This window comes from Stenotrophomonas sp. 115C5, assembly GCF_056861055.1.
In genome coordinates this window covers 55,683-101,854 of sequence record NZ_JBSPUQ010000003.1, presented here as the reverse complement: position 1 = coordinate 101,854, position 46,172 = coordinate 55,683, and the positions used below count along the sequence as shown (strand labels likewise).

Here is a 46,172-nt window from a genome sequence, read left to right as displayed (position 1 = left end):
TGGGTCCGGTTGCAGGGGTGTCCGCGGCATGGATGCCGCGGCCAAGCCCCCAGGGATGGGTTTACGGCGTCCCCTGCAACCGGACCCACCCCGCCAACCCACGGATAGCCCGCTTCTGCTGTTGACGTTGCCTCTGCAGGTGCAGGGCTGCAAGCCCTGCAAACCCACCCTCCCTCAGTGAGCAGCAGGCCGAGACGGCGGCAGCCATGCCGCCACGATGCCCAGCAGCGGCAGGAACGCGGTCAGCTGGTAGACGTACTCAATGCTGGTCTTGTCCGCCAGTAGGCCCAGCACGGCAGCACCCAGTCCACCCATGCCGAAGGCGAAGCCGAAGAACAGGCCGGACACCATGCCGATGCGGTGCGGCATCATCTCCTGCGCATACACCACGATCGCCGAGAACGCTGACGACAACACGAAACCGATCAGCACGGCCAGTACCGTGGTCCAGAACAGATCCGCATGCGGCAACATCAGGGCAAACGGGGCCACGCCGAGGATCGAGGTCCAGATGATCGGCTTGCGGCCGATGCGGTCACCCAGCGGGCCGCCGAGGAAGCCGCCGGCGGCGGACGCCACCAGGAACGCGAACAGGTGCAGCTGCGCCTGTGCCACCGGAATGCCGAAGTGGTGGATCAGGTAGAAGGTGAAGTAGCTGCCGATGCTGGCCATGTAGAAGTATTTGCTGAAGATCAGCACCAGCAGGATCGCCAGCACCTTGGCCACGGTGCGCGACGGATGCCGCGGGGCCATCGACGCGGTGCTGGCCGGACGCGGGGTGCCCAGATGCAGCGCATACCAGCGGCCGACATAGGTCAGCAACGCGATGCCGATCAGGGCGGCGCCGGCAAACCATGATGCGGCATGCTGGCCATACGGCACGATCACCGCCGCGGCAATCAGCGGGCCCAGCGCGGTACCGAAGTTGCCGCCGACCTGGAACACCGACTGTGCAAAACCATGTCGACCGCCCGAGGCCAGCCGCGCGATGCGCGAGGCTTCCGGATGGAAGATGGCCGAACCAATGCCGACCATCGCCGCCGCCATCAGCACCACCGCGTAGTTCGGTGCGAAGCCCAGCAGCAGCATGCCGCACAGGGTCGAGGCCATGCCGATCGGCAGCGAGTACGGCGCCGGGCGGCGGTCGGTGGCCATGCCGATCAAGGGCTGGAAGATCGAGGCGGTGAGCTGGTAGGTCAGCGTGATCAGGCCGATCTGGGTGAAGCTCAGGTTGAAGCCGCCCTTGATCACCGGATAGATGGCCAGGATCAGCGACTGCATCATGTCGTTGACGACATGCGAGGTGGAAATGGCGGCCAGCACGCCGGGGGCCACCGGGCGTGAGGTCGTTGCAGGAGAAGCCAGGGTTGACATGGACACAGTCAGGTTGGGGGCGAGCCACGCATGCTACGGTGACCTCCCCCTCCCTTCTGCCGCGTTCGGGTCATGGCATATCGCAAAAAGGACACCCCCTGCCCGGTCCGCGAGACTGCGCCGTGGAACGAGGTTCCGGTGCACCGCCCAGTGACCTGCCGCGCCCGCCACTACAAGCCCGGCACCCACATCGCGCCCCACCGGCACCGCCGTCACCAGCTGGTGTTCGCCATGTCCGGACTGATGGTGGTGCGTGCGGACGGCGGCCGCTGGGTGGTGCCTTCGACCCGCGCGATCTGGGTGCCGGCCGGCATGGCGCACGCGGTGGACTGCATCGCCGAGGTACACATGCGCAGCCTGTACGTGGAGCCGGACTTCGCGCCGCAGCTGCCGGACGAGGCATTTGCGGTACAGGTAGCGCCGCTGCTGCGCGAGCTGCTGCTGGCCGCCAGCCTGATCGAGACCGCGCATGTGGACGACAGCCGCGACGGCCGCCTGGTGCGCCTGCTGCTGGACGAGCTGCACCGCATGGACGTGCTGCCGCTGCACCTGCCCTCCCCCACCGACCCGCGCCTGCAGCGGATCTGCCAGCACATCCTGAAGCATCCCGGCGACGACGCCACGCTGCAGGATTGGGCGCAGGCGCTGCAGGTGGACGTGAAAACCATCCAGCGCCATTTCGCCAGCGAACTGGGCATGACGTTCGGCCAGTGGCGACAACAGGCGCGGCTGCTGGCCGCGATGGAACGGCTGGCGGTCGGCGACAAGGTCATCGATGTCGCGCTGGCGATGGGTTACGACAGCCCAAGCGCGTTCACCAGCATGTTCAAGCGGCAGCTGGGGCAGACACCGGCGGCGTTTTTTCGTTGATGCTAACGATCCGCGGGCACATGTGGATCGCGCATCAGACGAAATTCCCATGTATCACTGTCCACCAGCGGATAGTGCAACGGGAAAACCTGTCCTGCCACGCGTGCCTGCACCGGCACACCCTCGATCCGGCAACCTCCGGGCTGGTGGAATCCGACCAGCTCGGTAATGCTCAGATTGTCGGTGTCGTCCTCTGCAGAGAAGTACGCGGCAAACGCCGGATTGCCGCTGACACGACGCCGCAGTACGACCCGCCCAACGTCGGGTGCGTACCAGCTGATGCTTCGCTCCAGGCCCTCGACCACGCCATCACCTGCATTGGGCCTGTCCGCTCCGGCAACTGCGCGCGCATTGGACTTCCGCCAGCGCGCTTCACGCTCGATGCGATAGGCGCTGATATCTCCCAGTGCAGTGCGCACGGTTTCGATGGCCGTTACCCGGCTCTGGCCCTGTTCTTCGTAGTCGTAACGATAACGGCCGGAACGCGCGTTGAACTCTCCGGGCTCCTCGAACCTGTCCTGCCACTGGTCACCCACCTTGAGCGGGAAGCGCAGCAGCACTTTGTCGCCCTTGCGCAGCGGATTGACGTCGGCGTACGTATCGATCCATTCACGCCGTAGAGTTCCCTCCGCGATCTCCAGTTCACGCTGACCGTTCTGGGCTACCTTCAGCAGCATTGGCGTCGCCGGGAAACCCGCTCCGCCGGAGTAGGTCCATTGCGTGCCCGGAGCTGATGTCGGCGCTGCCTGCGGGCCGGACAAGGGCGCGTCCAGGCGGCACTCTTCGGCCGATACCGTGCCGATGAAGGACAAGGCTGCAGTCAACGCCCCGCACAGAATGGCGCGAGGTGCCATGCGCGGTTCGAAATGCAGGTGCAGGATCATGTCGCGCATTGTAAGACCCTCGGACACGAAAACGCCGGGCATGACCCGGCGCTACCGTTCAACGCTTGGGTTGAAAACTCAGGACGTCATCCGGTCCCAGAAGCCCTTCACGCCATCCATGAAGGTGGCCGACTTCGGCGAATGCTTGCGCGCTTCCTCGCCGACGAAGGTGGCTTCGAACTGCTCCAGCAGCTTGCGCTGCTCGTTGGTGAGGTTGACTGGGGTCTCCACCACCACACGGCAGTACAGGTCGCCCTCGCTGCGGCTGCGCACCGAACGCACGCCCTTGCCACGCAGGCGGAACAGCTTGCCGGTCTGGGTCTCGGCCGGGATGCGGATCTCCGCCTCGCCGCCCAGCGTGGCCACGCGCACGGTGTCGCCCAGTGCGGCCTGCGAGATGCGGATCGGCACTTCGCAGTGCAGGTCGTCGCCATCGCGCTGGAAGATCGCATGCTCACGCACGCGCACTTCCACGTACAGGTCACCCGGCGGCGTACCGGCCGGGCCGGCTTCGCCCTCGCCCTGCAGGCGGATGCGATCACCGGTATCGACGCCGGCCGGCACCTTCACCGACAGCACCTTGTCTTCCTCGACACGGCCATTGCCGTGGCAGGTCTTGCAGGGCTTGGCGATGATCTGGCCACGGCCGCCGCAGTTGTGGCAGGCCTGCTGCATGGCGAAGATGCCGCGCTGGATGCGCACCTGGCCACGGCCATGGCAGACGTTGCAGGTCTCGACCTTGCCGTCTTCCGAGCCACTGCCATCGCAGTCGCCACACTCGGCCAGGGTCGGGATCTCGATCCGGCGCTCGACGCCGCGCACGGCTTCTTCCAGGTCCAGCTCCATCACGTAGCCGATGTCGGCACCGCGACGGGCCTGGCGCGGACCACCGCCGCCGCCACCAAAGATGTTGCCGAAGATATCGCCGAAGATATCGTTCATGTCCGGGCCGCCCGGACCGCCGCCGCCACCCATGCCGTGCTCGAACGCGGCATGGCCGTGGCTGTCGTACATGCGGCGCTTGTTGCCGTCGGACAGCACTTCGTAGGCTTCCTTGCACTCCTTGAAGGAGGCTTCGGCCGCCGCATCACCCGGGTTGCGGTCCGGGTGGAACTTCATCGCGCAGCGACGGTAGGCCTTCTTCAGCTCGTCGTCGGTGGCGGTGCGGGCAACGCCCAGCACTTCGTAGTAATCGCGCTTGCTCATATCGTGAATCGGGTTCCGGAAAGTCGGGATTCGTCAAAGCGGAAGAGCGGAACCAGGTCCGCTCTTGCGTCGGGCGCCCCGACACGCCGGTGGGCGGTCAGGACCCTGATGCGACAACGGGACGCTGGTGGCCAGCGTCCCGTGTCGGTCCGGATCAGGACTTCTTGTCGTCCTTGACTTCGGTGAACTCGGCGTCGACCACGTCATCCTGCGCCTTGCCTGCATTGCCGGCGTCGGCACCCGGGGCAGCACCGCCCTGGTCGGCCGAAGCGGCAGCAAACAGCGACTGACCGGCTTCTTCCAGCACCTTCGACTTGGCTTCGATCTGTGCCTTGTCGTCACCCTTCATCGCGGTTTCCAGGTCGGCCAGTGCCGCCTCGACCTTGCCGATCACTTCGCCGCCGACCTTGCTGCCGTGCTCGGTGATGGCGCTGCGGGTGCCGTGGATCAGGGCGTCGGCCTGGTTGCGGGCCTGCACCAGTTCCTGGAACTTCTTGTCTTCTTCGCGGTTGGCTTCCGCGTCGGCGACCATGCGCGCGATCTCTTCCTCGGACAGGCCCGAACCGGCCTTGATCTCGACCTTCTGTTCCTTGTTGGTCTTCTTGTCCTTGGCCGACACGTGCAGGATGCCGTTGGCGTCGATGTCGAAGGACACTTCCACCTGCGGCAGGCCGCGCGGGGCCGGCTCGATGCCGGACAGGTCGAACTTGGCCAGCGACTTGTTGAAGCGGGCCTGTTCGCGCTCACCCTGCAGCACGTGCACGGTCACGGCCGACTGGTTGTCCTCGGCGGTGGAGAACACCTGCGAGGCCTTGGTCGGGATGGTGGTGTTCTTCTCGATGATCTTGGTGAACACGCCGCCCATGGTCTCGATGCCCAGCGACAGCGGGGTCACGTCCAGCAGCAGCACGTCCTTGACGTCGCCACCCAGCACGCCGCCCTGGATCGCCGCACCCAGTGCCACGGCTTCGTCCGGGTTGACGTCCTTGCGCGGTTCCTTGCCGAAGAACTCGGTCACCGCCTGCTGCACCTTCGGCATGCGGGTCTGGCCACCGACCAGGATCACTTCGCTGATGTCGCTCGAACGCAGGCCGGCATCATTCAGGGCGACGCGGCACGGCTCGATCGACTTCTTGATCAGGTCTTCCACCAGCGCTTCCAGCTTGGCGCGGGTCAGCTTGATGTTCAGGTGCTTCGGACCCGACGCGTCAGCGGTGACGTACGGCAGGTTCACTTCGGTCTGCTGGGCGCTGGACAGCTCGATCTTGGCGCGCTCGGCAGCGTCCTTCAGGCGCTGCAGGGCCAGCGGATCCTTGCGCAGGTCGATGCCCTGGTCCTTGTTGAACTCTTCAACCAGGTACTCGATGACGCGGTTGTCGAAGTCTTCGCCGCCCAGGAAGGTGTCGCCGTTGGTGGCCAGCACTTCGAACTGCTTTTCGCCGTCGACGTTGGCGATCTCGATCACCGAGACGTCGAAGGTGCCGCCGCCCAGGTCGTACACCACGATCTTGCGATCCTTGTTGTCGCCCTTGTCCAGGCCATAGGCCAGCGCGGCCGCGGTCGGCTCGTTGATGATGCGCTTGACGTCCAGGCCGGCAATGCGGCCGGCGTCCTTGGTCGCCTGGCGCTGGCTGTCGTTGAAGTAGGCCGGCACGGTGATGACCGCTTCGGTGACCTTCTCACCGAGGAAGTCCTCGGCGGTCTTCTTCATCTTTTCCAGCACCTTGGCCGAGATTTCCTGCGGGGCCATCTTCTTGCCGTCGCTGGTCGACACCCAGGCATCGCCATTGTCATGGGCGAGGATGCCGTACGGGACGTGGGCGATGTCCTTCTGCACTTCGGCGTCGGTGAACTTGCGGCCGATCAGGCGCTTCACCGCGTAGAAGGTGTTCTTCGGGTTGGTCACGGCCTGGCGCTTGGCCGAGGCGCCGACCAGGACTTCGCCGTCCTTGGTGTAGGCGACGATCGACGGGGTGGTGCGATCGCCTTCCGAATTCTCGATGACGCGGGCCTTGCCGCCGTCCATGATCGCCACGCACGAGTTGGTGGTGCCGAGGTCGATACCAATGATCTTGCCCATGGGGGAGACTCCTGAGGATGCTTGTTGGGGTCAGTCCGGCCGCTCGGCCGGTGGATGAATACGATGTGGGGGAGGCTCGTGGAACATTCAAGCCATCTCCCGAACGCTGTGTTCAGCGCCTGGAAAACCTTGCCAGGCATGGCCTGGCACGACCGGGGCCGGGCATCACCCGGCCCGGTCAATCAATCGGCGGCCACCACCACCAGCGCCGGCCGCAGCAGGCGCTCGTTGAGCAGGTAGCCCTTCTGGAACACGGTCACCACGCTGCCCGGGGCGGCGCCCGGGGCCGGCACCTGGCTGATGGCCTGGTGGTGTTCCGGGTTGAACGGCTGGCCGGTCGGGTCCAGCAGGACCAGACCGTTGTCGGCGGCCACCTTCAGCAGCTGCTTGTAGGTCAGCTCCAGGCCCTCGCGCAGCGGGTGCGGGTCGCCGCCGGCGGCCTTCAGGCCGGCATCCAGGCTGTCGAACACCGGCAGCAGCTCGCCCAGCAGCTTCTCGTTGGCGAACTTGCGGGCCTGCTCGATGTCACGGGCCACGCGCTTGCGCTGGTTCTCCAGGTCGGCGCGCTCACGCAGCGCATCGGCCTTGATCTGCTCGACTTCGGCGCGCAGGCGCTCCACTTCGTCGTTGACGCCGGCGGCGGCAGCCGCATCAGCGGCACTCTGCTGGGATTCGATATCTGGCTGTTCGTGGTTCATGTCTGGGTCCCTGGCGGTCACTCTCCGCCTCCACCCACCCTAGTGTGGGCGGGATGCTGCGTTTCAAGCGTCGGATGTTCCGGGAGTGCGCCCGGCGGGTGAAAAGGCCGCGCCGAGCACATCGGCGGTGGCCTGCACCAGCGGGATCATGCGGTCGTAGGCCATCCGCTTGGGGCCGATCACGCCCAGCACGCCCAGCACCTGGCCGTTGGCGGTGTACGGGGCGGTGACCAGCGAGACGCCCTGCAGCGGCATCATCCCGGTCTCCTCGCCGATGAAGATGCGCACGCCCGGCGCCTGGATGGTCCGCTCCAGCAGCTGCAGGATCTCGCGCTTGCTGGAGAACAGCTCGAACAGTTCACGCAGGCGCTCCAGGTCGGACAGGTCCTGCACCCCCATCAGGCGGGTCTGGCCAGCCACCAGCATGTCGTCGGCCGCCGGCTGCAGGGCCTGCTCGGCCAGCTCGATGCTGTGCGCCAGCAGCTGCTCCAGCTCGGACCGGGCGTCGCGCAGTTCCAGCAGCAGGCGGGTGCGGATCTCGGCCATCGGCAGGCCGGCGAAATGCGCATTGAGGTAGTTGGCCACCTGCTCCAGCTGGCCCGGCGCAAACTCCTGGCGGGTCTCGATGACCCGGTTCTGCACCTCGTTGTCGGCAAACACCAGGATCGCCAGCACCCGGCGCCCGTCCAGCGCCACGAAATCGATCTGGCGGAAGGCGAACTGCTCGCGCCGCGGCGCGCTGACCACGCCGACGAAGTGGCTCATCGCCGACAGCAGCTCCGAGGCGCTGCCGAGCAGGGCCTGGGTGCTGCCACCGCCGGCCAGTTCCTGGCGCAACCGGGCCAGCTCACCCTCACCCGGCGGCTGCATCTGCAGCAGGCTGTCGACGAACACCCGGTAGCCGTGTGCGGTCGGGACGCGCCCGGCCGAGGTGTGCGGCGAGGCCAGCAGCCCCAGGTCCTCCAGGTCGCCGAGGATGTTGCGGATGGTGGCCGGGCTGACCTCAAGGCCGGCCACGCGCGCCAGCGTCTGCGAGCCGACCGGCTCACCGTCCTGGATGTAACGCGCGATCAGCGTGCGCAGCAGATGGCGCGCACGCGGGGCAAGCTGGTCGGGAGAACCGTGCATGGAATCAACCTGTGAGACACGGACACTAGATAATGGCGGCGCATCACCTTGGCAAGTCATTGGACCTCCCTCGCCCACGTGCTAGCGTTGCGCGGCTGCTGATACCCCCTTACCCATGCTCAGACATCTTTCGATCAAGGATTTTGCCGTCGTCCGCGCCACCGAACTGGAGTTCGGGCCAGGCATGACCGTGGTTTCAGGCGAGACCGGCGCCGGCAAGTCGCTGATGGTCGACGCGCTGGGCTTCCTGTCCGGCCTGCGCGCCGACAGCGGCGTGGTCCGCCACGGCGCCGCGCGCGCCGAGCTTTCGGCCGAGTTCGCGCTGGACCAGCTGCAGGCCGCGCGCCAGTGGCTGGCCGACAACGAGCTGGACGACGAAGAACAATGCCAGCTGCGCCGCGTGATCCGTGCCGACGGCGGTTCGCGGGCGTGGATCAATGGCCGCCCGGTGACCCTGGCCCAGCTGGGCGACCTGGCCTCGTTGCTGGTGGAGATCCACGGCCAGCACGAACAGCAGGCCCTGCTGACGCGCCCGTCACAGCTGGCCCTGCTGGATGCCTATGCCGGCAACGAGAACGAGCGCCGCCAGGTGCGCCGCGCCGCGGCCGCATGGCAGGCACTGGTCGATGAATCGCTGGCGCTGTCGCAACAGGGCGACGTGAGTGACCGGATCGGCTTCCTGGAGCACCAGCTGCACGAACTGGACCGCGAAGACCTGGAGCCGGAGTCGATCGTGGCGCTCGGTGCCAGCCATCGCCGCCAGGCCCACGCCAGCGCCCTGCTGAGCGCCTGCCAGGCCGCCAGCAACCAGCTCAACGGCGATGACGGGAGCTCCGCGCTGGACCTGCTGCAGCAGGTGCGCCACGAGCTGTCGCGCCTGATCGAACACGACCCGCGCCTGGGCGAGGTGGACGGCCTGATCGAGAACGCCTCGATCCAGCTGCATGAAGCCCTGTCGCTGCTGGACCGGGTGCACGACGACCTCGATGCCGACCCGGAGCAGTTCGAAGAGAACGAGCGCCGTCTCGGCCGCCTGCACGACCTGGCCCGCAAGCACCGCGTGCCAATGGACGAGCTGGGCGCGCAGCGCGAGCGCATGCACGCCGAAGTGGAGCAGCTGCGCGGCGCCGACGAACGCCTGCAGCGCCTGGCCGGCGAGATCGACAAGGCCGCCGCCGCCTGGCGTGTGCAGGCCGAGGCGCTGACCGTCAGCCGCCGCAATGCCGCCGCCGAGCTGTCGGCTACCACCACCGGCATCATCGCCGAGCTGGGCATGGGCGGCGGCCAGTTCCTGATCGAGCTGGAACCGCAGGACGCCGGCAAGCCGGACCCGCAGGGCGCCGAACGCGTGGAGTTCCTGGTCGCCGCCAACGCCGGCCAACCGCCGCGCGCCTTGCGCAAGGTCGCCTCGGGCGGTGAACTGTCGCGTATCTCGCTCGCTATCGAAGTGGCCGCGCTGGACCTAGATGCGGTGCCGACCATGGTGTTCGACGAGGTCGACTCCGGCATCGGTGGCGCCGTGGCCGACATTGTCGGCCAGAAGCTGCGCGCCCTCGGCGAGAAGCGCCAGGTGCTGTGCGTGACCCACCTGCCGCAGGTCGCTTCCAAGGGCCATGCCCATTACCGGGTCAGCAAGGCGCCGGTGGAAGGCATGACCCAGAGCGCAGTGGAAAAGCTGGACAGCAAGGCGCGCGAGGAAGAGCTGGCACGCATGCTCGGCGGCGTGGAAGTGAGCAAGGAAGCGCGCGCCGCTGCGCGCAAGCTGCTGGCACATTGAGCCGAGCATAGGCTCGGCTCTACAGCCGCCCCCCCCAAAAAAAACGGAACCGACATGTAGAGCCGAGCCCACGCTCGGCTACGCGCACCGGCGCGGCGCATATCACCCCAACGGCCGCTCCAGATCCACGTTCTCCACCAGGTAATCCAGGAACGCGCGCACCCGCAGCGGCAGGTAGCCGCCCTGCCCCAGGAACACCGCGTGCACCTCTTCCAGGTCACCGGGATTGGCTTCCTCCAGCACCGGCAGCAGGCGTCCGGCAGCGATGTCGGCCTGCACCTGGAACGCTGCCAGCCGTGCCATGCCCAGACCACCCAGCACCAGCTGCCGCAGTGCATCACCGTTGCTGGCGCGGGCATTGCCACTGGGCAGCACCATCCGCTCGCGTCCGTCCTGCAGCAATGGCCAGCCCTGCATCGCCCGGGCATGGCCGATGTCCAGCCGATTGTGCGACTGCAGCTCCTCAGCGTCGCGCGGCAGCCCATGCCGCTGCGCGTAGGCCGGCGCGGCCACGATCATCATCCGCGTCGCGCCCAGCCGCCGCGCCACCAGGCTGGAGCTCTTCAGCGGCCCGGCCCGCACCGCCACATCGGTGCGCTGCTCCAGCAGGTCGATCACCTCGTCGTTGAGGGTCAGGTCCACGCCCACCTGCGGGTTGCGCTCCAGGAACGCCGGCAGCAGCGGCAACAGGAAGTGCTGGCCAAACGGCACGTTGGAATTGACCCGCAGCCGTCCGCGCGGCTCGGCATGTGCGCTGGCGCAGCGTTCGGCCTCCTCCAGGTCGGCCAGCACGCGCAGGCCACGTTCATAGAACGCGCAGCCTTCCGGGGTCAGCTGTAGCTGGCGGGTGGAGCGTTGCAGCAGGCGCGTGCCCAGCCGCTGTTCCAGCCGGGCCACCAGCTTGCTCACCGCCGAGGGCGTCATGTCCAGGGTGCGGGCGGCGGCGGAGAAGCCACCGGTCTCGATCACCCGCACGAACACTTCCAGCTCGCCGGATCGGTTGATGTCTGGTCGCGCCATGGCAATGAATCCAGTTCACAGATGATTATCCATGCGCAGTCTAGTTCACAGATAACCACGGAATCACCATGGTGGTCCCTCCACCCGGGACCGCCCGATGAACCGCTTGAGCCACCTCACCGCCACCGCCCTGCTCGCCCTGTCCGGTGTCGCCAGTGCCGCATCCGCCCCGCACTGGGTTGCCAGCTGGCAGGCCAGCCCGCAACCGGTCTGGGGCGCGGATTTTCTGTTCCCGACCCTGGTCCCGGCCACGTTGCATGACCAGACCTTCCGCCAGACCGCGCGCATCAGCCTGGGCGGGCCCCGGCTGCGGGTGCGGCTGAGCAATGCCTACGGCACCCAGCCGCTGCGGATCGGGGCGGCCAGCGTGGCCGCACGTGCGGGAGCCACCCCGCAGCCGCTCAGTTTCGACGGCCAGCCCGGGGTGCTGATCGGCCCCGGGCAGGAACGGCTGAGCGACCCGCTGCCACTGGTCACGGATGACCGGCAGGCACTGCAGGTCAGTGTCTTCGTGCCGGGGCCGACGCCGGTGCAGACGTTCCATTGGGAAGGCCGCCAGACCAGTTGGACTGCGCCCGGCGACCAGAGCAGGGCCCAGGCTCTGAGCGCGGCCAGCAGCACCACTGCCCGCCTGTTCCTGGCCGGCATCGAGGTCGAGGCCGCCGCCAGCGCACGTAGCGTGGTGGTGATCGGCGACTCGATCACCGACGGCGCCACCGCCAGCCTCGACCAGGACCAGCGCTGGACCGACCACCTGGCCGCGCGTCTGGCGCCACGGGGCATCGCCGTGGTCAACGCCGGTATATCCGGGGGGCGGCTGCTGCGCGACGGCATGGGTGAGTCGGTTCTGGCCCGCTTGCAGCGCGATGCACTGGATCAGCCCGGCGTGGCCAGTGTGATCGTGCTGATCGGCATCAACGACATCAGCTGGCCTGGCACCGCGTTCGCCCGCAACCAGGCCCGGCCCACGCTGGCCGAACTGCAGGCGGGGTATCGCGCCCTGGCCGAACAGGCCCGCCGCCAAGGCGTTCGGATCGTGGGCGTCACGCTGGCACCGTTCGCCGGCGCCCTGCCCGGCACTCCGCTGGATGACTACTTCCACCCGGACAAGGATGTCCTGCGCCGGCAGCTCAATGCGTGGCTGCGCACGGACAGCCCTTTTGACGCGGTGATCGACCTGGACGCCGCGCTGCGGGACCCAGCCGATCCGTCACAGATGGCGGCCGCCTACGACTCCGGCGATCACCTGCACCCAGGCGATGCGGGCAACCGGGCCATGGCCGAGGCGGTCGATCTTGAGGTGCTCATGGGGCCATCCACGCATGGCGTGGATCTACCGTAAGCAACGAAAAACCCCGGGCAAGCCCGGGGTTTCGTCGCACTACGGCTGGCCGGAACGGCTTACTTGCGCTTTTTGCGCACGTACAGCACCAGCGAGTGCTCTTCCAGCTCGTAGCCGTGATCTGCCGCGATCTTGCGCTGCAGCTCCTCGATCTCGTGGCTCTCGAACTCGATGATCTTGCCGCTGTCCACGTCGACCATGTGGTCATGGTGGCCGCCACGGTCCAGCTCGTAGACGGCCTGGCCGCCTTCGAAATTGTGCTTGAGCACGAGGCCGGCGGCCTCGAACTGGGTCAACACCCGGTAGACCGTCGCCAGGCCGATCTCGTCGCCATGCTCGAGCAGCTGGCGGTAGATATCTTCGGCGGTCATGTGGTGCTGGGCATTGCGCTGTTCAAGCAGCGCCAGGATCCGCATCCGTGGATGGGTCACCTTCAGGCCGACTTTTCGCAGGTCGTGGGTTTCCATAGGTCTCCGTTCATTGGCGATTTAGCGCCAGCTGCCTCGGATTGGGTCGCGGTGGCACGCCGGGAGTGTATCATCGGTTTGATTTCCCCAACCGCCAGTCCCGATGCGCAATCTCCTGTTGGTCGCCGCCGTCGCCCTGTCCACCACCGGGTGCGGCATCATCTACAAGCAACCCATCTATCAGGGCAACCTGATCCGGGAAGATGCCGTGGCCAAGCTGCAGGTCGGGCAGAGCAAGCAGCAGGTCACTGCGCTGCTGGGCACCCCGTCCATTCCGGACCCGTTCCACGCCCAGCGCTGGGACTACACCTCCAGCCAGCGCGTGAACCGCCTGGGCCGTACCGAGGTGAAGAACTTCACCGTGTTCTTCGACAATGACAACGTGACCCGCTGGGAAGGCGATTACTTCCCGGGTAACGACAAGGCCCTGGCCCAGCAGACCGTGCGCCAGTTCGGCCGCAATCTGCCGAAGGACAAGAAGAAGAAGGGTCGCTGACGCCCCCTGCCCGTCCGCACGGACGGGCGGCAGGAATCAACCGCCGAGCGCGCGACGTCGGCGGTTGTCCTTGGGGTCGGCCTGCAACGGGCGTAGCAGCTCGATGCGGTCGCCATCCAGCAGTACCTGCTGCGGGCGAGCCAGTACCCCATGCACGGCCGCCGCCGGGCAGCCGGCACTGCCTTCCAGCGCAGCAGCGGCAATGGCCTCGGCCACGGTCGCGCCCTCGTCCAGCTGCAACCGGCGCGAGAGCACCCGCTGCGGCCAGGCCAGCACCACCTCGACCTCGATCATTGCTCAGGCCTCGTCGGCAACGCGGATGAAGTCGTTGACCATGCGGTCGGCCAGGCTCTGGAAGCCCAACGCCAGCGCCGGCCCCAGCAGGCGCGAACTGGGCTCGAAGTCCAGGGTCAGGGTGACTTTGCAGGCATCTTCGGCCAGCGCATGGAACTCCCAGCGGCCATGCAGCTGCTTGAACGGGCCATCGCGCAGCTGCATGTCGATGCTGTGCGGGCGCTGCAGGGTGTTTTCAGTCTGGAACCAGGTGCTGAACGAGCCCAGGCCCAGATCCAGGCGCGCTACCAGTCGGTCCTCGCCCTGCTCCAGGATCTGGGCAGCCGAACACCAGCGGAAACGGCGCGGATAGGCCTGGACATCATTGACCAGGTCGAACATGCGCGCGGCCGAATGTTCGACCAGGGCGCTGCGGCGGATAGTAGGCATGAATACAGGACGTTTCGGCAATCGACCGGGCGGGCCCGAATCGGAGACAATACGGAAATGAGCAAGAACAGCGGCAAGGATAAAGCAAAGAGCGCGACGGCCAACAAAACCATCGCGTTGAACAAGCGTGCCCGCCACGAGTACCACATCGAAGACCGCTTCGAAGCCGGCCTGGCCCTGCAGGGCTGGGAGGTGAAGTCGATCCGTGCTGGCCGCGGCAACATCGTCGACGCCTACGCCTACGTGAAGGATGGTGAGATCTTCCTGATCGGCGCGCAGATCACGCCGTTGATCCAGGCCTCGACCCATGTCGTGGCCAACGACCGGCGCGATCGCAAGCTGCTGCTGCACCGGAGCGAGATCGACAAGCTGGTTGGCAAGGTCGAGCGCGATGGCTACACGATCGTGCCCACCGCGATGTACTGGAGCAAGAACAAGATCAAGCTCGAAGTCGCGCTGGCCAAGGGCAAGCAGACCCACGACAAGCGCGATGCCGCCAAGGACCGCGACTGGGCGATCGAGAAGCAGCGTGTCATGCGTCGCGGCAACCGCGACGCGTAAGGCGGTTGCGCATCACCCTGTAGGGTTGAGCCATGCTCGACTGCTTTGGCTTTCTGTAAAGCCGAGCCACGCTCGGCTTCGGAAAGAAGAGCAGCCGAGCGCAGGCTCGGCTCTACAAGACGCTGGTCACCCCGCCAGCATGCCCTGCCTGCGCACCCGCGGCGCCAGTGCCGCGTGCATCACCGCCAGGTGCATCACCACTGCCAGCTCCGGCGCGTAACGATCATCGCCCGAGCGCCACTGCTGGGCCAGCTGTGCGGCATCAGCCGGCAGCAACGCCAGCAGCTGGGCATCGTCCAGCGCGTCGGCCGCGCCCTGCAGCTGGCGGGCCATCTGTCGCGACTGCCACACGTGCACACCAATGCTCAGGCTGGCCAGCGACATCAGCACCACGGCCAGCCCGTGCTCGAACCACTGCGACAGCACTTCCGGCCCCCACAACAGGGCCGCCAGCACCGCCAGGCCCGGCAGGCGCCACCCCAGCCAATGGATGCGACCACGCTGCGACCAGTGCACCACCACCGCGCTGGCGACCAGTGCCGCAGCGGCCGTGGCCGGCAACTCGGTCACCCAGGTGGCCGCCAGCAGCACCGCCAGCACCGCCCATACCCAGCCCGGCGGCAACGCGCGTCGCTGGTAATCGGCACCGACCGGTCCGATCAGCTGCCGCAGGCTGCGTTGTTGGCTTGCATCGGTCACCCACCGTCTCCGTGTCTGTCCTGGCCTGGATGGTCGTCGCCAGTGTGTCGCAAATTCGTGCCCACGAAGTTAGCAATCCGCTATGACAGACGCTCTACAACAAGTTGCGGATTGACAGGACGCGCGACTCGCCCGCAGCACTCACCCGCCGACAGATCCTTGCTGAGGAACACCCTGCATGTGCCGACCGGATCGCATGGCACCCGGCCGAACACGACCCATCCATGCTTCACATAGAAGTCGGGCGCCTGGAAGCTGAGGGTGTACAGCACGCCGGAACGGCAACCACGACGCCGTGCTTCATCCTCTGCAGCCTTCAGCACGCGCGATCCCAGCCCGTTGCCGCGATAGGCCGCTGGCAGATGGAACAGATCCACGAACCACAGGCCCAGTGAAGTTCGCCCGGTAAGCCCCCCCACCACCTCGCCACTGGCCGGATCGGTGACCAGCACCGCGAGTGTGCGCCGATCGGCGTAACCGGCAGCGTCAAGATTGAACTGATCCAAGCCAGTGCCAATCACCTCCAGCGCTTCGTCGCTGGGTGCATCCGTTACTGCAACGTCAAGCGCCATGGCGTCCTTCCAACGGTTCCACCTCAGGATTCTGGATGCTATCAAGCCTGCCCGCCCCTACGCCGGCCCGCTTCAACCTTCGGCGCTATTGCGGCCTGACTTGAGCACAGACCGATGCCGCTGCCTTCAACAACGGATCAGCCTGCAGCCCTGGTGCAGGACCTGTTGCCGGGAACGCTGCCGCGAGGGCCTTCGCCGCTAGGTCTGCATGTGGCTGGATGTACCAGGACGATTCAGCCGACAACATGCCACCGCGCAGCTCATGCTCAAACCGATACTGCCCCAGTAGATCGCCAAGGGCTCTTCTCTGCGCCAGCGAACAGCCGGTCGACAAGCACGGCCGTAGCCTCATGATCCTGTGCCAAGGCAGAAGTGCGCCGGCGGAAGCCTGCGTAGGCGCCGAACAGTGCGGGGTCCCGTTCGTCCAGACCAAAGCGCTGCTGCCAGGCGTTCTTGTAGAGCGACGAGGTGTATCCCGGCAACCAATCCGGCAGGTTGTCGAGCAGGTTGAACAGGTCCAGCAAAGGGCTGTAGCCCACCTCCGCCGTCGGGCGCGGGGAATCGGTCGCTGCGGCGGGCCACGCCTGCATCGCCAGAACGGCTACGGCAAGCGCACCTGCCCATTCCAGCCACATCCTGCCGGGGCAGACGGAAACGACCATGAGACCCCGTGGAGTAGCGCCCAGAAATTCGAGCACGGCGTCCCGAGGGATGGCAACGCGCCAAACAGCAGGGGCCGGACGGTCACCCGCGTGACTGTTCTGGCAGCCGACCTCCGATCGGCAAACGCTCGCGTCTGCAATGACATTACTCCCCCCGGTCAATGAACAGAGCCGCGAGCCCGCGTGAAATACAGGAAAACAGACACCACCGACGACAAGAAGCTTGCCATATAGAGCAAGCCAGCCAGAACTGCAACAGGGATGTACAAATTAAAGTAAGGCGCGCTGTTTACAGCAAAAAAGGCCGCAAAGATTGGGGCGACAGACAAAAGCACCAACGCCGAAACGCTGGCGAAATATGCCCACCCCTGCCGGAAGCGGGCAAGAGCGGGCATTGACATTGTCAAGACTGTCAAATGAAATAGAATCAGAACAACGAAAGTTTGCATACAAACCTTATTTCAATCCCGCAATACTGCGCATACTGTTATAGCTACTCATTACAGCACCCGGGTCCATTGCCCCGACCTTGCTCGAATAAGCTTGGAGCAATGCGGCCGACCTCTCGTCACCCAAATCACCGGCAACTGCGATTGAAGCGGCAATAGGGAATTCCATCCCGCCAGTCACAGCGCTGGTCCGTCCAAACAAGTATGCAGCGAAGGGGCTGGGATGAAATTTGAGAATATCGGCAGCAGAAACCTGTGTATCAATCGCCAATTTCTGATATTCATCACGAGCAGCGGGCGAAGCCTGGAAAACCTCACTAATATTTTCAGCTCCAGAAGATGACACCAAGCTCTCAAGCTTAAACATCCCCCTATCGACATAAAAGGCTTTCGCCTTAACATCCCCCTGTCGAGCCCTATTGAGAAGCTCATCGTCCGTGAGATTTTTCGCGTCCAACCATTCTTTGGCAGAGGGGAAACCCAAAGCCTCTACCTCACGCATCGACCTTCCCTCTAGACCTGCGAAAATTCCATTGTATCGGATCGAGAGATCGGCCAAATATTCACGTTGCTCCGCAGATAGTGAAGAGTCACCATCCCACTTGAAAGTAGAGTTCCCGCTCTCCCCAAGCAATTTTTCAGATCCAGACCCAGAATCACTGGGACGCAGCTCAGCCTTGCTAGCTACCTGCTCCGCCGGCGGCCCACAAGCAATTAAAAGACCTGCTGATATCACTGAAACAATAGCGAACTTCGCGCCAAATTTAATGCTCATGGTGCACATCCATTTGCTTTCATGTCATGGACCCAGGCAGCACAAGTATTCTCACTAACCGCCTTTGCGTACGCTTCGTTTGATCCATTCGTAGTCGATACGGCCCCGTGATACATTCCTGCATAACCCATGCAAATATTGAAAGAGTCGGGATTCGACTGCCCTGAACAAGCGGACTCCATCGCTCCTCGGAATTGAACATCACAGGTACCTCGATGCATCGCACTGCCCCAACAGGCATCATGGCCATTACATGCAGCGAGAAAACTCACACCTGCAAACGGGGCATTCAGATCCCCCGAATAAGTTGACGAATTGGATTGCGAAAGCGCGCGCCCCAGAAACCAATTTGCACGAGGCCCAGTGCCACACCCATTTGGCACCCATCCAGGACTGAATCCAGGCACAGACGGTGGGGACCCGTAATCACAGTTTGCGGGGCGGCTTGCGCGCATCGCCCTGCAGACTTGCTGCTGATCGAGTTCCGGCAGCTCATCAGGATATCGTGCATGCTCCTCTAGAAACCGCTGATTGGCTGCGAATGACTCCTGATTCACTGCACCAGCACATGCGGTTCCGAGACAGCTAAACTGTCACCCTCCCACTTTTGGCGCTGTGACCCTAACCGGCGGCAGAGTGACCGTCTGGGAGTAAGCAGAAAAAAATACCGCGCTCGCCACCACTGCCAGCAATATACCTTTGCCCTTCATATGCACTCCTTTGCTTTAGTAGGCCCTCTTTAACATCCAGAACTCTAAGAACTCTCCTTGGATCAATTGCTACCTTGCCTTCTCCACCAACAGCTGAACTCTTATCAATCCTGAACAATCGTGTCAACACGTGATTGGTGTAGCGGCCCTTCCATGCATGCTTTCGTCCCGTGGCTGCGATCCCCGAAGATGTCCCATCGATCCTGGCAGCCTGCCGCGAGGACCAGGTCCGTAATTACTGCCTGTTCAACTTCGCAACGGGTCTGCGCACCTCGGAAATGATCGGTCTCTGTTAGTCGGACGTCGATTGGCGCAAGGGCACGGCCAATATCCGACGCGACTGGGTCATGGGCAAGACGAAGGCCCCAAAGACCTAGCCCGGCATGTGTGAGGCGCAGCTGCTGCAGCCGACGATCGACGCCCTGAAGGCCCAGCGCACCCATACCGCCACCGTCGACGGATTCGTCCCCCACGACCCCAGGAGCAGTTCCACGCTCAGCGTCGGCGACAACGTGATGTGGGTGACCCGGCAGATGGAGCACCGGGACTGGACGATCACAGCCAAGAAGTATGGCCGATGGTCCCATCGATGGTTCCCGACGCCGGCGCCAGGGCGGCGGCTATCTGGGATCCGCTGAGGGCCCTCGTCAGCCCGGTGCTGGACACCGGTACCGAGGACTGAACAGCTCAGGCGCCTCGCAGTTGCGGGCGTGACTGTTCAGGAAGATTGCCGTAACATCCGTCTCGTTGGGCAGGGTCAGTGTCAGCTTTTTTTGCCGGCATTGGCCCCAAAGCCTTGCAATGCTTGAAGAAACCGGGGGTGCATTGGTTTCGACGGGGGTTGTGAAGTCGCCTGGCGCATGCCGAGGGGGTAGCTTTCCTCGTAAATCCAGCTGCAAAACTCTAGTTGCCAACGACGACAACTACGCTCCGGTCGCTCTCGCAGCCTAAAAACTGCGGTGCGTGACCTTCTGCCGACTTAGGCGGAGCCTCGAAACTGCTTGTGTCCATGCTCGCAGCGTAGAGTCATTATCATGGAATCGCGCTGGGCGGCTGCCTGTCAGTCCGGCACTAGAACACAACAGGCTGGTTCCCGGGTGCGCTTTGCACACCGTGCTGCTCGGGGATGAGATTCAACGGTGAGCTAAGCATGTAGTGCTGGGGATGGAGTGCCTTCGGACGGCGGTTCAATTCCGCCCACCTCCACCAACGAACGGTTCGTCAAGGACCGGAGAAGCCCGGAAATTCCACCAACGTGGGTTTCCGGGCTTTTTTATTGCCCGCCTCGCCTCGCCGCGGAGTTCACCGCCCAGGCGCAGTCGCGATTCGATGCCGTCAAGCAATGTCGACACCGCGCATCTTCTCTCACCTTCGACATCACTAAATCACTTCAGAATTTTCCCAGCCTCCCATTGGGGGGGATGTGTCCGCGAAGCCGTTCGTCCCTGGTCGCCATCAAGAGGAGACCACGGAGCACCCGCACCCTTCACATGAAGCCGCGCCCGAGGGGCACGGCCTGTTCGACACATCTTTCACAAAGGAACTGTATCCATGCGTACGTCGCTTCGGGTTTCCCTTGCCAGCGCCATCACCCTGGTTCTGGCCAGTGCCCCCGCCTTCGCCCAACCCACCGAACGGGTATGGACGCGAGGCATGGCCAGCAACGAGCAGTACAGCAGTTTCATCGTCAAGTACCGGGACGGCAGCAGCAAGCGCGTTTCGGCCACCACCGCACAGGATGCGCTGAAGAAGCGCCTCGGCATCCAGCAACGCAGCAAGCGCTCGATCGGCGCTGCGCCGGCCCCAGCCGTGACCCACCAGCGCCGCATGGGCGGTGGCGCCGACGTTGTCACCACGGACAAGGCACTGGATCTTCCGGAAGCGCAGATCCTGATGCAGCGCATCGCCGACGATCCGGACGTCGAGTATGTGCAGCCGAACTACATGATGAGCGCGTTCGCCACACCGAACGATCCGCGCTACGGCGAGCAGTGGCACTACAGCAATCCGACCAGTGGTGCGCGCCTGCCGGCCGCGTGGGACCGCTCCACCGGCCAGGGTGTGGTGGTGGCTGTGGTCGATTCGGGGTATCTGAACAACAACGACCTGCAGGCGAACCTGTTGCCGGGTTACGACATGATCTCGTCCACCCGCCCGTTCAGCGATTGGCAGTGCATCATCGGGGGAATGAATCCCGGCTGTGGTGGCTCCGACGATGGCGACGGACGCGACGCCGATGCCTTCGATGCCTCGGGCATTGCACACGGCACCCACGTCGCTGGGACGGTCGCGGCGGTGACCAACAACCAGATCGGCGTCGCCGGCGTGGCCTACAACGCGAAAGTGGTGCCGGTACGCGTACTCGGCAACCAGGGCAATGGCGGTTCCGCCGACATCATCGACGGCATGCTCTGGAGTGCGGGTATCAACGTGCCCAATGTCCCGGCCAATGCCAACCCGGCTGAAGTCATCAATCTCAGCCTGGGCGGCCGCCGGGCCTGTTCGCCGGCCGAGCAGGATGCAATCGACGACATCACCGCGCAGGGCACGATCGTGGTGGTCGCCGCCGGCAACAGCAATCTGGATGTGTCCGAGTTTGCTCCGGCGAACTGCAAGGGCGTGATTGCGGTTGCCGCCAACGACCAGGGCGGTCGTCGTGCGTTCTACTCCAACTACGGCGCAGGCATCCACATCACCGCACCCGGTGGTGAAACCTGGTCCTGCCGTGCGTCGGTAGGCGAGTTCCTGCCATTGGCTACGCCGCCGAGCCAGAGCAACTGCGCACCGACCCGCCAGCATCCGGCACAGGGCATCCTGTCCACCGTGGGCAACAACGCCTTCGACTTCATGTCCGGCACCTCGATGGCGGCGCCGCACGTCGCCGGCATCGTCGCGCTGATGCAGGCGGTGGCGCCGGTGCCCAAGACCACCGACCAGGTCAAGGACATCCTGCGTCGCACTGCGCGCCCGATCGCCGCAGCAAACTGCCCGGGGGGTTGCGGGCCAGGCATTGTCGACGCCGCAGAAGCGGTGAAGGCGGCCAGCAACTGATGGCATGGCGCAGCGGCCCCGCAAGGTCGCTGCGCCTTCGTCGCGCATCCGATCTGTACACGCAGGCAACATCAGCAGGCCCATAATCCGGTTCCGCGCCCGGTGCCGGGCGCGCTGCTCCGTCACGTACAGAAGGACCTGCAATGAGAACCAGAAACACCGCGTTCGCCGTGGTCATGACCGCTCTGGCCGCGAGCTCGGCTACCCACGCAGCCCCGCCGCCTGCCATCGCCCCCGCCGGCACCGCAACGCTGGAGGCCCTGCTGGCCTGCAAGGCAGGTTCGAACTTCAGCGAAGCCGAGGCCATCGATGCCCTGCAGGCAGCCGGCCTGGCCAGGAAGCCTGGCGGCACGTTCGAGCCGGAAACCACGCCAGTCGCCCTGTTCGGCGGTACCGTCACCCATGCCGATGTGAATGTCGCCGAGGGCGAGAAGAGCGTCTTCGTCTACTTGAACGGTGTCGATCCGAAGCGCCTCGCCAAGACCTGGTCGGTGACCACGGTCAACGAATACGCCAACACCGAAGAGCCCTCGTACGTGAAGCGCATCGACAAGCGCCACACCCTGCACGTGATTGCCGGTGACGATTACGAAGGTTATTCCGCCGCCGTGAAGTGCCAGATCGCGCCGTAACGGCCTGACCCGCGCTACAGCCAGCGTCGTACTCGCTGGCGGAAGGCTGCGTACGCCCCAGGAAAGCGGGCCGACAGTGCCCGCTCTTCCGGTACGATCTGCCACCGGTTGATGTACAGCACGAACAGCGGCACAGCCAGCAGTGCGGCCAGGTTCTGCAGGTACAGCATGGCACCTGCCAGGACAGTGGCCTGCCCCAGATACATCGGGTTGCGCGTGTAGCGGTACACGCCGTGCGTGACCAGCACGCTCGACGCCGCCGGCCGCAAGGGGTTGACCGTGGTGCCCACGCGCCGGAAGGCCAGCTTCGGCAGCAGGTTCAAGACCACGCCGAAGACCATCACCAGACCCGCAAGCAACTCAGGCATCGGTAGCTGCAACGCCCCGCCCGGCTGCCATCGGCTGCCCATATAACCGATGGCGGCACACAACAGCATCGCAAGAGGCGGAGGAACACGGGTCTCAAGCCATCGCATCGCAGCCCCGCGTTCATCCTGTTCACCCCAGTGTCACACGGAAATGCCTGAATCGCCCGGTTGGCGGCACTTCCGCACTCCAAACCGACCGCCCGGTATCTTCCGCTTTGACATGCCGACCGCTAGAGTGGCGCCACCGCGCAGGAGGATCGTATGGCAACCACGGGCTTGGGCTTCATCGGCCGCACGACCCTCATCATCACCGTGTTGCTCACCCTGGGCGGCTGCGCCACGTTGCGCCAGTTCGGGCCGTCGGTGCAGGTGGCCTCGGTCAGCCCCGGCCAGTACATCGCCCTGAAGCGCGGCGACATCCTCACCACCGGCAAGCTCAGTTCGGCCACCATGGAAACCCTGCGCGTGGCCGGTCTCGACGAAGGCGTCTGCGCCAAGCCTGGCCTGCCCTGCATCGAGGCCATGGAAGGCAGCATCGTGGTGCGCGAGGAGGACAAGCGCTCAAGCCTGGCCGAGCTCTGGCTGCAGTATGCGATGACCCTGCCCGCGCCCAAGCGCGAGTACTCCACCTCCGGCCGTGCCAAGAGTGCGATCACCGAACTGGATGCCGACTTCCAGCCGCGCCTGGACGCGTGGATGCAGGTCGCGCGGCAGGCCTACGCCTACCTGTTCTTCACCGAGCGAACGGCCAACCAGCGCGGTTTCGAAGACCGCCAGACCCAGGTGCGCGACTACTACAACCTGGCCGTGCAGGAAGCCTCGGTGCAGTTGTACAACGCGTATGCCACCGGGCGCGTGCACAGCCAGGCCAGTCATTTCCAGCTGGGCCGCTGGACCTTCGTGCTGGCACCTTCAGGCGAGGCATCGCCGCTGGATACGCGTACCCCCACCGAACTGGTACCGGCGGCCTCGCTGTCGTTCACCGGCACGCTGCGCAGCGTGCATCGCCGCGATGGCTTCGGTGCCGAACTGGTGGCCGTGATGGAGGATCCGGCCGCCACCACCGCCACCACCGCCACCACGCCGCCGGCCACAACACCCGCCGCGCAGGCCGCCACACCGGTGACGCAGAGCTGGAGCGAGATGCCGTCGCCATCGATGACGGTACTGCTGCGCTTCTCCGGAAAGAACCTGTGGGAAGTGCTGCACGACGACGAGCCGGAACTGGAGATCCACGATCCCTACCAGGTCACGGAAGTCACCCTGCATGGGCAGCAGGTGCCATTGGCCGCGAACTTCACCGCAGGCTACGCATTGTGGCTGGCGCGCTCCAACTTCAGCCACCAGTCGCTGCGCTCGCTGTTCGGCGGCAAGGGCGGCATCGACACGCCGCATCTGTACATGATGCAGCCCTACGATCCGAACCGCCGCGTGCTGCTGATGATCCATGGCCTGGCCAGCAGTCCGGAAGCCTGGGTCAACGTCGCCAACGAGCTGATGCGCGACGACGAGATCCGCCAGGACTTCCAGGTCTGGCAGTTCTACTACCCCACCAACATGCCCATCGCGATGAGCCACGATTCGATGCGCCACACGCTGGATGAGGTGTTCAAGCATTTCGACCCCAGCGGCAAGGCGCAGGCTTCGCATGACATGGTGCTGGTCGGGCATAGCATGGGTGGGGTGATCGCGCGGCTGATGATCTCCTCTTCCGGCGATCATCTGGTCGACACCCTGCTGGAGACTGCGCAGATGACGCCGGCACAGCGTGAACTGCTGCGTACCAAGGGCGCACCGGTACTGACCTTCCTGCCGGAGCCGGAAGTATCGCGCGTGGTATTCATCGCCACGCCACACCGCGGCACCGATGTGGCGGGCACCCGCCTGGGCCGCTGGATCGGTCGCCTGGTGCGGTTGCCGCTGACCGTGCTGGAAGACGTCGCCACCATCGCCAACGACGGCCAGATCGATCGCAACGACGGCAAGCACGGCTACCAGATGAACAGCATCCAGAATCTGGACAAGGACGATCCCTTCGTCCGCGCCGTGGCCGACCTGCCGATGTCGCCGAAGGTGCACTACCACTCGATCATCGCGCGGGCCAAGGCCGATGGTCCGCTGGAAAAGACCGACGACGGGCTGGTGCCCTACTGGAGCTCGCACCTGCCGCACGCGGATTCGGAGAAGGTGATCGTGTCCGGGCACAGCGTGCAGGAAGCCACGCCGGCCATCGTCGAACTGCGGCGGATCCTGCATGAAGACATGCAGGAACACGACCGGCAGAACAAGTAACGCACAGCGTGGCGGCATCACGGCAGCGGTATCCGGGCTGACCGGGACACCGCCACCGCGGCAAGACCGGGAAACTCAGCCTTGTCCGTCGGACGCAGCTTCGGTGATCAGTTCGGCCACCGCTACCGGCTGCGATGCCAGCGATGCATGACTGGCATCCAGCGTGATGCTGGCACGTGGCTGCATGCGCGCCGCCATGCGCCGCTGGTTGTCAGGGTGAATCATGTGGTCAGCGCTGGAGACCTGGTACCAGCTCGGCTTGTGCCGCCACGCCGGATCACTGACGGCATCACCGAACGTGCTCGCCAGCGGCGCCTTCTGGGTGACCGCCATCACCCGCGCCTCGTCGGCCTGCAGGTCCTGGCAGAAACTCTCGTGGAATTTGCCGGGTTGCAGCCACAGGTAGCCGTCGCTGTCCGGCGCCAGATTGGCCGCCGCCTGCGGCAGCTGTTGCTGGGTGATGCCGCCAGGGCTCTCGCCCGCATCCGGCGCGAACGCGGCGATGAAGACCAGGCCGGTCACGTTGGGTTCGTTTCCGGCTTCGGAGATCACCGCGCCCCCATACGAATGGCCGACCAGCAGCACCGGCCCCGCAACCTGGCGGATCATGCGCCGGGTCCGCTCCGCGTCGTCGGCCAGCGACGTCAACGGCAGCTCCACGGCATGCAGATCGTGGAAGCCCCGGCGATCAAGCTCCAGGATCACCTTGGCCCAATGCGCGGCGCCGCCCCAGAAACCATGAACCAGAATGATGCTTGGCTTGCTCATCTTGCAGAACTCCTCACTTGGATGGGATCGTTGCCCGACAGCCATCAGCGCTGCCTGAAGCCACCCGACCAGACTACGGATCGCCCCTGCCAGCGGCGATGCACGAACTCCTGAAAACCATGCCAAGGCTCCACACCACCGAATCGCTTCAGGCCGGCTCCGACGCCTTGTTTGCGATCTTCCAGGCCTCGCGCATGCACGGCGGCGACATCACCCGCCACGTCGTGCAGCCCGGTGGATCCCGCATCATTGCCGAGGGGCGCGGCTGCTTCCATTTCATCGAACAGAGCACGGCACGCCTGCATGCGGATGCCGCGGTGGTGCCCCTGCAGACCGGCGAGCTGCTGTTGATGCCGCATGGCCGGACACATCGCATCGACTGTGCCGGCGACGCCCCGCAACCTGCCCATCTGACCACGGCATCCTTTGGATTTGATGGCCCGGGCAGCCAGCTGCTGCTTGATGCCCTGCCCGGCTGGCTGCATGTTCCCGGGGTTGACCGGATGCCGAACGGATTTCCCGCCAGCTCAGCCGATTGGGTGGCGGTAACCCTGGGCGCAATCCAGGTTGAAGCGGCCCGGCCCACGCTGGGTAGTGGGCTGATGCTGTCACGCCTGCTGGACCTGTTGTTTGTCTGGACGCTGCGCTACTGGCTGGGAACCTCCAGCCCCCACAACTGCCAGCGTCTGCACGCACTGGCCGACCCATTGATCGGGCGGGCACTGGCGTTGATGCAGGCACACCCCGCACAGGCATGGACGGTCGAGTCCCTGGCGGCAAGCCTGAATCAGTCCCGCTCGAACTTCGCGCAGCGGTTCAGCCTGGCCACCGGCATGTCACCGATGCGTTATCTCGCTGGATCGCGATTGCAGCTGGCCGCGGAGCTGCTGCGCAGCGGAAACCGGCGGGTTTCGCAGATCGCCGGAGACGTCGGGTATCTCTCCGAACCAGCATTCAGCCGTGCGTTCCGCCGTGCTTTCGGCATGAGCCCGAATGCCTGGCGTCAACAGATGGCAGCGTCGCGCGAATGAGGGGAAAACCCTCATCGCGCCTGCGCATCAGCCCTTCTATGCTGGCTCCACTACCCCACTGGAGGTCCGCATGAACACGCAAGAGCCCAGCCGCCATCCCAGCCCCGATCCGGCCGAGCGCGACGCCTTCTTCCCGTCTCCGTACTCGCTGTCACAGTTCACGTCGGCGAAGAGCGACCTGTCCGGTGCCGACTATCCCGACGCGCGCCGCGACGGCCGCTGGAAGGTGCTGATGATCGCTGCGGACGAACGCTATCTGCCCACTGCCAACGGCCACCTGTTCTCCACCGGCAACCATCCGGTGGAAACCCTGCTGCCGATGTACCACCTGGACAAAGCCGGCTTCGACATCGATGTGGCCACGCTGTCCGGCAACGCCGCGAAGTTCGAGTGGTGGGCGTTCCCGCGCGAGGACAAGGAGATCGGCGGACTGTACGACCGCTACGAGGCCCGCTTCCGCCAGCCACTGCCGTTGGATGAGGTGGTGGCAGGCCTCGATGCCGCATCGGATTATGCAGCCGTGTTCATTCCCGGTGGCCATGGCGCCCTTATCGGATTGCCGCAGAGTCGCGCGGTAAAGGCAGCCCTGCGCTGGGCGATGGCCGAGCAACGCCACATCATCACCCTCTGCCATGGTCCGGCCGCGTTGCTGGCCGCAGGCGTCGACGAGGCCGACGGTGGTTCGCTGTTCCGCGGCTACCGCATCTGTGCCTTCCCCGATGCAATGGACCGGCAGACGCCGGAGATCGGCTACATGCCCGGGCAGCTGCCGTGGTTCTTCGGTGAACGCCTGGCGCAGCAGGGCGTGCAGATCGTCAATGACGGCATCGATGGCAGCGTGCTGCAGGACCGCCTGCTGCTGACCGGCGACAGCCCGCTGGCCGGCAATGCGCTGGGCAAGCTGGCCGCGCGCACGCTGCTCGACGCACTGGCCGGACGCTGACCGGGATGGGCGATCTGGTGCAGGCGTTGCTGGAACTGGAACGCGCTCGCTCACTGAGTGCGGTGGGCGCGGTACTGCGCAGCATCTCTGCACCGCTCGGCTACGACCGCGTGCTGGTGTTCGCCACCGGCACGGGGTTGGAGCGCGGTACCCAGCGCGTGTACTGGATCGAGGGCGACTGGTTCGGCGACGGCAGCAGTACCGACCTCGCGCGCTACCTGCACGCCTGTCCGGTCAATCGCCACGTGCTGGACAGTGACGCGCCGTTCTTCTGGAGCAAGCGCCAGGGCGTTCGCGGCGAACGCTATCAGGTGGTGAAGCAGCCTCGTGGTGAAGGCCTGCACGGCCTGCAGGTGCCGGTGTTCGGCACCACCGGCCTGGAAGGCGCGATCAGTTTTGCCGGGACAGCGATCGATGCATCGGCCAGCGCGCGGCTGCTGCTGGATGCTGCTGCAGCTGCAGCATTCCGTGCCGCACGCCGGCTTGCAGAGACACCCAGCGAACTTTCCGGAAGTACGTTGAGCACGCGCGAACGCGAGGTGCTGCGCTGGGTCGCCGCCGGCCGTCGCCAGGCGGAGATCGCGGCCACGCTGGGGCTGTCCGCACGTACGGTTGAAAACCATCTGCGTCGCGCGCGCCAGCGCCTAGGCGTGGCAACCACCGCGCAGGCAGTGCGTGCTGCCAGCCGCCGCGGTGAGATCGAAGACTGATCGCAGCAAGGCACTTCCGGCGGTCGGGTTCACGTGTTACACACGCCATGCGCATGTGCGCGATTGCAGAAAGCAAGGATGATGCTTATGAAACTGCAACTGGCCGCGATGGCCGCGTTGGTGGTGGCAACTGCAACCCTGGCTCCGGCGGCGGACGCCAATGCTGGGGGACCGAGAGAGAATGTTTCCTGTGTGCCTGTGAACGTGGACCGCAACCGCGTCCACCAGCACTGCACGGAAACCTACACCGATGAATTCGGCAACGTCTACACTGCCGAGTATTGGATCGACGAGTACGGCAACCCTTACCTGCGCGACTGAGCCGGGTGGGGAGTGCGCCGGACCGATCGCCGGGCCGGCGCGCATGCCGCAGCTGCCGCTCGGTCGCATGCGCTACCGGGGGTAGTTGCACGACACCGCGCAGATGCGCGATTGCAGACACAAGGATGATGCCGATGAAACTGCACCTGGCCGCGATGGCCACACTGGCCGTGGCCTTCGCGGGAATGATGTCGAGCGGCAACGCCAACGCCGGGGTAACCAGCCCACCCGGCAGCGTGACCCGCTGCGAACCCTTTGAAGTGGAGCGCTACCGGATCCACCAGCATTGCATCGTGACCATGCCCGATGCGGACGGGGAGATTTTCCTCACCGAGTACTGGATCGACGAATACGGCAATCCCTACTTGATGTAATCCTCATCGACAAGGAGCGTGGAAATGAGACTGCATAAAGGCATACCGGCATGTTCGCTTGCCACCGTGCTGGCCGTGTTGATGCTGGCCCCTGTCGCCAGCACAGAAGCCACCGGTCATTACAACCGTGACGAGAACGGGATGATCTACGACCCCTGATCGCGTCCGCGCGATCCGCCGGGCGGCGCCTTCACCGCCCGCCCGGCATCTCCCAGCCGCCCATCCCGGCATACCGCTGCCCTCGCCTTCCATGGCATGCTTCGTGAAACCGTTTTCATGGAATGGAGGGATTCCACGATGTTGTCGCGTTTCCGTCGCCCTGCGCTGTCTGCGCTGCTGGCGCTTGCTCTGCCTGCCGTCGCCTGGGCTGCTGCACCGGCGCCGCTGAAAGTAATGTCGTTCAACGTCCGCACTCCGGCCGATACCGAACCGGGCAAGCGCTGGCCCGACCGTCGCGATGCCATGGTCAAGGTGATCCTCGACGCGCATCCGGCGGTGATCGGCACGCAGGAGCTGGTGAAGGAACAGGCCGACTACCTGTCAGGGCACCTGCCCGGCTACCGCTGGTTCGGTGAAGGCCGCCGCGGTGGCAGCGGCGATGAACACATGGGCGTGCTCTACGACAGCAAAGTGCTGGCCATCGAGGAATCCGGCAACTTCTGGTTGTCCGATACGCCCGATGTTCCCGGCAGCATCACCTGGGGCAACCTGTACCCGCGCATGGTCACCTGGGCCCTGTTCCGGCGCCTGGACGACGGCCGTCGCTTCTACTTCATGAATACCCACCTGCCCTACCGCAACGAGGACGAACCTCGCCGGGTGAAGGGTGCCGAGCTGATCAGCAAGCGCCTGGAAGCCCTGCCGGCCGACCTGCCGGTGGTGTTGACCGGTGACTTCAACAGCGAGCCAGGCGGTGACACCTACAAGGCGTTCACCCGCCTCCTGCAGGACACCCGTACCCAGGTGAAGGCTCCGCAGGGTCCGCGCCTGACCTTCCACGACTTCACCGGCAAGGCCACCGTGCAGCTGGACTGGGTGCTGGTGCGCGGCTTCCATGCGCGCAGCTTCCTTACCGATGATCGTCGCATCGATGGCGTGCTGCCGTCGGACCACTTCCCGTTGGTGGTCGAGCTGGACTGGCCGAAGCACTGATTCTCTGCGGCAGCCGTGGCTACGGCGGCGGCTGCCGCGACAACAGCCGGTACAACGCCTGGTGCTGGTTGCGCGCCTGGCAGATGCGGGCGCCGACGGCAAGGAACACGGCAACGCCGATCAGCCCGAGCCCCAGCATCGGATCGGGCAGCCGCAGGAAACCGATGGCTGCGGCCATCGTCGCCAACACCATCAGCACTACGACCGCTACCGACAGCCCTGCTCCAGGTGGTCCCGGATCACCAAACAGCATGCGCTGGGTATCGCGTTTGTCATCGCTCATCGCCTTCCCTCCTGGACTCTGCCCCACTAGTTACACCGCAGGCCCCGGTTCTGGCAGAGTCAGAAACGTCATGACTGTGACAACGTCCACAGCACGCGACGCGCTACCCTTCCTCCATTCCCAATCTGCGGAGGACGTCATGGCGCACCAGAGCCGTCTGGCCGGATTCATCATCGACTGCCAGGACACGCCCGCTGACGAAGGCGCACGCTTCTGGGCGGCCGCACTCGGCCTGCAGGCGCAGCCATCGTATGCCGAAGATGGCGCCGAGTACGCCGACCTGCAGGGCGCGCCCGCGGGCCTGAACGTGGAAGTACAGCGGGTCGCTCACCCATCGCGGGTGCACCTGGACATCGAGAGCGACGACATCGATGCCGAGGCAGATCGACTGGAAAAACTCGGCGCGCGCCGGATCGGCTTCGTCAAACGCTGGTGGGTAATGGAAGCACCGACCGGCCATCGCTTCTGCATCGTGCGCATGCGCGAGCGCGAGGTGCCTGCCAATCACTGGCCCTGAAAAAAAGAAAGGGACGGAAGCCACTGCTTCCGTCCCCTGCGGTTACTGCACCTGCGCCACACTCGGCGGCTGCGGTGATTGACCCCACCCCCCCAGCGCCTTGTACACGCCCACCACGCTGACGTTGACCTCGGACTCGGCGGCCGCCAACGCATCATCGGCCGCCAGCTGCGTGCGCTGCGCATCCAGCAGGGTCAGGAAGTCCTCCGAGCCCTCGCGGTAGCGGATCTGCGCCAGCGACTCAGCACGGCGTGCCGCCTGCGCCTGCTCGACCACGATCGCCAGCCGCGCCTGCTGCTTGGAATAGCGGGTCAGCGCGTTTTCGGTGTCTTCCAGTGCCAATAGCACGGCCTGCTCATACTGCGCAGCCACACCCTCGGCTTCAGCCTTGCTGGCACGCAGGCGTGCACGCACGGTGCCGAAGTCGAAGGCTGCCCAGCTCAGCGAAGGGGTCAGCGACCAGGCCTTGTTGTTGCCATTGACCAGGCCACTTGCATCGCCGCCGAGGAAGCCGACGAAACCGGACAGCGACAGCCGCGGGAACAGATCCGCAGTGGCCACGCCCACGCGTGCGGTCGCCGCCGCCAGGCGACGCTCGGCCACGCGCACGTCGGCGCGTTGGCGCAGCAGCTCGCGGGTATCGCCCAGCGGCAGTGCCTTGGCGAATGCCTGCACGTCATGCGGTGCAAGCATGGCGGTCAGCGTTTCCGGGCGCTGGCCCAGCAGCACCGCCAGCCGGTTACGCGACTGCGTCTCGGATACTTCCAGAAGCGGAATGTCGGCCTCGATCGCCTTCAGCCGCGCACGACTGCTCTGCACGTCCAGCTCACTGCCGGCGCCCAGCTCCCAGCGCGCCTCGGTCAGCTTCTGCGTATCGCGCAGGTTGACCAGCGTGTGCTGGGCCACCGCAATGCGCTTCTGCGTACCGCGCAGCTCGAAGTAGTTGCGCGCCACTTCGGCGGCGACCAGCACCTGCGCGTCGGCCAGGTTGGCCTGCTCGGCGTCGAGGTCGGCGCGCGCGGCTTCTGCAGCACGGCGCTTGCGGCCGAACAGATCCAGCTCCCAGCCGGCGTCGAAGCCGAGCTGGTAGCTTTCACTGAACACCCGCTGCCCACCCAGCTGCGGATCGGGTTGCTTGCGGCGGTCGTAGCTGCCGCCTGCGGTGATGTGCGGGGCCTGGTCGAAACGGCTTTCGACGAACACCGCGCGGGCCTGGCTGACGCGGGCCACGGCCACGCGAAGATCCAGGTTGTCCGACAGTGCGCCATGCACCAGCTGTTCCAGCACCGGATCATCGAACTGCGCCCACCAGCTGGCGACCGGCGAGACGGTACTGAACACCGGCTGCTGTGCGCTCTGGAGGACCACCGGCTCCTGCATCGGAGCCTTGTAGTTCGGGCCGACGCTGACACAGCCTGCCAGCACCAGGCTGGAGACGGCCATCGCCAACGTGCGGATCACCATGGCAGCACCTCGCCCAGGTAGGTGAAGCTGCCACTGGCGCCGGATTCACCGATCAGCGCCATTTCCACGCTGGAACGTGCGCCTTCGCTGATTTCGATTTCGCCGTTGCCGCCGTTCATGTCGGTCTTCACGTACCCCGGATGCACGGTGTTGACCTTGATCGGGGTGTTGCGCAGTTCGTAGGCCAGGCTCAGGGTCCAGCTGTTCACCGCTGCCTTGGAGGCGTTGTAGGCCGGCACCTTGAAATCGTAGATGCCCGACGCCGGGTCGGCGTGCAGGGTCTGCGAGCCGAGTATGCTCGACACGTTGACGATACGCCCGGACTTGGCCTGCTTGACCAGCGGCAGGAACGCCTGGGTGACCGCCACCAGTGCATACACGTTGGTGTCGAAGGTGCGCTTCCAGGTATCCAGCGACTGCTCCGACGGCGCCTGCGCCGGGTTTTCGATCATGATGCCGGCGTTGTTGACCAGGATGTCGAGGCGCCCATGGCGCTGGCGTACCTGTTCGACCGCTTCGGCGATGCTGGCTGCATCGGTCACGTCCAGCTGGATGGCTTCCACCGGCAGGCCCTCGGCCTGCAGCTTCAGCGCCTGCTCCACGGCGGTCTCGCGCTTGCGCCCGGCGAGCAGCGTGTGCACGCCGGCCTGCGCCAGCTGGCGCACGGTTTCCAGGCCGATGCCGCGGGTGGCGCCGGTGACCAGCGCGATCTTGTTCTGATGGGTGTTCATGGATTCATTGCCTTGGTAGGGGGAAGCGGGCGCCGGTGGTTGCCGGCGCCGCTGTTTTCCATGTCAGTGGTGGATGGTCGGCTCGCCGTGCTGCACCAGCTGGCCACCACCGTTGCGGGTGACGAACTTGCGCAGTGCCACGTAGAACACCGGGGTCAGGAACAGGCCGAACAGGGTCACGCCCAGCATGCCGGCGAACACGGTGATACCAGTCACCGAGCGCACCTCGGCACCTGCACCATGCGACAGCACTAGCGGCACGGTGCCGGCGATGAACGCGATGGAGGTCATCACGATCGGGCGCAGACGCAGGCGGCAGGCTTCCAGTGCCGATTCAACGATGCCCTTGCCGCCCATTTCCAGCTCTCTGGCGAACTCGACGATCAGGATCGCGTTCTTGCACGCCAGCCCCATCAGCACCACCAGGCCAACCTGCACGAACACGTTGTTGTCACCACCGGTCAACCACACGCCGAACAGCGCGGACAGCAGGGTCATCGGCACGATCAGGATCACCGCCAGCGGCAGCGACCAGCTCTCGTACAGCGCGGCCAGCACCAGGAAGGCCAGCATGATCGCCACCGGGAAGACAATGAAGGCGGCCTTGCCCTGGGTCGCCTGCTGGTAGCTCAGGTCGGTCCATTCGGTGGTCATGCCTACCGGCAGCACCTTGCCGGCGATCTCGGTCAGCTTGTTCATCGCCTCGGCGGAGGACAGCAGGCGCGGGTCGGCTTCACCGGCCAGGTCAGCCGCCGGATAGCCATTGAAGCGCAGCACCGGGTCCGGGCCGAAGGTCTGCTTGATGGTGACCATCGAACCGATCGGCACCATCTCGCCGCGGTCGTTGCGGGTGCGCAGCTTGCCGATGTCCTCGACCGTCTCGCGGTACGGACCGTCGGCCTGGGCGATCACCTGCCAGGTACGGCCGAACTGGTTGAAGTCGTTGACGTAGGCCGAGCCGAGGTAGGTCTGCAGGGTGTCGAACAGTTCAGTGAGCTGCACGCCCTGTGCCTTGGCCTTGACGCGGTCGACCTCGGCATCCAGCTGCGGCACATTGGCCTGGTAGCTGGAAATCGGGAAGGCCATGCCCGGCGTCTGCGCAACGGTACCCTGCATCGCCTGCACGGCATTCTGCAGCGCGCCGTAACCCAGGTTGCCACGGTCCTCGATGAACATCTGGTAGCCGTTGCCGTTGCCCAGGCCGAGGATCGGCGGCGGCATCATCGCGAAGGCAAAGCCCTCCTGCAGGCCAGCGATCTTCTGGTTGATCTCGGCGTTGATCTGCGCGGCGGTACGACCATGGCGCTCGGCGAACGGTTTGAGCGGAATGAACGCCACACCGGTGTTCGGCGTATTGGTGAACTGCAGCGCGTTCAGACCCGGGAACGAGATGGTGTGGGCGACGCCATCGGTTTCCTGGGCGATCTTGGCGACCTTGCGCAGCATTTCATCGGTACGCGCGATCGACGAGCCTTCCGGCAGCTTCACACCCGCGATCAGGTACAGCTTGTCCTGGGTCGGGATGAAGCCCGGCGGCACCAGCTTGAAGATCACGCCGGTACCGACCAGCAGGATCGCGTAGACCACGAACACCGCGCCGCGGCGGCCGAGGATGCGGGCCACGCCACGCTCGTACTTCTCCGAGCTGGACTTGAAGAAGCGGTTGAACGGGCGGAACACCCAGCCGAACAGGCGGTCGATCAGACGGCTCGGGCCGTCCTTCGGGGCACCGTGGGCCTTCAGCAGGCGCGCGGCCAGGGCCGGCGACAGGGTCAGCGAGTTGATCGCCGAGATCACCGTGGAGATGGCGATGGTGACCGCGAACTGCTTGTAGAACTGGCCGGTGACACCGGACAGGAACGCCATCGGCACGAACACGGCACACAGCACCAGCGCGATCGCCACGATCGGGCCGGACACCTCACGCATGGCCTGGTGTGCCGCCGCGGTGGGCGACAGGCCTTCTTCGATGTTGCGCTCGACGTTCTCCACCACCACGATCGCGTCGTCGACCACGATGCCGATCGCCAGCACCAGGCCGAACAGGCTCAGCGTGTTGATCGAGAAGCCCAGCAGGTACAGCGCGGCGAAGGTACCGACCACCGACACCGGCACCGCGATCAACGGGATGATCGAGGCACGCCAGGTCTGCAGGAACAGGATCACCACCAGCACCACCAGCGCGATGGCTTCCAGCAACGTGGAGACCACGGCCTTGATCGAGTCGCGCACGAAGATGGTGGTGTCATACACCGCTTCGTACTTCACATCGGCCGGCATGGCCTTCTGCATCTCGTCCATCGTCGAGATGACCTGGTCACGGATCTCCAGCGCATTCGCACCCGGCGACTGGAAGATACCGATACCGACGGCGTTCTTGCCATCCAGCTGCGAGCGCAGGGTGTAGTCACCGGCACCCAGTTCCAGGCGGGCCACATCGGCCAGGCGTACGATCTCACCGTCCACACCGCTCTTGAGCACGATGTCGCCGAATTCCTTTTCGGTCTTCAGGCGGCCCTGGGCATTGATCAGGGTCAGGAACTGGCTGTTCGGCAGCGGTTCGGCACCGAGCTGGCCGGCCGAGACCTGCACGTTCTGCTCGCGCATGGCGCGCACAACGTCGCTGGCGGTCAGCCCGCGCGATGCCACCTTGTCCGGGTCCAGCCAGGCGCGCATGGCGTAGTCGCCACCACCGAAGATCTGCGCGTCACCCACGCCCGGAATACGCGCCAGCGCATCCTTGACGTGCAGGCGTGCGTAGTTGCGCAGGTACAGGGTGTCGTACTTGCCTTGCGGCGAGGTCAGGTGCACCACCATCAGGAAGGTCGGCGACTGCTTCTGCGTGGTCACGCCCTGGCGGCGCACGTCTTCAGGCAGACGCGCCTGCGCCTGCGCCACGCGGTTCTGCACCTTCACCGCCGCCGCGTCCGGGTCGGTGCCCGGGCGGAAGGTGACGGTCATCTGCAGCACGCCGTCCGAGCCGGCAACCGACTTCAGGTACATCATGCCTTCGACGCCGTTGATGGCCTCTTCAAGCGGCGTGGCGACGGTCTCGGCAATGACCTTGGGGTTGGCGCCCGGATACACCGTGCGCACGACCACCGACGGCGGCACCACTTCCGGGTACTCGCTGATCGGCAGGATCGGAATCGTGATCAGGCCTGCGGCGAAGATCACGATCGACAGCACCGCCGCGAAGATCGGCCTGTCGATGAAGAAACGGGAAAAGTCCATGGAGGAATTCCTGGGAAAGGCGTTCGGCGGGCAACAGCCGCCCTGCCCCTCGTCACTTTGACGAAGGCAGGAACGGCTGCCGCTGGCGCCGGCAGCTAAGCGGGGACGCGGATCAGTGGTTCAGTGCGGCAGTCGCATCACGGCCCGGTGCCGGCGGCGCAGCCTGCGGCTGCATCGCCACCGCCTTGGCCTGCACCGGCATGCCCGGCATGAAGACCTTCTGCACGCCGTCGATGATCACCTTGTCGCCGGCGGCCAGGCCGTGCTCGACAATGCGCAGGCCCTCGGCGGTGCGGCCGAGCTGGATGTCACGGCGCTGGGCCTTTCCATCCTTGTCGACCACGTACACGTACTTGCGATCCTGGTCGGTCAGAACAGCCTTCTCGTCGATCAGCAGGGCCTGGAACTGGCCGCTGCCGAGCAGCTGCACGCGGGCGAACAGGCCTGGCGTGAACTGGCGATCGGCGTTGTCCAGCAGCGCGCGGACGCGGATGGTGCCGGTGCTGCGGGCGACCTGGTTGTCGAGGAAGTCGACCTTGCCCGAATGCGGGTAGCCCTCTTCGCCGGACAGGCCGACCTTCACCGGCAGATCGCTGTCACGCTCGCTCGGGCGCTCGCCCTTGCGTGCCATCTGGGCGTAACGCAGGAAGGTGCTTTCATCGGCATCGAAGTAGACGAAGACGGTATCCAGCGAGACCAGCGTGGTCAGCACGCTGGCGCTGTCGCCGGCGGTGACCAGGTTGCCGGCGGTGACCATCGCGCGGCCGGCACGGCCGTCGATCGGCGCACGCACCTTGGTGAACTCCAGGTTGAGGCGGGCCGCATCCAGCGCAGCCTGCGCCGCCTGCACGGCGGCACCGGACTGGTCGGCTGCAGCGCGACGCTGCTCGGCCGTCTCGGTGGAAATGGCCTGCTGCTCGGACAAGCGCTTGGCACGCTCGGATTCGCTGCGGGCCAGCGTGGCCTGGGTGCGGGCGCGGGCGAGTTCGGCAGCGGCGCGATCGTACTCGGCCTGGTAGCTGCGCGCGTCGATGGTGAAGAGCACTTCGCCCTTCTTCACTTCCTGGCCTTCGACATAGTTGACCTTGTCGATGTAGCCGGACACGCGCGGGCGCAGTTCAACGCTCTGTACCGCTTCGACGCGGCCGCTGAACTCGTCCCACTGGCTGACCTGCTTGACCAGCACCGGTGCAGCGCTGACCTGCGGCGGCGGCGGCGCACCGGCTTCTTCGGCGTGGCCGCCGCTGCAGGCCGCAAGCACGGCGGCGGCGAGGATCGACACGCCGACCATCGCAATGCGATGGCCGAAACGATGTGGAGTGGAATTGGGGGAAGTCATGGCATGCATCCGTACGGAGGGGTGGTACAGCTAGATGAGAACGTGTTGCAAAAACAGGCGCGCATCCTGCGACCTCAACCATGGTCGAGGTCAAGCGACGCCCGCGGTATCGCGCCAGAGGGGAGGAACGTCCAGGTGCAGCAGGCCGCGCGGCAATTCGGCATCACTGCTGTCGCAGCGGACGATGGCGCGGTTGTCGCGGCAGCCATCAAGCAGGGAGACCACGCGGCGGCCGACCAGCAGCGAGCTGGGCCACTCGATGCAGGCATTGGCCGCGTTGGCAGGCGTACACACCGGGCTGCAGACTTCCAGCATCTGCGCACGCACGCCCAGCGCCTGCGCTTCCTGGTGCACCACCTGCGCGTACATGCGCAGCGCGGCAGTGGTGATCGAGGTCTCGCCGTAACCCGCCCATGGCTTGGCGTTGGCCGGGCTGCCGATCATCACGTAGCGGCGCGCATGCACGTTGTCCTGCAGCAGCGGCAGCAGATGACGCACCGCGTGCACGTGCGGCATGAGGTCGGCCTGCATCGCGCCCAGCAGTTCATCGCCATTGCGGTCGGTCACCCGGCCGCGACGGTAAGGACCACCCATTGCGGCGATCACGGCGGCCAGCGGACGCGGGCGATGCGCGATGCGTTCGGCCAGTGCGCGCGCCGAGCCGTCATCGCTGAGCGAACCCAGCAGCGTCTCCAGGCCCGGCTCGTCGGCGAACTGCTCATGCAGCGTCGCCAGCCGGCCCGGATCGCGACCGACCACCAGCACCGGGCTGCCGGCTTCCAGCAATGCGCCAACCACGCCCTGGCCGACGGCACCGGTGCCGCCGAGGACCAGGACTTCGGGCGTCAGCATCCCATTCACGGGACATTTCCTCCCAAATCCGGGATAGTCCCGATTCGACGCAGCCGGTCGCCCTTGTGCGGGACCAGGCGGATGGCACCGCCACGCTGCTGACGCATGGGCGCGGTAAACTCACGAAAGTCCTTGTGTACCAAGGAACTCGGGCGGACTTCAACGGTCATTGCCAGGTCCAAGGTGCTCTGGCCGGCGTTCCGGAGACGGGCAAGAATGTTGCGCAGGCTCATGGCGGACGGGCTCCAAATAACGAATGGCGCCACGATAGACCTCAAACCTTTACTTGATTAGTCCTGATTAAGGGGAATAATCATCCCGCTCCCGGTCCAATCGTTCTGTCACGATTGTCCCATCCCCGACGTCCAGGATCCCAGACCATGTCCCACGATCTCAACGAGACGCTGATCTTCGTCAAAGTGGTCGAGCAAGGCAGTTTCATCGCCGCTGCAAAATCGCTCGGCCTGCCCAAGACCACGGTCAGCCGCAAAGTGCAGGAGCTGGAAACGCGCCTAGGTGCGCGCCTGCTGCACCGGACCACCCGCCGCCTCGGTCTGACCGAAGCGGGCTCGATCTACCACGAGCATTGCCAGCGCATCGCACGCGAGCTTGAAGAGGCCGAAAGTGCGGTGAGCCAGTTGCAGTCCGGCCCGCGCGGCTGGCTGCGCTTCACAGTGCCCTACTCGATCGGCATCACCTGGATTGCGCCGCTGCTGGGCCAGTTCCATGCGCAGTACCCGGAAATCCGCCTGGACATGCATATGGGCAACGAGAAGCTGGACCTGATTGCCGGCGAAGCCGATCTGGCGCTGCGCGTGGGTGCCCTGCCCGATTCCAATCTGGTCGCGCGCAAGCTCGGCAGCCTGCGCACGCAGGTGTTCGCCAGCCCGGCCTACATCGAACGCTATGGCGAGCCGCTGCATCCGGAAGAACTGCAGTTCCATCGCATCCTGGCGATGCGCAAGCCGTACCACACCGGCAACTCGCCGCGCTTCACCTGGCAGCTGGGCGAGAACGGCGGCGAGCTGCGCGACTTCCCTGTTACCCCGCTGATGACCGCAAACGACATGTCCGCGCTCAATGGTGCGCTGGTGTGCGGCGAAGGCCTGCTGTTGACCGGCGATGTGATGGCCAAGCCGTTCGTTGAATCGGGCATGGTGCGTCGCGTGCTGGCCGGCTGGACCGGCCCGGAAGTGGACTTCAATGCCGTGTTCGCCGGTGGCCGCCTGGTCTCGCCGAAGGTGCGTGCGTTCGTCGACTTCCTGGTCGAGAAGCTCAACTTCGACGCCAACTACATGCTGGCGCAATGCCCGGGCGCGAAGCTGGCACAGCAGCAGAAAGAGAAGGAAGACGCTGCGCTGGAAAGCAGCGGCAAGCGGATCCTGGAGAAGGTCGCGGCTTCGGCGGCGTAACCGGACGCATCCACGCACGGCATGGGTCTGGCCAGCGCGCGGCGCGGCGTTCTGTAGAGTCGAAGGTAGCGGCAGGAGCCGCTGCCAACGTCGTTTGCGACGGCCCGACGGGTGCCGGTCAGGACGACCGGCATAGCCATGCTCGACTGCTGTTGGGACCGCGCCGACCAAGGTCGGCATCTACCAGAAGAGGTAGCCCAGCGTGGCTCGGCTCTACAGGCGCTATCGGCGTGCCGAGCAACGCTCGGCACCCACAAAAATGCCGCCTGCAAGGGCGGCATTTTCGTTCCGGCCGATGGCCGGACCGGCTCAAGCAATAACGCGTTGCGTTATTGCTTGAGCGGAATCACACGAATCTCGACGCGGCGGTTCTTTGCACGGCCGGCGTCGGTGCTGTTGTCGGCAATCGGGTACGACTTGCCGGCGCCCAGCGTTTCGATACGCACGCTCTGCACGCCCTGGCCGATCAGGTACTGCGCGACCGAATCGGCACGTTCCTTCGACAGGCGATTGTTGACCGCATCGCTGCCGATGCTGTCGGTGTGGCCGACCACTTCGATCATGGTCTGGTTGTAGTCACGCAGGGTGCCTGCCACGCCGTTGAGCGAACCGTAGAACTGCGGCTTCAAGGTCGCCTTGCCGAAGTCGAAGGTGATGCCGTCCGGCAGGTTCAGCATGATGTTGTCGCCCTGGCGCTGCACATCGATGCCGGTGTTGGCGGTGCGCTCGCGCAGTGCGCGTTCCTGGCGATCCTGGTACTGGCCGACCGCGGCGCCGCTGAGCGCGCCGATACCAGCACCAATCAGGGCATGCTGACGGCGCTCGGTGGCGCTGTCGCCGGTCAGCAGGCCGGCGGCCACGCCGATGGCGGTACCGATCAGGGCGTTGCGGCCGGTGCGGTTCTGCTGCTCGGTCGGGTTGCCGTACTGGTCACTCTGTACGTAGGAGCCGCCGGTGGCGCAGGCCGACAGGACGGCCGCACTCATCAGGGCCAGTGCGACGTTGCGGGTGGTGTTGCGGATCATGAGGTTCTCCTTGGTTTCCGGTCGGCCGGCGGCCTGCGGGCGCAAAGAGAATAAACAGCCCGATGCGATGCCGGAATGATGATCGGGCACGCCGACAGGGCCGCGTTCAGCTAACTGACCGGATCACTCAACCCGCACTTTACCCCGCTCCTGACTGCCGGTAGGCAGCCAGCGCGGCATCGCGGCCAGCCGCCAGATCCACCAGCGGCGTACGCGGATAGCCCGGGGCATGCGCCGCCAGCAGCAGCGGATGCTGCCACGGCGCGAAGCGCGCCTTCACCGGCAGCGCCGCCAGTTCGGGCACCCAGCGGCTGATGTAGCGGGCCTGCGGGTCGAACTTCTCGGCCTGGGTGACTGGGTTGAACACACGGAAGTACGGCGCGGCATCGGCACCGGTCCCAGCCACCCATTGCCAGCCCATCGTGTTGTTGGCCAGGTCGGCATCGACCAGGGTGTCCCAGAACCAGCGTGCGCCATGCAGCCAGTGCGCGCGCAGGTGCTTGCACAGATAGCTGGCCACGATCATCCGCACCCGGTTGTGCATGTAACCGGTGTGCCACAGCTCGCGCAGGCCGGCGTCGACGATCGGCACGCCAGTGTTGCCGCGCTGCCAGTCGTGCAGCTGCGCTGCACTCGGTTTGGCCCACGGGAAACGGTCAAAACGCGGATTGAGGTTGTCAGTCGGCGTCTTCGGGAAGTGATGCAGCAGGTGGTAAGCGAAGTCACGCCAGCCCAGTTGCCGCAGATAGCCGTCGATGTCGGCGTCAGTGCCCGTACTGCGCAGGCCTTCCAGCGCATGGGCAATACGCCACGGCGCGATCTCGCCGAAATGCAGATGCGGCGACATTCGCGAGGTGCCCACGCGATCCGGCAGGTCGCGCTGCTCACGGTAACCCCGCAACGCGCCATCCTCAAACACCGACAGCGCCTCCAGCGCACCGGCTTCGCCCGGCTGCCAGTGCTCCCAGAAGCCGGTATCCCAGTCCAGCGTCGGTGCCAGCTGGAGATCATCCAGTGCGAGGCTGTCGACCGCGTGTGCCGCCAGTGCCTTTGGTGCGGCCTGCAGCGAAGGCAGGCGCCAATGACTGAGTACGTTGCGCCAGTACGGCGTGAATACCTTGTACGGCTGTCCCTGCTGGGTCGCGATATCCCACGGCTCGAAAAGCAGGCTGCCATTGCAGCTCTGCGCGTCGATGCCCTGCTCGCGCAGCGTGCGTTTGACAGTCGCGTCGCGTGGCTGGGTGGCCGGTTCGTACTTGCGGTTCCAGTACACGGCTTCTGCGCCGGTCTGTTCGATCAGGGCCCGCAGGGCCGGCAGGCTGTCACCACTGCGCAGCACCAGCGAGGAACCCCGGGCGCGCAGGTCGGTATCCAATGCCGCCAGGGAACGGTGCCGCCACGCATCGGAGGCGGCACCCGGCGCCCACTCGCCTTCTTCGTGCGGCGCATGGATGTAGACCGGCACCACGTCGTGACCGGCATCCAGCGCGGCCTGCAGGGCCGGATTGTCCTGCAGCCGCAGGTCACGGCGGAACCATACCAACGCTACCGACACATGCACCGCCTTCATTGTGGAAGGCGCACATGATAGCCAGCGGCGGTGAAGGAGATGCGCGCGCCCGGCCATCCACGCGTGGCGTGGGTCTACTGCTTGAATCGCTCCATCGCTTCACTGATCAGCGCGCGCGCCTCGGCGGCGTTGCCCCATCCGTTGAGCTGTACCGGGTTGCGCCCCGCCGGCAGGTCCTTGTAGACCCGGAAGAAGGCCTCGATGCGCTGCCGTTCGATCTCTGGCAGATCGGCCAGATCGCGGATGTTGGCGTAGCTCGGATCAACCTTGTCGGTCGGCACGCCGATGATCTTCTCGTCGTGCTCGCCGCCGTCGATCATCTTCAGGTAGCCGATCGGCCGGAAGCGCACGATCACGCCCGGATGCAGCGGTTCGCGGGTCAGCACCAGTGCATCCAGCGGATCGTTGTCACCGGCCAGGGTGCGCGGCATCGAACCGTAGTTGGCCGGATAGGCGACCGGCATCGACTGGAAACGGTCCACATGGACCAGGCCATCGTCCTTGATCTCGTACTTGGTGAAGCTGCCGGCCGGAATCTCCACCGCCAGATTCACCTCCTGCGGGGCCTGCTTCGGCTGCGCCACCAGGAACGGATGCAGCACGGTATCGGCGGCGGTCACTGCACTGGCCAGCAACAGCAGGGCGGCGCCGATGGCAGCGAGCGGAAGGATGCGACGGGGCGTGGTCATCGGTGCGTCCTCATTCCCAGCAGCGGTCGGCACGACCCTTGGCGGTCTGCGCGCGCGGGCAGCCGCGTGGCGTGATGCGGCCTTCGGTCAGCTCCGTGCGCTGCTTGCCACCCTTGGCATCACGGCGCAGTTCGAAGGCATCGTAGAGACGGCCGGTCACGGTGCGCGCTTCATAGCGCAGGTGCTGCGGATCGATGTTCAACACCTGGAACAGCTGGGTGTCCTCAGCCACCGGGTCCATCGTCCTGCGCGCTTCGTCGGAAAGGCGATACTGCTTCGGCCCCGCCACGGTGACCACATACTGCGGCGTCGCGGCCTGCCCTTCACCACGGCGACCATAGGTGTGATCGTGGCCCTGCAGCACCAGGTCGACGTTGTGGCGGCGTACCACGGGCAGCAGCACGTCACGCAACGCGGCGTTCTCGCGTCCTTCGCGCGGCGAGTAGAACGGCTGGTGCAGCAGCACGATGGTCCACGGCTGCGGATTGCCGCCCAGTACCTTGTCCAGCCACTGTGCCTGTGCCTTGGCGGTGCCCAGGTCGAGTGCCGAAGTGCCATCGACCACGGCCACGCGCACGCCCTGCGCATCGAACCAGTAGCTGGTCTGCTGTGCGGCGCTGGCGCCATTGCCCGGCAGCGCGAACGTCACCGGCCAATGCTTGCCCAGCACGCGGCGTTCCTGCGGGGTGTCCTCGAACTCCTCGAAATACTCGTGGTTGCCGATGGCCGGGGCCACCAGCGTTTCCTGCGCCAGCCAGCTGGTAGCAGCAAACCACTCTCCCCACTCGCTGTCATCCATGTTGTCGCCGCCGCTGACCAGGTCGCCGGCAAACAGGCTCATGCGTGCCTGCGGTGCGGCCTTCTGCCCGGCACGCACTACCCGGCTGACATGGCTGACGTTCTTGTTCTGGGTATCGCCGAAGTACAGCAGGGTCAGCGGCTGGTCGGCGGCGGCCAGCGTGCGCAACTGGTTCCAGGCGCTCCAGCTGCCATTGCCCTGCACGCGGTAGACGTACTGGGTATCCGGCTGCAGGCCGCTGATGTCGGCGCGATGATGATGCGACAGACCGTTCTCGGTCTGCAGCGCACGGGTCGTTGCGCGCACCTGGCGGATGCCCTCGATGGCCGGTGAATCAGCGGCCAGGGCGATTTCCAGCAGCGGCGCCTGCACGCTGCCATCGGTACGCCAAGCGACAGCGAATCCATGGCTGGGATCGACCGCCGGCGAGGCGACGATGCGGTCAGGTACCGTCGTTGCTGCGTAGTGGCGGCTACCCGCCGGCACCTGAGTATTCGGTTCGGCCGCTGCGAACGACAGTGACGGCAACGCCAGCAGCAAGCCCAGCGCCAGCGTGCGCATCACGCAGTGCCCGCTCATGCGCCACACTCCAGCGGCAGCGCCAGCTGCTTGGCGATGCTCTCCCAGTCGAACGCCACCACGCCCTGGTCATCGTGCACGGCATAGAGCGCACCGTGCGGGAAGCGCGCGCTGGGTTGCTGCATCATCCAGATACCATCAGTGTTGGCCACGGTATTGCCCTGGAACGCGCCGACCGGCTTCAGCGTGTGCCGGTCGAACAGGTGGAACACGCTGCGCTGCTTGCCCTGTTCGGTGGTGATCCACCAGCCATCCTTGCCGCAGGTGCGCAGGGTCACGCCTTCGGCCTGGGCCTTGAACACGTCGCGGCCGAAGGTGGTACCGGTGAAGCGACCTGACAGGGTGTAGACCTTGAACTCGCTGGCGTAGCTCTCGTCCTCTTCGGCAATCAGCAGGCGGTCGTTGTCCGGGTCGCCCCAGATCGACTCGACCACGCGCAGTGCTCCCGCCTCGGTGGTATCGCCGATGCTCGCCACCAGCTTCGCCTCGACCTTCGCACCGTCACGGGTCACGTGGAACTGGCGCACGCGCTTGTCCAGTTCGGCCAGCGGCGGCAGGATGTCATTCCCCTGCGCATCCTCGCCGTTGTCCCAGGAGTCGGTGACGTAGACGCTGTAGCCATCGGCACGGCGGTCGACCCACAGCCCGTACGGCTTGCGCAGGTCGTCCGCAGCGAACGTCGCCAGCGGCACGAAGTCCGGCAGGCTCAGTACCTGCACGCGGTGATTGTCGCGCTCCACGATCCACAACAGGTCGTCGATCACCGCGATGCCGTTTGGGCGGTCGAACTGCCCCGGTGCGGTACCGCTGCTGCCGACGTCACGCAGGTGCTGCCCGGTGCTGCCGTCGTAGACCACCAGCTTGTCGGTGGCCTTGGCGGTGGCGATCAGCCACAGCGCGCCGTCCGGCGCGCGCCAGGCCGCCGGCGAGTCGATGTTGTCGGCCGGGGTCATTGGTGACAGGAAGGCTTCGGCGATGGTGGTCACCACGCGCTCGCCACTGGCGGCCGGCGCGGCCGCTCCCGCAACCGGATCGTTGCCGGTGGCCGGCGTGCAGCCAGCAACCAGCGTGGCGGCCAGCGCCGCGGCCAGGACAGCAATGCCACGCCCCATCACAGCGCCACCTTCAGGCCCAGCGCATAGGTGCGGCCGTACTCTTCCATCTGCAGGGTGCGCGAACGGGTGCCCTGGTACAGCTCCAATGGCTTGTCCAGCAGGTTCTGCGCTTCGAAGTACACGCTCACGCGCGGGGTGAACTTGTAGTCCAGCGAGAAATCGAGCTGTGTGTTGGGTGCAACGTAGATGTCGAATGCGCGCCCCTTGCCGATGCTGTCCAGGTACTCGCTGCGGTACACGGCCGCCAGGCGCGTGCTTACACCGTACTTTTCATAGCCGATGTGTGCGCTGTAGACATGCTTGGAAGCGCGCGGCAGCGTGAAGTCCTCGCCCGCACGGTCCTTGATGCCGGCGTCGAACTTGGTATCCAGCCAGGTGCCACTGGCACCGACCAGCAGGCCATCAAGACCGTCCGGCAGGAAGGCCAG

47 protein-coding genes and 1 other RNA gene (1 of these 48 only partly in view) are annotated in these 46,172 nt (G+C 65.6%); 18 read left to right on the top strand and 30 right to left on the bottom strand.

Translation table 11 applies throughout. The features are described from left to right. Positions 1–174: 174 nt before the first annotated feature. Positions 175–1,374: an MFS transporter gene (locus tag AC13FN_RS05700; RefSeq protein WP_029379945.1), complete on the bottom strand. Its 1,200-nt coding sequence runs from the start codon at positions 1,372–1,374 to the stop codon at positions 175–177. Positions 1,375–1,446: 72 nt separating this feature from the next. Between AC13FN_RS05700 and AC13FN_RS05695 the strand changes: the two genes are divergently transcribed. Beyond that, positions 1,447–2,244: an AraC family transcriptional regulator gene (locus AC13FN_RS05695; protein ID WP_217015655.1), complete on the top strand. Its 798-nt coding sequence runs from the start codon at positions 1,447–1,449 to the stop codon at positions 2,242–2,244. Between the two features lie 2 nt (positions 2,245–2,246). Here the strand turns inward: AC13FN_RS05695 and AC13FN_RS05690 are convergent, their stop codons facing one another. The 5 genes from AC13FN_RS05690 to hrcA form a co-directional block, all read right to left on the bottom strand. Next, positions 2,247–3,137 carry a hypothetical protein gene (locus AC13FN_RS05690; RefSeq protein ID WP_148563081.1) on the bottom strand — a complete coding sequence of 297 codons (891 nt, stop codon included), beginning with the start codon at positions 3,135–3,137 and terminating at the stop codon, positions 2,247–2,249. A gap of 69 nt (positions 3,138–3,206) precedes the next feature. Next, positions 3,207–4,334 carry a molecular chaperone DnaJ gene (gene dnaJ, locus AC13FN_RS05685; protein WP_049434941.1) on the bottom strand — a complete coding sequence of 376 codons (1,128 nt, stop codon included), beginning with the start codon at positions 4,332–4,334 and terminating at the stop codon, positions 3,207–3,209. Between the two features lie 154 nt (positions 4,335–4,488). Next, positions 4,489–6,414, bottom strand: coding sequence for a molecular chaperone DnaK (gene dnaK, locus AC13FN_RS05680; protein ID WP_049434940.1), 1,926 nt, complete (start codon positions 6,412–6,414; stop codon positions 4,489–4,491). A gap of 182 nt (positions 6,415–6,596) precedes the next feature. After that, complete coding sequence (gene grpE, locus AC13FN_RS05675) at positions 6,597–7,112, bottom strand: nucleotide exchange factor GrpE (RefSeq protein WP_054171495.1); 516 nt, start codon at positions 7,110–7,112, stop codon at positions 6,597–6,599. Between the two features lie 63 nt (positions 7,113–7,175). Next, on the bottom strand, positions 7,176–8,240 hold the full coding sequence (gene hrcA / locus AC13FN_RS05670; protein WP_010484463.1) for a heat-inducible transcriptional repressor HrcA: 1,065 nt from the start codon (positions 8,238–8,240) through the stop codon (positions 7,176–7,178). A gap of 115 nt (positions 8,241–8,355) precedes the next feature. Here hrcA and recN point away from each other — a divergent pair, with 115 nt between their 5' ends. Next, positions 8,356–10,017 carry a DNA repair protein RecN gene (gene recN, locus AC13FN_RS05665; RefSeq protein WP_482985250.1) on the top strand — a complete coding sequence of 554 codons (1,662 nt, stop codon included), beginning with the start codon at positions 8,356–8,358 and terminating at the stop codon, positions 10,015–10,017. Positions 10,018–10,119: 102 nt separating this feature from the next. Here the strand turns inward: recN and AC13FN_RS05660 are convergent, their stop codons facing one another. Beyond that, the gene (locus tag AC13FN_RS05660) at positions 10,120–11,037 is read right to left on the bottom strand and encodes a LysR family transcriptional regulator (protein ID WP_019338370.1); all 918 of its coding nucleotides are present in this window, start codon (positions 11,035–11,037) and stop codon (positions 10,120–10,122) included. Positions 11,038–11,134: 97 nt separating this feature from the next. Here AC13FN_RS05660 and AC13FN_RS05655 point away from each other — a divergent pair, with 97 nt between their 5' ends. Continuing rightward, positions 11,135–12,379 carry an SGNH/GDSL hydrolase family protein gene (locus AC13FN_RS05655; protein ID WP_482985249.1) on the top strand — a complete coding sequence of 415 codons (1,245 nt, stop codon included), beginning with the start codon at positions 11,135–11,137 and terminating at the stop codon, positions 12,377–12,379. A gap of 59 nt (positions 12,380–12,438) precedes the next feature. Here the strand turns inward: AC13FN_RS05655 and fur are convergent, their stop codons facing one another. Beyond that, positions 12,439–12,846 carry a ferric iron uptake transcriptional regulator gene (fur, locus tag AC13FN_RS05650; protein ID WP_005409235.1) on the bottom strand — a complete coding sequence of 136 codons (408 nt, stop codon included), beginning with the start codon at positions 12,844–12,846 and terminating at the stop codon, positions 12,439–12,441. Between the two features lie 103 nt (positions 12,847–12,949). On the opposite strand from fur, the gene AC13FN_RS05645 reads away from it, so the two are divergent. Beyond that, positions 12,950–13,342: an outer membrane protein assembly factor BamE gene (locus AC13FN_RS05645; protein WP_010484453.1), complete on the top strand. Its 393-nt coding sequence runs from the start codon at positions 12,950–12,952 to the stop codon at positions 13,340–13,342. A 36-nt stretch (positions 13,343–13,378) separates the two neighbouring features. Here the strand turns inward: AC13FN_RS05645 and AC13FN_RS05640 are convergent, their stop codons facing one another. Both AC13FN_RS05640 and AC13FN_RS05635 read right to left on the bottom strand, forming a co-directional pair. Beyond that, positions 13,379–13,636, bottom strand: a complete 258-nt coding sequence (locus AC13FN_RS05640; protein WP_010484451.1) for an RnfH family protein — start codon at positions 13,634–13,636, stop codon at positions 13,379–13,381. 3 nt (positions 13,637–13,639) lie between these two features. After that, positions 13,640–14,065, bottom strand: coding sequence for a type II toxin-antitoxin system RatA family toxin (locus AC13FN_RS05635; protein ID WP_010484449.1), 426 nt, complete (start codon positions 14,063–14,065; stop codon positions 13,640–13,642). 57 nt (positions 14,066–14,122) lie between these two features. Here AC13FN_RS05635 and smpB point away from each other — a divergent pair, with 57 nt between their 5' ends. Further along, positions 14,123–14,626: an SsrA-binding protein SmpB gene (smpB, locus tag AC13FN_RS05630; RefSeq protein ID WP_010484447.1), complete on the top strand. Its 504-nt coding sequence runs from the start codon at positions 14,123–14,125 to the stop codon at positions 14,624–14,626. A gap of 126 nt (positions 14,627–14,752) precedes the next feature. Here the strand turns inward: smpB and AC13FN_RS05625 are convergent, their stop codons facing one another. The 5 genes from AC13FN_RS05625 to AC13FN_RS05605 all read right to left on the bottom strand — a co-directional run bounded on the left by AC13FN_RS05625 (position 14,753) and on the right by AC13FN_RS05605 (position 17,783). Then, the gene (locus AC13FN_RS05625) at positions 14,753–15,325 is read right to left on the bottom strand and encodes a hypothetical protein (RefSeq protein ID WP_049434935.1); all 573 of its coding nucleotides are present in this window, start codon (positions 15,323–15,325) and stop codon (positions 14,753–14,755) included. Between the two features lie 80 nt (positions 15,326–15,405). After that, positions 15,406–15,897, bottom strand: coding sequence for a GNAT family N-acetyltransferase (locus AC13FN_RS05620; RefSeq protein WP_241888353.1), 492 nt, complete (start codon positions 15,895–15,897; stop codon positions 15,406–15,408). Between the two features lie 266 nt (positions 15,898–16,163). Further along, the gene (locus tag AC13FN_RS05615) at positions 16,164–16,559 is read right to left on the bottom strand and encodes a hypothetical protein (RefSeq protein WP_239682908.1); all 396 of its coding nucleotides are present in this window, start codon (positions 16,557–16,559) and stop codon (positions 16,164–16,166) included. A 158-nt stretch (positions 16,560–16,717) separates the two neighbouring features. Then, a complete protein-coding gene (locus tag AC13FN_RS05610) occupies positions 16,718–16,954 on the bottom strand; it encodes a hypothetical protein (RefSeq protein WP_482985248.1) in 237 nt (78 codons plus the stop codon). A gap of 61 nt (positions 16,955–17,015) precedes the next feature. Then, positions 17,016–17,783: a hypothetical protein gene (locus AC13FN_RS05605; protein ID WP_482985247.1), complete on the bottom strand. Its 768-nt coding sequence runs from the start codon at positions 17,781–17,783 to the stop codon at positions 17,016–17,018. Between the two features lie 1,526 nt (positions 17,784–19,309). On the opposite strand from AC13FN_RS05605, the gene ssrA reads away from it, so the two are divergent. The 3 genes from ssrA to AC13FN_RS05590 all read left to right on the top strand — a co-directional run bounded on the left by ssrA (position 19,310) and on the right by AC13FN_RS05590 (position 22,176). Continuing rightward, positions 19,310–19,702, top strand: a transfer-messenger RNA (tmRNA) gene (ssrA, locus tag AC13FN_RS05600). A gap of 342 nt (positions 19,703–20,044) precedes the next feature. Beyond that, the gene (locus tag AC13FN_RS05595; RefSeq protein WP_482985246.1) at positions 20,045–21,544 is read left to right on the top strand and encodes a S8 family serine peptidase; all 1,500 of its coding nucleotides are present in this window, start codon (positions 20,045–20,047) and stop codon (positions 21,542–21,544) included. Positions 21,545–21,687: 143 nt separating this feature from the next. Next, positions 21,688–22,176 (top strand): hypothetical protein, encoded by a 489-nt coding sequence (locus AC13FN_RS05590; RefSeq protein WP_054171490.1) that lies wholly within the window; start codon positions 21,688–21,690, stop codon positions 22,174–22,176. Positions 22,177–22,190: 14 nt separating this feature from the next. Here AC13FN_RS05590 and AC13FN_RS05585 read toward each other — a convergent pair whose 3' ends face one another. Continuing rightward, positions 22,191–22,652 carry a methyltransferase family protein gene (locus AC13FN_RS05585; protein WP_049434929.1) on the bottom strand — a complete coding sequence of 154 codons (462 nt, stop codon included), beginning with the start codon at positions 22,650–22,652 and terminating at the stop codon, positions 22,191–22,193. 153 nt (positions 22,653–22,805) lie between these two features. Between AC13FN_RS05585 and AC13FN_RS05580 the strand changes: the two genes are divergently transcribed. Next, positions 22,806–24,836 (top strand): esterase/lipase family protein, encoded by a 2,031-nt coding sequence (locus AC13FN_RS05580; protein WP_478410875.1) that lies wholly within the window; start codon positions 22,806–22,808, stop codon positions 24,834–24,836. 75 nt (positions 24,837–24,911) lie between these two features. Here AC13FN_RS05580 and AC13FN_RS05575 read toward each other — a convergent pair whose 3' ends face one another. Then, positions 24,912–25,604 (bottom strand): alpha/beta hydrolase, encoded by a 693-nt coding sequence (locus tag AC13FN_RS05575; protein WP_049434927.1) that lies wholly within the window; start codon positions 25,602–25,604, stop codon positions 24,912–24,914. 98 nt (positions 25,605–25,702) lie between these two features. Between AC13FN_RS05575 and AC13FN_RS05570 the strand changes: the two genes are divergently transcribed. From AC13FN_RS05570 to AC13FN_RS05540, 7 genes are all read left to right on the top strand, one after another. Beyond that, a complete protein-coding gene (locus AC13FN_RS05570) occupies positions 25,703–26,635 on the top strand; it encodes a cupin domain-containing protein (RefSeq protein ID WP_482985245.1) in 933 nt (310 codons plus the stop codon). A 70-nt stretch (positions 26,636–26,705) separates the two neighbouring features. Continuing rightward, positions 26,706–27,578, top strand: coding sequence for a glyoxalase III HchA (hchA, locus tag AC13FN_RS05565; RefSeq protein ID WP_049434925.1), 873 nt, complete (start codon positions 26,706–26,708; stop codon positions 27,576–27,578). 5 nt (positions 27,579–27,583) lie between these two features. Further along, positions 27,584–28,288 (top strand): PA1136 family autoinducer-binding transcriptional regulator, encoded by a 705-nt coding sequence (locus tag AC13FN_RS05560; protein WP_019338354.1) that lies wholly within the window; start codon positions 27,584–27,586, stop codon positions 28,286–28,288. An 87-nt stretch (positions 28,289–28,375) separates the two neighbouring features. Beyond that, positions 28,376–28,609 carry a hypothetical protein gene (locus AC13FN_RS05555; RefSeq protein ID WP_049434923.1) on the top strand — a complete coding sequence of 78 codons (234 nt, stop codon included), beginning with the start codon at positions 28,376–28,378 and terminating at the stop codon, positions 28,607–28,609. Positions 28,610–28,743: 134 nt separating this feature from the next. Continuing rightward, entirely contained in the window at positions 28,744–28,983 is a 240-nt protein-coding gene (locus AC13FN_RS05550; protein WP_224329210.1) for a hypothetical protein, read from the top strand. Positions 28,984–29,007: 24 nt separating this feature from the next. Next, positions 29,008–29,142: a hypothetical protein gene (locus AC13FN_RS05545; protein WP_482985244.1), complete on the top strand. Its 135-nt coding sequence runs from the start codon at positions 29,008–29,010 to the stop codon at positions 29,140–29,142. A gap of 138 nt (positions 29,143–29,280) precedes the next feature. Continuing rightward, on the top strand, positions 29,281–30,135 hold the full coding sequence (locus AC13FN_RS05540) for an endonuclease/exonuclease/phosphatase family protein (protein ID WP_482985243.1): 855 nt from the start codon (positions 29,281–29,283) through the stop codon (positions 30,133–30,135). Between the two features lie 19 nt (positions 30,136–30,154). On the opposite strand, the gene AC13FN_RS05535 is transcribed toward AC13FN_RS05540, so the two are convergent. Then, on the bottom strand, positions 30,155–30,418 hold the full coding sequence (locus AC13FN_RS05535; protein WP_010484415.1) for a hypothetical protein: 264 nt from the start codon (positions 30,416–30,418) through the stop codon (positions 30,155–30,157). A 139-nt stretch (positions 30,419–30,557) separates the two neighbouring features. Here AC13FN_RS05535 and AC13FN_RS05530 point away from each other — a divergent pair, with 139 nt between their 5' ends. Continuing rightward, positions 30,558–30,935 (top strand): VOC family protein, encoded by a 378-nt coding sequence (locus tag AC13FN_RS05530; protein ID WP_054171485.1) that lies wholly within the window; start codon positions 30,558–30,560, stop codon positions 30,933–30,935. Positions 30,936–30,977: 42 nt separating this feature from the next. Here AC13FN_RS05530 and AC13FN_RS05525 read toward each other — a convergent pair whose 3' ends face one another. The 6 genes from AC13FN_RS05525 to AC13FN_RS05500 all read right to left on the bottom strand — a co-directional run bounded on the left by AC13FN_RS05525 (position 30,978) and on the right by AC13FN_RS05500 (position 38,788). Next, complete coding sequence (locus AC13FN_RS05525) at positions 30,978–32,399, bottom strand: efflux transporter outer membrane subunit (protein ID WP_217015646.1); 1,422 nt, start codon at positions 32,397–32,399, stop codon at positions 30,978–30,980. Further along, positions 32,393–33,130 carry an SDR family oxidoreductase gene (locus tag AC13FN_RS05520; protein WP_482985242.1) on the bottom strand — a complete coding sequence of 246 codons (738 nt, stop codon included), beginning with the start codon at positions 33,128–33,130 and terminating at the stop codon, positions 32,393–32,395. The genes AC13FN_RS05525 and AC13FN_RS05520 overlap by 7 nt, the downstream gene beginning before the upstream one ends. A 63-nt stretch (positions 33,131–33,193) precedes the next feature. Further along, positions 33,194–36,364: an efflux RND transporter permease subunit gene (locus tag AC13FN_RS05515; protein WP_054171484.1), complete on the bottom strand. Its 3,171-nt coding sequence runs from the start codon at positions 36,362–36,364 to the stop codon at positions 33,194–33,196. 112 nt (positions 36,365–36,476) lie between these two features. After that, the gene (locus AC13FN_RS05510; protein ID WP_482985241.1) at positions 36,477–37,703 is read right to left on the bottom strand and encodes an efflux RND transporter periplasmic adaptor subunit; all 1,227 of its coding nucleotides are present in this window, start codon (positions 37,701–37,703) and stop codon (positions 36,477–36,479) included. A gap of 90 nt (positions 37,704–37,793) precedes the next feature. Beyond that, the gene (locus AC13FN_RS05505) at positions 37,794–38,564 is read right to left on the bottom strand and encodes an SDR family NAD(P)-dependent oxidoreductase (protein ID WP_482985240.1); all 771 of its coding nucleotides are present in this window, start codon (positions 38,562–38,564) and stop codon (positions 37,794–37,796) included. After that, complete coding sequence (locus tag AC13FN_RS05500; RefSeq protein WP_012510726.1) at positions 38,561–38,788, bottom strand: hypothetical protein; 228 nt, start codon at positions 38,786–38,788, stop codon at positions 38,561–38,563. Before AC13FN_RS05500 ends, AC13FN_RS05505 begins: the two co-directional genes overlap by 4 nt. Before the next feature lie 147 nt (positions 38,789–38,935). Here AC13FN_RS05500 and AC13FN_RS05495 point away from each other — a divergent pair, with 147 nt between their 5' ends. Then, a complete protein-coding gene (locus tag AC13FN_RS05495; RefSeq protein ID WP_005409107.1) occupies positions 38,936–39,967 on the top strand; it encodes a LysR family transcriptional regulator in 1,032 nt (343 codons plus the stop codon). A 329-nt stretch (positions 39,968–40,296) separates the two neighbouring features. Here the strand turns inward: AC13FN_RS05495 and AC13FN_RS05490 are convergent, their stop codons facing one another. The 6 genes from AC13FN_RS05490 to AC13FN_RS05465 all read right to left on the bottom strand — a co-directional run. Next, positions 40,297–40,992, bottom strand: a complete 696-nt coding sequence (locus AC13FN_RS05490) for a YiaD family glycine zipper/OmpA-like lipoprotein (protein ID WP_008267948.1) — start codon at positions 40,990–40,992, stop codon at positions 40,297–40,299. Positions 40,993–41,131: 139 nt separating this feature from the next. Further along, the gene (locus AC13FN_RS05485) at positions 41,132–42,547 is read right to left on the bottom strand and encodes a cryptochrome/photolyase family protein (protein WP_482985239.1); all 1,416 of its coding nucleotides are present in this window, start codon (positions 42,545–42,547) and stop codon (positions 41,132–41,134) included. Positions 42,548–42,636: 89 nt separating this feature from the next. Next, positions 42,637–43,251 carry an inorganic diphosphatase gene (locus AC13FN_RS05480; protein WP_049434915.1) on the bottom strand — a complete coding sequence of 205 codons (615 nt, stop codon included), beginning with the start codon at positions 43,249–43,251 and terminating at the stop codon, positions 42,637–42,639. 10 nt (positions 43,252–43,261) lie between these two features. Continuing rightward, on the bottom strand, positions 43,262–44,611 hold the full coding sequence (locus tag AC13FN_RS05475; RefSeq protein ID WP_478413677.1) for a purple acid phosphatase family protein: 1,350 nt from the start codon (positions 44,609–44,611) through the stop codon (positions 43,262–43,264). Positions 44,612–44,625: 14 nt separating this feature from the next. After that, the gene (locus AC13FN_RS05470) at positions 44,626–45,741 is read right to left on the bottom strand and encodes a phytase (RefSeq protein ID WP_482985238.1); all 1,116 of its coding nucleotides are present in this window, start codon (positions 45,739–45,741) and stop codon (positions 44,626–44,628) included. Beyond that, positions 45,741–46,172: the 3' end of a TonB-dependent receptor gene (locus AC13FN_RS05465; protein ID WP_478413676.1), read on the bottom strand. Its footprint extends 2,082 nt past the window's final position; only the last 432 of its 2,514 coding nucleotides appear in the window; its start codon lies beyond the right edge, outside the window; its stop codon occupies positions 45,741–45,743. Before AC13FN_RS05465 ends, AC13FN_RS05470 begins: the two co-directional genes overlap by 1 nt.

Bases quoted from the DNA above. Each gene is read 5' to 3' on its own strand.
- dnaJ (WP_049434941.1), bottom strand. From the start codon at position 4,334: ATGAGCAAGCGCGATTACTACGAAGTGCTGGGCGTTGCCCGCACCGCC.
- AC13FN_RS05530 (WP_054171485.1), top strand. From the start codon at position 30,558: ATGGCGCACCAGAGCCGTCTGGCCGGATTCATCATCGACTGCCAGGAC.
- AC13FN_RS05520 (WP_482985242.1), bottom strand. From the start codon at position 33,130: ATGAACACCCATCAGAACAAGATCGCGCTGGTCACCGGCGCCACCCGC.
- AC13FN_RS05590 (WP_054171490.1), top strand. From the start codon at position 21,688: ATGAGAACCAGAAACACCGCGTTCGCCGTGGTCATGACCGCTCTGGCC.
- AC13FN_RS05690 (WP_148563081.1), bottom strand. From the start codon at position 3,137: ATGCGCGACATGATCCTGCACCTGCATTTCGAACCGCGCATGGCACCT.
- AC13FN_RS05575 (WP_049434927.1), bottom strand. From the start codon at position 25,604: ATGAGCAAGCCAAGCATCATTCTGGTTCATGGTTTCTGGGGCGGCGCC.
- AC13FN_RS05605 (WP_482985247.1), bottom strand. From the start codon at position 17,783: ATGAGCATTAAATTTGGCGCGAAGTTCGCTATTGTTTCAGTGATATCA.
- AC13FN_RS05700 (WP_029379945.1), bottom strand. From the start codon at position 1,374: ATGTCAACCCTGGCTTCTCCTGCAACGACCTCACGCCCGGTGGCCCCC.
- AC13FN_RS05560 (WP_019338354.1), top strand. From the start codon at position 27,584: ATGGGCGATCTGGTGCAGGCGTTGCTGGAACTGGAACGCGCTCGCTCA.
- fur (WP_005409235.1), bottom strand. From the start codon at position 12,846: ATGGAAACCCACGACCTGCGAAAAGTCGGCCTGAAGGTGACCCATCCA.
- AC13FN_RS05655 (WP_482985249.1), top strand. From the start codon at position 11,135: ATGAACCGCTTGAGCCACCTCACCGCCACCGCCCTGCTCGCCCTGTCC.
- AC13FN_RS05555 (WP_049434923.1), top strand. From the start codon at position 28,376: ATGAAACTGCAACTGGCCGCGATGGCCGCGTTGGTGGTGGCAACTGCA.
- grpE (WP_054171495.1), bottom strand. From the start codon at position 7,112: ATGAACCACGAACAGCCAGATATCGAATCCCAGCAGAGTGCCGCTGAT.
- recN (WP_482985250.1), top strand. From the start codon at position 8,356: ATGCTCAGACATCTTTCGATCAAGGATTTTGCCGTCGTCCGCGCCACC.
- dnaK (WP_049434940.1), bottom strand. From the start codon at position 6,414: ATGGGCAAGATCATTGGTATCGACCTCGGCACCACCAACTCGTGCGTG.
- AC13FN_RS05490 (WP_008267948.1), bottom strand. From the start codon at position 40,992: ATGATCCGCAACACCACCCGCAACGTCGCACTGGCCCTGATGAGTGCG.
- AC13FN_RS05660 (WP_019338370.1), bottom strand. From the start codon at position 11,037: ATGGCGCGACCAGACATCAACCGATCCGGCGAGCTGGAAGTGTTCGTG.
- AC13FN_RS05645 (WP_010484453.1), top strand. From the start codon at position 12,950: ATGCGCAATCTCCTGTTGGTCGCCGCCGTCGCCCTGTCCACCACCGGG.
- AC13FN_RS05610 (WP_482985248.1), bottom strand. From the start codon at position 16,954: ATGCCCGCTCTTGCCCGCTTCCGGCAGGGGTGGGCATATTTCGCCAGC.
- AC13FN_RS05510 (WP_482985241.1), bottom strand. From the start codon at position 37,703: ATGACTTCCCCCAATTCCACTCCACATCGTTTCGGCCATCGCATTGCG.
- AC13FN_RS05475 (WP_478413677.1), bottom strand. From the start codon at position 44,611: ATGCGCACGCTGGCGCTGGGCTTGCTGCTGGCGTTGCCGTCACTGTCG.
- AC13FN_RS05550 (WP_224329210.1), top strand. From the start codon at position 28,744: ATGAAACTGCACCTGGCCGCGATGGCCACACTGGCCGTGGCCTTCGCG.
- AC13FN_RS05545 (WP_482985244.1), top strand. From the start codon at position 29,008: ATGAGACTGCATAAAGGCATACCGGCATGTTCGCTTGCCACCGTGCTG.
- hchA (WP_049434925.1), top strand. From the start codon at position 26,706: ATGAACACGCAAGAGCCCAGCCGCCATCCCAGCCCCGATCCGGCCGAG.
- AC13FN_RS05515 (WP_054171484.1), bottom strand. From the start codon at position 36,364: ATGGACTTTTCCCGTTTCTTCATCGACAGGCCGATCTTCGCGGCGGTG.
- AC13FN_RS05585 (WP_049434929.1), bottom strand. From the start codon at position 22,652: ATGCGATGGCTTGAGACCCGTGTTCCTCCGCCTCTTGCGATGCTGTTG.
- AC13FN_RS05620 (WP_241888353.1), bottom strand. From the start codon at position 15,897: ATGGCGCTTGACGTTGCAGTAACGGATGCACCCAGCGACGAAGCGCTG.
- AC13FN_RS05525 (WP_217015646.1), bottom strand. From the start codon at position 32,399: ATGGTGATCCGCACGTTGGCGATGGCCGTCTCCAGCCTGGTGCTGGCA.
- AC13FN_RS05580 (WP_478410875.1), top strand. From the start codon at position 22,806: ATGGCAACCACGGGCTTGGGCTTCATCGGCCGCACGACCCTCATCATC.
- AC13FN_RS05595 (WP_482985246.1), top strand. From the start codon at position 20,045: ATGCGTACGTCGCTTCGGGTTTCCCTTGCCAGCGCCATCACCCTGGTT.
- AC13FN_RS05495 (WP_005409107.1), top strand. From the start codon at position 38,936: ATGTCCCACGATCTCAACGAGACGCTGATCTTCGTCAAAGTGGTCGAG.
- AC13FN_RS05570 (WP_482985245.1), top strand. From the start codon at position 25,703: ATGCACGAACTCCTGAAAACCATGCCAAGGCTCCACACCACCGAATCG.
- AC13FN_RS05500 (WP_012510726.1), bottom strand. From the start codon at position 38,788: ATGAGCCTGCGCAACATTCTTGCCCGTCTCCGGAACGCCGGCCAGAGC.
- AC13FN_RS05480 (WP_049434915.1), bottom strand. From the start codon at position 43,251: ATGACCACGCCCCGTCGCATCCTTCCGCTCGCTGCCATCGGCGCCGCC.
- AC13FN_RS05540 (WP_482985243.1), top strand. From the start codon at position 29,281: ATGTTGTCGCGTTTCCGTCGCCCTGCGCTGTCTGCGCTGCTGGCGCTT.
- smpB (WP_010484447.1), top strand. From the start codon at position 14,123: ATGAGCAAGAACAGCGGCAAGGATAAAGCAAAGAGCGCGACGGCCAAC.
- hrcA (WP_010484463.1), bottom strand. From the start codon at position 8,240: ATGCACGGTTCTCCCGACCAGCTTGCCCCGCGTGCGCGCCATCTGCTG.
- AC13FN_RS05640 (WP_010484451.1), bottom strand. From the start codon at position 13,636: ATGATCGAGGTCGAGGTGGTGCTGGCCTGGCCGCAGCGGGTGCTCTCG.
- AC13FN_RS05695 (WP_217015655.1), top strand. From the start codon at position 1,447: ATGGCATATCGCAAAAAGGACACCCCCTGCCCGGTCCGCGAGACTGCG.
- AC13FN_RS05615 (WP_239682908.1), bottom strand. From the start codon at position 16,559: ATGGTCGTTTCCGTCTGCCCCGGCAGGATGTGGCTGGAATGGGCAGGT.
- AC13FN_RS05535 (WP_010484415.1), bottom strand. From the start codon at position 30,418: ATGAGCGATGACAAACGCGATACCCAGCGCATGCTGTTTGGTGATCCG.
- AC13FN_RS05635 (WP_010484449.1), bottom strand. From the start codon at position 14,065: ATGCCTACTATCCGCCGCAGCGCCCTGGTCGAACATTCGGCCGCGCGC.
- AC13FN_RS05470 (WP_482985238.1), bottom strand. From the start codon at position 45,741: ATGGGGCGTGGCATTGCTGTCCTGGCCGCGGCGCTGGCCGCCACGCTG.